Raw genomic sequence first — 57,671 nt, 5'->3', positions numbered from 1 at the left:
CATGCACGCAGCCCCCTTGGAATCGGCCCCGGGCGCACCATTGTATAGAGAGAAGCGATGCACGCAGGCGCGGATTTGCTCCTTCCGTCTGTTAGAATCGCGTTTTTCAGGGTCGCAAAACGAACACCGGCCACCCTATCCGTACCAGCAAGCGCCGCCGAGCGCAGAGAGAGCCTGTATGACCGTCAACCTCAAAACTCCCGAGGACATCGCTGGCATGCGTGTCGCCGGCAAACTGGCCGCCGATGTGCTGGAAATGATTGCCGAACATGTCAAACCGGGCGTCACCACCGATGAGCTGAACCAGATCTGCCACGACTACATCGTCAACGTGCAGCAAGCCATCCCTGCCCCGCTCAATTACAAGGGTTACCCGAAGTCGATCTGCACGTCGATCAACCACGTGGTCTGCCACGGCATCCCAAACGACAAGCCACTGAAAAACGGCGATACCCTGAACATCGACGTCACCGTGATCAAGGACGGCTACCACGGCGACACCAGCCGCATGTTCCACGTTGGCACCGTACCAGTCTGGGCCGAACGCCTGTCGCAGATCACTCAGGAATGCATGTACAAGGCCATCGAAATCGTCAAACCCGGCTGCCGCCTGGGTGACATCGGTGAAGTCATCCAGAAGCACGCGGAAAAGAACGGCTTCTCGGTGGTTCGCGAGTTTTGTGGTCACGGCATTGGCAAGGTCTTCCACGAAGAGCCGCAAATCCTGCACTACGGCCGCGCCGGCACCGGCATGGAACTGAAGGCGGGCATGACCTTCACCATCGAACCGATGATCAACCAGGGCAAGGCCGACACCAAAGTATTGGGCGACGGCTGGACCGCGATCACCAAGGACCGCAAGCTGTCGGCCCAGTGGGAGCACACCCTGCTGGTCACCGACACCGGTTACGAGATCTTCACCCTGCGCGCCGACGACACCATCCCGCGCATCTCGGCCTGATCCACACAATGCTCCCAGCTTTTATATAGAAGGAAAGCCAATCGATGCCGCAGGTGGATCCCGAACTCTTCGACCGCGGCCAGTTCCAGGCTGAACTGGCCCTGAAAGCGAGCCCTATCGCCGCGTTCAAGAAGGCGATCCGTCAGGCTCGCGAGGTGCTCGACGCACGTTTTCGCAGCGGCCGTGACATTCGGCGATTGATTGAGGACCGTGCCTGGTTCGTCGACAACATCCTGCAAAAGGCCTGGGAGCAGTTCAACTGGAGCGAAGACGCCGACATTGCGCTGGTCGCGGTCGGCGGCTACGGCCGGGGTGAATTGCACCCTTATTCCGATATCGATCTGCTGATCCTCCTGGACAGTGCCGATCACGAAGTTTTCCGCGATTCCATCGAGCGCTTTCTGACGCTGTTATGGGACATCGGCTTGGAGGTCGGTCAGAGCGTTCGCTCGGTCGACGAGTGCGCCGAAGAAGCGCGCGCCGACCTGACCGTGGTCACCAACCTGATGGAAAGTCGCACCATCTGTGGCCCCGAGCGCCTGCGCCAGCGCATGCTCGACGTCACCAGCACCACTCATATGTGGCCGGCCAAGGAGTTTTTCCTGGCCAAGCGTGCCGAACAAAAGGCCCGTCACCACAAGTACAACGACACTGAATACAACCTGGAACCCAACGTCAAAGGTTCGCCCGGCGGACTGCGGGATATCCAGACAATTCTGTGGGTCGCCCGGCGCCAGTACGGCACGCTGAACCTGCGCGCACTGGCCGGCGAAGGCTTCCTCGTCGAGAGTGAAAACGCCCTGCTCGCGTCTTCGCAGGAATTCCTCTGGAAAGTGCGCTATGCACTGCACATGCTCGCCGTGCGCTCCGAAGACCGCTTGCTGTTCGACCACCAGCGCACCATCGCCGGGTTGCTCGGTTTTGAAGGTGACGACGCCAAACAGGCCGTCGAAAATTTCATGCAACAGTATTTTCGCGTGGTGATGAGCATTGCCCAGCTCAGCGACCTGATTATCCAGCACTTCGAAGAAGTGATCCTGGCCCCGGAAGACGAAGCGCCGCCGCAGCCGGTCAACTCGCGCTTCCAGCTGCACGATGGCTACATCGAAGCACGCAACGACAATGTGTTTCGGCGCACGCCGTTCGCCATGCTCGAGATCTTCGTGCTGATGGCCCAGCAACCGGACATCAAAGGCGTACGCGCCGACACTATTCGCCTGCTGCGGGAAAACCGTCATCTGATCGACGACAACTTCCGCAACGACATCCGTAATACCAGCCTTTTCATCGAGCTGTTCAAGTGCAAGATCGGCATCCACCGCAACCTGCGCCGGATGAACCGCTACGGCATTCTCGGGCGCTACCTGCCGGAGTTCGGTTTCATCGTAGGTCAGATGCAGCACGACCTGTTCCACATTTACACGGTCGACGCGCACACGCTGAACCTGATCAAACACCTGCGTAAGTTGCAGTACACCCAGGTGTCGGAAAAATTCCCGCTGGCCGCCAAGCTCATGGCCAAACTGCCCAAGCCCGAACTCATCTACATGGCGGGCCTGTACCACGACATCGGCAAAGGCCGGCATGGCGATCACTCGGAAATCGGTGCAGTCGATGCCGAGGCGTTCTGCCAGCGCCATCAGTTGCCGGTGTGGGACAGCCGTCTGATCGTCTGGCTGGTACAAAACCATCTGGTGATGTCGACCACCGCCCAACGCAAGGACTTGTCCGATCCGCAGGTGATCCATGACTTTGCCCAGGCCGTCGGCGACGAAACCCGCCTCGATTACCTCTATGTGCTGACGGTCGCCGACATCAACGCGACCAACCCGACCCTGTGGAATTCCTGGCGCGCCAGTCTGTTGCGCCAGCTCTACACCGAGACCAAGCGTGCCCTGCGCCGTGGCCTGGAGAACCCGGTGGATCGCGAAGAGCAGATCCGCCAGACCCAGAGCGCAGCGCTGGACATCCTTGTGCGCGGCGGTACCGACCCGGACGATGTCGAGCAATTGTGGGCGCAACTGGGCGATGACTATTTCCTGCGCCACACCGCGGGTGACGTCGCCTGGCACAGTGACGCGATACTCCAGCAGCCGGCCGATGGCGGCCCGCTGGTGCTGATCAAGGAAACCACCCAGCGTGAGTTCGAAGGCGGCACGCAGATCTTCATTTATGCGCCGGACCAGCACGACTTTTTCGCGGTGACCGTAGCGGCGATGGATCAGCTCAACCTGAACATTCACGACGCCCGCGTCATTACCTCCAGCAGCCAGTTCACCCTCGACACCTACATCGTGCTCGATACCGACGGCGACTCCATCGGCGACAATCCGGCGCGGGTCAAACAGATCCGCGACGGCCTCACCGAAGCCCTGCGCAACCCGGACGAATACCCGACGATCATTCAGCGTCGAGTGCCACGCCAGCTCAAGCATTTTGCCTTTGCGCCGCAGGTGACGATTCACAACGATGCCCAGCGCCCGGTCACCGTGCTGGAACTCACCGCACCGGATCGACCCGGGCTGCTCGCGCGCATCGGCGGGATCTTCCTCGAGTTTGATCTATCGCTGCAGAACGCCAAAATTGCAACGCTGGGCGAGCGGGTGGAGGACGTGTTCTTCATCACCGACGCACACAACCAACCGCTGTCCGATCCCCTACTGTGCAGCCGTTTACAGGATGCGATCGTCGAGCAACTGAGTGTCAATCAGGAACCGGATATCAAGCTGTCGCGCATCAGTATCTGAATCAATGAATTTCCCCTGTGGCGAGGGAATTTATCCCCGTTGGACTGCGCAGCGGCCCTAAAACCATTCACTGCGATTTGACTGAAAGTCCGCGTGCACAGGTTTTACGACTGCTTCGCAGCCGAGCGGGGATAAATCCCCTCGCCACAACGGCTCCCCTTTCACACTTAAAGAGGCCCCCATGAACAACGCTCTGAACCAGCTCCAGCCCTACCCGTTCGAAAAGCTCCGCGCACTGCTCGGCACGGTTACGCCGAACCCGGACAAGCGCCCGATCGCCCTGTCGATCGGCGAGCCGAAACACCGCTCGCCAAGCTTTGTCGCAGAAGCGCTGGCGAACAATCTGGATCAGATGGCGGTGTACCCGACCACACTGGGCATCCCGGCGCTGCGCGAAGCCATTGCCGGCTGGTGCGAGCGCCGCTTCGGCGTACCGGGCGGCTGGATCGACCCGGCGCGCAACGTGTTGCCGGTCAACGGTACCCGTGAAGCGCTGTTCGCTTTCACCCAGACCGTGGTCAACCGTGGTGACGATGCGCTGGTGGTCAGCCCGAACCCGTTTTATCAGATCTATGAGGGCGCGGCGTTTCTCGCCGGAGCCAAGCCGCATTATCTGCCATGCCTGGACGAAAACGGCTTCAACCCGGATTTCGATGCTGTTTCGCCGGATATCTGGAAACGCTGCCAGATCCTGTTCCTGTGCTCGCCGGGCAACCCGACCGGCGCACTGATTCCGGTCGATGTGCTGAAAAAACTGATCGCTCTGGCCGATGAATACGACTTCGTGATCGCCGCCGACGAGTGCTACAGCGAGCTTTACTTCGACGAGCAAACCCCGCCGCCGGGCCTGCTCACTGCCTGCGTTGAACTGGGTCGCAAGGACTTCAAGCGTTGCGTGGTGTTCCACAGCCTGTCCAAGCGCTCGAACCTGCCGGGCCTGCGCTCCGGTTTCGTTGCCGGCGATGCCGACATCCTCAAGGGTTTCCTGCTGTACCGCACCTACCACGGTTGCGCGATGCCGGTACAAACCCAACTGGCCAGCGTCGCCGCGTGGAATGACGAAGTGCACGTGCGAGCCAACCGGGCGCTGTACCGCGAGAAGTTCGATGCGGTGCTGGCAATCCTCAGCCCGGTGATGGACGTGCAACGTCCAGATGGCAGCTTCTACCTGTGGCCGAATGTGCAAGGCGATGATGCGGCCTTCTGCCGCGACCTGTTTGCCGAAGAACACGTAACCGTTGTACCGGGATCCTACCTGTCCCGCGAAGTGGAAGGCGTCAATCCGGGGGCCGGACGTGTGCGCATGGCCCTGGTGGCACCATTGGCCGAATGCGTGGAAGCCGCAGAACGCATTCGCGCGTTTGTAACCCGTCAGCAGTAATCAATGACACCGTGCCGGGCAATCCGGCACGGTAACTTGTGGCACCACGTCACAGTTCCAAACAACTAATTACTCCCTCTTTCGACATGAACGGCTTATCTTCAGCCGTGCACTTTGTTGTATCCAAACAAAAAACCATACTACTTCAAGGAAGAAGTCCAAGATGAATACTCTTCAAGATTGCCTGCTCATACAGTGGCCGGATGAAATAGCCGCTTATAACGCCGCCATTAAAGAAAATCCCAACAATCAAAGTTCCAACAGCGGTGGGCGACGCAAACGCTCGCTGGTCAATTACTCGAAACTCTGGGCAAACGGCCGCACATTGAAAATCGCGTTCATTGATGCGCCGGAAGCGGAACATAAACAAAAGATCATTGATGCGGCGAGCCGCTGGCTGCCCTATATCAATCTGACGTTCGACTTCGTTGACGGCGAGCAAGGTGATATCCGGATTGCCACGAAAAACAATGTCAACAGCTCGATACTTGGCACCGACGCCTTGCTCATTCATCCCGACTGGCCAACCATGAGTTTGGGGGTAAAACCGGATCATGAGGATTTCGAAGTGATCGTCACTCATGAGTTTGGCCACGCTCTTGGCGCCATGCATGAGCACCAACATCCAGAAGCCAATATCCCTTGGGACAAACCGAAAGTTTATGAGTTTTATCGTAACCGCGAGATGAACCCGCTCACGCCGGAACAAGTTGATCGAAACCTGTTTATTCCTTTCGACACTCTGGCGGCGATTTATACCGAATACGATCGAAAGTCGATTATGCATCACCCTGTTGCAAACGCGTTGACGCTGGGTAACTGGGAAAACCCGACCAATCGAGAAATAAGCAAGAAAGATAAAAAGCTGATGAGACTGTTGTATCCAAAATAGCCTTCCCTGAAACGATCAATAACCAAATCACTCTCTTAAGTTAAAACAAGGAGGTTTATCCATGACAACATCATGTTTCTGCAAAGTCATTCAACCGGCACAAGGTGTTCCTTCGGCCGACGCGTCACAGCCTTCCAGTCCTGCTCGCCGGCTACCGCGCAGCGTCGGTGACGGCTCGAAATTCTGGCGTGCCGGACAATGGTTGAGCATCGCCTTTACCGACGCCCCGACTCAGGAACTGCAGGACGCCATTGAAGCGATTATCTGGGAGTGGCAGCCGTACATTAACCTCTACCTGGCAATGTCCAGCGTGGCTGACGCCAAGATCAGAATCTCGACCAGGATTACGGAAAATACGTCCTACATCGGCACAGACGCGCTAAAGGTACCTGCAGGAGAACCGACTATGTCCATCGGCAATAAACCCGGGAATCCGGAATTCAGGGCAGCGGTGTTGCACGAATTTGGTCACGCACTGGGTTTTGAACATGAGCATCAGCATCCGGAGGCGAACATTCCCTGGAACAAACCCATGGTCTATCGCCTGTATGCTGAACAATACGGCCATGACAAGTCAGCGATAGACCTGAATTTCTTCACCCCCCTCAACACCAAGCACCTGCGCAGCGCCCCCTACGACCGTAAATCCATCATGCACTACCCCATCGAGAACCGGCTGACCAACGGTGAGTGGGAGGTCAAGCTCAACTCGGACATCAGCGAACAGGACATCGAGTTCGCCCGCCTGATTTATCCGAAATAAACCCTGCGAATTAAGGAGCTCCACCCTCCATATCGGCTATTTGACCTGCCCCAGATTCGCTTCACTCAAGTCCAGTTCACCCAAGACTTCACGCAATACGTCATCGCCAATCTGGTGATGACGGCTGAGGCTATAAAGCTCCAGACGTTGTGCGCGCAAGGCCTTCAGGCGCAGACGGCGCTCCAGCAAGTCCATCTGAAAGGCCAGCGCCTGGGCTTCGGCGGAGTCGTTAAACACTTCGAGTTGATGACGATATTCGGACATGATCCGCGCCTTCAGCTCCGCCGAAAGTGCTGCCTGAGCGGCGTCCTGCGGTACCACCTCTTCAGTTTCCAGCGCATGAATCGCCGCCTCGGCGGTTTTGCGCCAGGCGTCGCGCACTTCCTGACGGCGCTTGTCGTCAGGACTTTTTTCGATGCCGCGCAACAACAGCGGCAGCGCGATACACGCCGACACCAGCGACAGCAGAATCACCCCGGCGGCGATGAAGATCAGCAGATCACGCTCGGGAAACGCCTCGCTGCCCATCAACATCGGCACCGACATTACACCCGCCAGCGTCACCGCACCGCGCACGCCGCCGACCGTCAGCAACCAGCAGGAACGCGCGGTCGGCACTTGCGTCAGCTCGCCTTTGCCACGCAATCGCCGCAGCAACACCGACAGGCGCCAGATGCTTTGCACCCAGATAAACCGCAGCAGCACCAGCGCGAGGAAAATCGCCAGCACGTCGAGACCGCGATACAGCAGCGTCGGCCACAACGTCGGTTCGTGGCTGACCACCGCTTTGATAATGTCCGGCAATTGCAGGCCAAGCAGCAGGAAGATCAGGCCATTAAAAGCAAATTCCAGCAGCGACCAGACACTGCGATTGAGCAAACGGGTGCTGGTCTGTCGTGGCAGCAGATCGAGCCAGCTCTGCATCATCCCCGCCGCAACCGCCGAGAGGATGCCGGAAACACCCAGGCGTTCGGCCAGTACGTAAGCGGCAAATGGCAACAGCAACATGAACACCACGTGGGTGGCCGGGTCATCCCAGCCACGCGCAATCATCCACGCCCGCAAACGCCCGACCAGCCAGCTCAGCGCCACACCGACCGCCAACCCGCCCAGAGCGACCACCACGAAAGTCAGACTCGCGTTGGTGAGCGAGAACACCCCGGTAATGGCCGCCGCCAGAGCGAACTTGAATGTCACCAGGCCCGACGCATCATTCATCAGCGCCTCGCCCTGCAGAATGTGCATCAGCGGGCGCGGCAAGCGATTCTGCGAAATCGCCGAGACGGCCACGGCATCGGTTGGCGACAACACGGCGGCCAGAGCAAATGCCACTGGCAACGGAATCGTCGGCAATAACCAGTGAATGAAATAGCCAGCGCCCACCACCGTGAACAACACCAGACCTACCGCCAGCGTCAAAATCGGCCCGCGCAAATGCCAGAATTCGCGCTTGGGCATGCGCCAGCCATCGGAAAACAGCAGCGGCGGCAGGAATAGAAAAAGAAACAATTCCGGGTCGAGGGCCACGTGCAGGCCGAGGGTGGGCCAGGCCAGCAAGGCGCCGGCGGCAATCTGCACCAGAGGCAGTGGCAGCGGGATAACCCGTCCGACCAGACGCGAGACGCTGACCAACATCAGCAGGATCAGGACGGTGTAAGCAGTTTGCATAAAGCAGAGTTCTCAGACGATCGACAGCGTTGAACTGCCATATTAGCCGCTTAGGCTGTACGTGACCGTTGCACCTATGTCGCAGCCCTGGCGTAAATCCCCTTGTGGGAGCGGGCTTGCTCGCGAAGGCGGTGGGTCATTGAGCAATGATTTCGACTGACACGCCCCTTTCGCGAGCAAGCCCGCTCCCACAGGGTAATCTGCAAGCAGATAAACCTCGGCGCCGCGAAACCGTTTGGTCATGGCATAATCCCACACCATTTTTTTCCAGCACCTGTAAAGGGGGCGATTCCTTGACCGTTTCAAGTAAAACGTTGCACCTTTTCGGCATCAAAGCCTGCGACACCATGAAGAAGGCGCGCACCTGGCTCGATGAACACGCTGTCAGCTACGACTTTCACGACTACAAAACCGCCGGCATCGACCGTGAACACCTGACCCAATGGTGTGACGAACACGGCTGGCAAACGGTGTTGAACCGCGCAGGCACGACCTTTCGCAAACTCGACGACGAACGCAAAGCCGATCTCGACCAGTCGAAAGCCATCGAACTGATGCTCGCTCAACCCTCGATGATCAAGCGCCCGGTGCTTGATCTCGGTGACCGAACCCTGATTGGCTTCAAGCCAGATATCTACGCGGCCGCCCTCAAGTAAGCAGCCCGTCACTTTTTGTAGAGGTATTCACATGTCCAATTCCCTGTTCAGCATTGCCTTCGGTGTCGGCACGCAAAACCGTCAAGGCGCCTGGCTCGAAGTGTTCTACGCCCAGCCGCTGCTCAACCCGTCGGCCGAACTGGTCGCAGCCGTTGCGCCGATCCTCGGTTACACCGGTGGCAACCAGGCCATCACCTTCACCACCGCTCAGGCTGCGCAACTGGCGGAAGCGGTCAAAGGCATCGACGCCGTTCAAGGCAAGCTGCTGACCCGACTGGCCGAGAGCCACAAGCCGCTGGTCGCCACTGTTCTGGCTGAAGACGCACAGCTGACTTCCACGCCTGAGGCGTACCTGAAGCTGCACCTGCTGTCCCATCGTCTGGTCAAGCCACACGGCGTCAGCCTGGCCGGGATCTTCCCGCTGCTGCCAAACGTTGCCTGGACCAGCCAGGGCGCCATCGACCTGAGCGAACTGGCCGAACTGCAACTCGAAGCCCGCCTGCGCGGCGAGCTGCTGGAAGTGTTCTCGGTGGACAAGTTCCCGAAAATGACCGACTACGTAGTGCCGGCTGGCGTGCGTATCGCTGACGCCGCGCGTCTGCGTCTGGGTGCTTACGTGGGCGAAGGTACCACCGTGATGCACGAAGGTTTCATCAACTTCAACGCCGGCACCGAAGGCCCGGGCATGATCGAAGGCCGCGTATCCGCTGGCGTATTCGTCGGCAAGGGTTCGGATCTGGGCGGCGGTTGCTCGACCATGGGCACTCTGTCGGGCGGCGGCAATATCGTGATCAAGGTCGGCGAAGGCTGCCTGATCGGCGCCAACGCCGGTATCGGTATTCCGTTGGGCGACCGCAACACCGTCGAGTCGGGCCTGTACGTGACCGCCGGCACCAAGGTTGCGCTGCTGGACGAGAACAACAATCTGGTCAAAGTCGTGAAAGCGCGTGATCTGGCTGGCCAGACCGACCTGCTGTTCCGCCGCAATTCGGAAACCGGCGCCGTGGAGTGCAAAACCCACAAATCGGCGATCGAACTGAACGAAGCGCTGCACGCTCACAACTAAGCAGCACATTGATAACCTGTGGGAGCGAGCTTGCTCGCTTTCACAGGGTCAGGCGTATACACATGATGATTCCCTCGCCCTGGCGCGCCGATTTCCCGGCCATCGCCGCTCTGCAACGGCAAGACCAGACCTATCTGGACAACGCCGCCACTACGCAAAAACCCCAAGCCCTGCTCGACGCGCTGGCGCATTACTACGCCAATGGCGCGGCCAACGTGCATCGTGCGCAACATCTGCCCGGCGCCCACGCCACGCAGGCGTTCGAGGACAGCCGCCTGAAGGTTGCCCAGTGGCTGAATGCCGGTGACAGCGGGCAGATCATCTTTACCCACGGCGCCACCAGTGCGCTGAATCTCCTGGCTTATGGCCTGGAACATCTTTTCCATCCGGGCGATGAAATTGTCATCAGCGCCCTGGAGCATCACGCCAACCTGCTGCCGTGGCAGCAACTGGCGCTACGTCGCAACCTGAAACTGGTGATTCTGCCGCTGGATGAGGACGGTTTGATCGACCTCGCCCAAGCGGTGCACCTGATCGGCCCGCGCACGCGTTTGCTGGCGGTCAGCCAGTTATCCAATGTGCTCGGCGCCTGGCAACCGCTGCCGGCGCTGCTGGCCATGGCCAAGGCGCAGAACGCGCTGACGGTGGTCGATGGCGCCCAAGGTGTGGTGCACGGTCGGCATGACGTGCAGGCGCTGGGGTGCGACTTTTACGTATTTTCCAGCCACAAGCTGTACGGCCCCGATGGCCTCGGTGTGCTGTTCGGGCGCAACGCAGCGCTGGAACACCTTAAGCCCTGGCAGTTCGGCGGCGAAATGGTGCTGGAAGCCAACTATCACGACTCACGCTTCCGCCCTGCTCCGCTGGGGTTCGAGGCAGGCACGCCGCCGATTGCCAGTGTGATCGGCCTCGGCGCGACCCTTGATTATCTGGCCGGGCTGGATCAGGACGCGGTGTCCGCTCACGAAGCGGCGCTGCACGACTATCTATTGCGTGGCCTCGCGGCGCGTAACGGCATTCGTCTGCTGGGCAAACCGCAACTGGCGCTGGCCAGTTTTGTCGTCGAGGGCGTGCACAACGCCGATCTCGCGCATCTGCTGACCGAGCAAGGCATCGCCGTGCGTGCAGGGCATCATTGCGCCATGCCATTGCTGAAAAGTTTTGAGCTGGCCGGGGCGATTCGCGTGTCACTGGCGCTGTACAACGACTCCGAAGATCTGGAGCGCTTTTTCGAAGCCCTGGATCAGGCGCTGGAGCTGTTGCGATGAGTCTGCCGGTCGAGGCCGCCGAGGCGCTGCAGACTTTCCAGACTGCCGCTGGCTGGGAACAACGGGCGCGGTTGCTGATGCAGTCCGGCGATCGTCTGCCGCCGTTGAATGCCGAGGACAAGTGCGAGGCCAACCGGGTGCATGGCTGTGAAAGTCAGGTATGGCTGGTCGGCGAGTTGCGCGATGGTCACTGGCAGTTCGCGGCAAGCAGCGATGCGCGGATGATTCGTGGATTGGTGGCGTTGTTGTTGTTGCGGGTGAACGGTTTGACCGCTGGCGAGTTGCAGCAGGTGGATCTGCCGGATTGGTTCAATCAGTTGGGTTTGTCGCGGCAACTGTCGCCGTCGCGCAGCAATGGCCTCAATGCCGTGCTCAAGCGGATGAATGAGTTGGCGGGTTAACCCTGTGGCGAGGGGATTTATCCCCGTTGGGGTGCGAAGCGCCCCCAGATCTGCTTCCTCGGAGAGTCAGGTAACCCCTATGTGATTGATTGGGGCTGCTTCGCCCCCCAACGGGGATAAACCCCCTCTCCACCAAGTCTGCTAAACAGTCGGCTTGATCCGGTCAGCCGGGCGCCGAACACCCGCCACAATCTTGTCCACTGCCTTGGTCGCAGCGACCATGCCGAACGTTGCCGTGACCATCATCACCGCACCAAACCCGCCGGCGCAGTCCAGTTTCACGCCGTCGCCGACAAAACTTTTCTGCAGACAAATACTGCCATCCGGTTTCGGGTAGCGCAGTTGCTCGGTGGAGAACACGCACGGCACGCTGTAATGGCGAGTCACGGTGCGCGAGAAGCCGTAGTCGCGACGCAAGGTCGAGCGCACTTTCGAGGCCAGCGGATCGTTAAACGTGCGGTTAAGGTCGCAGACCTGAATCAGTGTCGGATCGATCTGCCCGCCCGCACCGCCAGTGGTGATGATCTGAATCTTGCGGCGTTTGCACCAGGCGATCAGCGCCGCCTTGGCGTTGACCGCGTCGATGCAGTCGATCACGCAATCGATGTTCGGCGTGATGTATTCGGCCATGGTGTCGCGGGTGACAAAGTCCGCCACAGCGTGCACCTTGCAGTCCGGGTTGATCCCGCGCAGACGCTCGGCCATCACTTCAACCTTGGGTTTGCCCACCGTGCTGTCCAGCGCGTGCAACTGACGGTTGGCGTTGCTGACGCAGACGTCGTCCAGGTCGAACAGCGAAATTTCACCGACGCCACAACGGGCCATGGCTTCCGCCGCCCAGGAGCCGACGCCGCCGACGCCGACAATCGCCACATGAGCGGCGCGCAAGCGCTCCAACCCCTCGATGCCATACAAACGGGCGATGCCTGCAAACCGCGGATCTTCTGTACTCATGACCATTACCCCAAAAACCGGCGCGCATTATAGGGCCACGCAGCGACAAGTTTTAAGCTTCGCGCTACAAGTGTAAGAACTTAAGTCAAAGTCGGCTGCCCAATATCGGGAATTTCCCTGTCCGGTGTACGACCAGTGGAGTGCCGGTGTAGGATTCGCGCCCTTTTGGCGTAAGCCGATCCGTTCCTTCGTTCCACAGCCTTTGGAACCCGAAATAGCTATGTCATCGCGTAAATTTGGTCTCAACCTGGTGGTGGTTCTGGCGATCGCCGCCCTGTTCACCGGTTTCTGGGCGCTGATCAATCGCCCGGTCTCCGCGCCCAACTGGCCGGAGCAGATCTCCGGTTTCTCCTATTCGCCATTTCAGCAGGGACAATTCCCCCAGAAGGATCAATATCCGTCTGACGACGAGATGCGCCGCGATCTGGAGATCATGAGCAAGCTGACGGACAACATCCGTATCTACTCGGTCGACGGCTCCCTGCAGGACATTCCGAAACTGGCCGAAGAGTTCGGCCTGCGCGTGACCCTCGGGATCTGGATCAGCCCCGATCAGGAACGCAACGAGCGGGAAATCCAGCGCGCCATCGAACTGGCCAACACCTCGCGCAGCGTGGTGCGCGTGGTGGTCGGTAACGAAGCGATCTTCCGCAAGGAAATCACCGCCGAACAACTGAGCGTATTGCTCGACCGCGTGCGCGCTGCCGTCAAAGTGCCGGTGACCACCTCCGAACAGTGGCACGTCTGGGAAGAACACCCGGAGCTGGCCAAGCACGTCGACCTGATCGCCGCGCACGTTCTGCCGTACTGGGAATTCATTCCAGTCGACAAGGCCGGGCAGTTTGTTTTCGATCGCGCCCGCGACCTGAAAAAACTTTTCCCGAAAAAACCGCTGCTGCTCTCCGAAGTGGGCTGGCCGAGCAACGGGCGCATGCGCGGTGGCGCCGATGCTTCGCCAGCGGATCAGGCGATCTACCTGCGCACGCTGGTCAACAAACTCAACCGTCAGGGCTTCAACTACTTCGTGATCGAAGCGTTTGACCAGCCGTGGAAAGCCAGCGACGAAGGTTCGGTCGGCGCGTATTGGGGCGTGTTCAACGCCGCCCGTCAGCAGAAATTCAACTTCGAAGGCCCGGTGGTGGCGATTCCGCAATGGCGCGTGCTGGCCGTTGGCTCGGTGGTATTGGCGCTGTTGTCACTGACCTTGCTGATGATTGACGGCTCGGCATTGCGCCAGCGTGGCCGGATCTTCCTGACCTTTATCGCCTTCCTCTGCGGTTCGGTGCTGGTGTGGATCGGTTACGACTACAGTCTGCAATACAGCACGTGGTTCAGTTTGACGGTGGGTTTCCTGCTGGCGCTCGGTGCGCTCGGGGTGTTCATCGTCCTGCTGACCGAAGCCCACGAACTGGCCGAAGCGGTGTGGATTCACAAGCGTCGGCGTGAATTCCTGCCGGTGATCGGCGATTCGGACTACCGCCCGAAAGTATCGATCCACGTGCCTTGTTACAACGAGCCGCCGGAGATGGTCAAACAGACCCTCGACGCCTTGGCCAACCTCGACTATCCGGACTTTGAAGTCCTGATCATCGACAACAACACCAAGGACCCGGCGGTCTGGGAGCCGGTGCGCGACTACTGCGAAACCCTCGGCCCGCGCTTCAAGTTTTTCCACGTATCGCCCCTGGCCGGTTTCAAGGGCGGTGCGCTGAACTACCTGATCCCGCACACCGCCAAGGACGCCGAAGTGATCGCGGTGATCGACTCCGATTACTGCGTGCACCCGAACTGGCTCAAGCACATGGTGCCGCACTTCGCCGATCCGAAAATCGCCGTGGTGCAGTCGCCGCAGGACTACCGCGATCAGAACGAAAGCACCTTCAAGAAGCTCTGCTACGCCGAATACAAAGGCTTCTTCCACATCGGCATGGTCACTCGCAACGACCGCGACGCGATCATTCAGCACGGCACCATGACCATGACTCGCCGTTCGGTTCTGGAAGAACTCGGTTGGGCCGACTGGTGTATCTGTGAAGACGCCGAACTCGGTCTGCGCGTGTTTGAAAAAGGTCTGTCGGCGGCGTATTACCACGACAGTTACGGCAAGGGCTTGATGCCGGACACCTTCATCGACTTCAAGAAGCAGCGTTTCCGCTGGGCCTACGGTGCGATTCAGATCATCAAGCGTCACACCCGAAGCCTGCTGCGCGGCAAGGACACCGAGCTGACCCGTGGCCAGCGTTATCACTTCCTCGCGGGCTGGCTACCGTGGGTCGCGGACGGCATGAACATCTTCTTCACCGTCGGCGCGCTGTTGTGGTCGGCGGCGATGATCATCGTGCCGCAACGGGTCGATCCGCCGCTGCTGATTTTCGCGATCCCGCCGCTGGCACTGTTCGTGTTCAAGGTCGGCAAGATCATCTTCCTCTACCGTCGCGCCGTCGGCGTGAATCTGAAGGATGCGTTCTGCGCGGCACTGGCCGGTCTGGCGTTGTCGCACACCATCGCCAAAGCGGTGCTGTACGGCTTCTTCACCAGCAGCATTCCGTTCTTCCGCACCCCGAAAAATGCCGACAACCACGGCTTCTGGGTGGCGATTTCCGAAGCGCGTGAAGAGCTGTTCATCATGCTGCTGTTGTGGGGCGCGGCGCTGGGCATCTACCTCGTCCAAGGCATTCCGAGCAACGACATGCGCTTCTGGGTGACCATGCTTTTGGTGCAGTCGCTGCCGTATGTGGCGGCACTGATCATGGCGTTCCTGTCGTCGCTGCCAAAACCTGCGGCTGCGCCGGAACCGGCACCGGCTGTCTAATTCCTCACCGATGCACTAAACGGCGGCCAATGGTCGCCGTTTTGCTTTAAGATAACCGCCATTTTGCAGGGCTTGGCGAGATACCCGGTCTGACTGACTGGACTGTATCCCTGTGGGAGCGGGCTTGCTCGCGAAGGCTTTGTAACATTCAACATCTATGTTGGCTGATAAATCGCCTTCGCGAGCAAGCCCGCTCCCACATTTAGTCCGCGCCCACATTCATGATCTCCGGAGTTCTCCATGACGGCCCACGCCGACCTTTCGCCGACCCTCCAACTCGCCATCGACCTGATCCGCCGTCCGTCCGTGACGCCGGTCGACGCCGATTGCCAGAAGCAGATGATGCAACGCCTGGGCGATGCCGGTTTCACCCTGGAGCCGATGCGCATCGAAGATGTGGATAACTTCTGGGCCACCCACGGCAGCAACGACGGCCCGGTGCTGTGCTTTGCCGGTCACACCGACGTGGTGCCGACCGGCCCGGTGACGGCTTGGCAGATCGACCCGTTCAACGCCGTCATTGACGAGCACGGCATGCTCTGCGGCCGTGGCGCGGCAGACATGAAAGGCAGCCTGGCGTCGATGACTGTCGCCGCCGAGCGTTTTGTCGCCGACTACCCGAACCACAAGGGCAAGGTCGCGTTCCTGATCACCAGCGACGAAGAAGGCCCGGCGCACCACGGCACCAAAGCTGTGGTTGAGCGTCTGTCGGCACGCAACGAACGTCTGGACTGGTGCATCGTCGGTGAACCGTCGAGCACCACCCTGGTCGGCGACGTGGTGAAAAACGGCCGTCGCGGCTCGCTCGGCGCCAAGCTCACCGTCAAAGGCATTCAAGGCCACGTGGCTTATCCGCACCTGGCGAAAAACCCGATCCACCTCGCTGCTCCGGCGCTGGCTGAACTGGCCGCCGAGCACTGGGATCACGGCAACGACTTCTTCCCGCCGACCAGTTTCCAGATCTCCAACGTCAACTCCGGCACCGGCGCGACCAACGTGATTCCGGGCGATCTGGTGGCAGTGTTCAACTTCCGTTTCTCCACCGAATCGACCGTTGAAGGTCTGCAGAAACGCGTTGCCGACATCCTCGACAAACACGGTCTGGACTGGCACATCGACTGGGCATTGTCCGGTCTGCCGTTCCTCACCGAGCCGGGCGCGCTGCTCGACGCGGTGTCGTCGAGCATCAAGCAGATCACCGGTCGCGAGACCAAGGCGTCCACCAGCGGCGGCACCTCCGATGGCCGCTTTATCGCGACCATGGGCACGCAAGTGGTTGAACTGGGCCCGGTCAACGCGACCATCCACCAGGTCAACGAGCGCGTACTGGCAGCCGACCTCGACGTGCTGACCGAGATTTACTACCAGACCCTGATCAAGTTGCTCGCCTGATGCTTGCATGTCCGATCTGCAGTGAGCCGCTGAATGCGGTGGACAACGGCGTGGCCTGCCCTGCCGGGCATCGTTTCGACCGTGCGCGTCAGGGTTATCTGAACCTGTTGCCGGTGCAGCACAAGAACAGCCGCGACCCCGGCGACAATCAGGCGATGGTCGAAGCCCGCCGCGACTTCCTCAACGCCGGCCACTATGCGCCAGTGGCCAGGCGTCTGGCGGAACTGGCGGCGGGTTATGCGCCGGGTCGCTGGGTCGATATCGGTTGTGGCGAGGGCTACTACACCGCGCAGATCGCCGAGGCCTTGCCGGACGCTGACGGCTACGCGCTGGATATCTCCAAGGAAGCGGTCAAACGCGCCTGCAAACGCAACCCGGCGCTGACGTGGTTGATTGCGAGCATGGCCCGAGTGCCGCTGGCCTCGGGCAGCTGCCAGTTTCTCGCCAGTGTTTTCAGTCCGCTGGACTGGGAAGAAGCCAAGCGTCTGCTCAGCGTCGGCGGCGGCCTGATGAAAGTCGGCCCGACCAGCGGCCACCTGATGGAATTGCGCGAGCGCCTGTACGACGAAGTGCGCGAGTACACCGACGACAAGCACCTGGCCCTGGTGCCGGAAGGCATGGCGCTGGCGCACAGTGAAACCCTGGAATTCAAACTGACGCTGGACAAACCCGAGGATCGCGCAAACCTGCTGGCGATGACACCCCACGGCTGGCGCGCCAGCGCCGAGCGCCGCGCGGCGGTGATCGAACAGCCCGAGCCGTTCGTGACCACTGTCTCGATGCGCTACGATTATTTCGTTCTTCAATAACTTTTGGTCTCGGGCACAGGCCCGGGGCCGGCTAAATCCGCGAATGGATTTTTCAGACCCGCAGTGAGGACATCCATGCGCCAACCGGACATCGAGATTTACCTGAAAGACGCCGACGTCGACCACAAGGCCATTTCCGCCTGGCTGGGCACCGCTCTTGGCCCGTGCAGCGACTGGGTACAGAAAGGTCAGACCTACAAGTGCAAGGCCGGCAATATCCCGGTGACCTGGCTGCCGAAAGCCGTGGGCAAGTGGAACAGCCTGTACCTGGAAAGCGATGCGACCCCATGGGACGACGACATCGCCTGCGCTCGCGCCGCATTCGCCGCACTGAACGTCGAAGTGCGCTGCGCGCCGGGTACGTGGGTCGAGGAAGAAGGTGAGGAAACGGCGGATCGCTGGATTCGCATCAGCGAAGACGGTGAAGAAGAGATCACCTGGAAAACCGCTTAAAAGCAAAAGATCGCAGCCTTCGGCAGCTCCTACAGGTGTTGATCGTGTTGATCGTTCCCACGCNNGACGCTCTGCGTCCCAAAGCGGACGCGGAGCGTCCATTGAGGCATTCCCACGCAGAGCGTGGGAACGATCATCACAGGCCTACAACATCTTCCGCCTGTAATCCCTTCTCGCCAGTAATCACCGCGTACTCGACCTGCTGGCCTTCAGTCAGCGACCGATGCCCTTCACCACGAATGGCGCGGTAGTGCACGAACACGTCCACCCCGTCTTCGCGCTGAATGAAGCCGTAACCCTTGGCGTCGTTGAACCACTTCACGTTGCCGGTTTCACGTGTTGCCATCTGTTCATACTCCTTTTTTATTATTGAACGGGCTTTTCGCAGGAAAGCCTCTTGAGGAACGTCAGCCTGCGCCCGACGTCCATTAAAGGGTCCCGGCGACAGACCGCCGAGTATATGACAGGCGACAAAACTCTCAACAGGAGTTTACTTCGCCGCTTTTTTGCCGATTTTCGAGTAATCCGGCAAACTGTCGACCGCCCGAGCAAACGCTCGGTTTATCCACTCACGCAGAAGCCGTATGACCCGTTCCCCGTTCCGCCGTCTTGTGTTTGGCACCTTGCGCCGACTGTTGTATCTCTGGGTTCGCTCCGAGACGATCAACCAGTCGTCGTTCACCCTCAACCTCGACCGCAGTCGTCCGGTGTTCTACGTCCTGCAAAACCCATCGCTGACTGATCTGGCGGTGGTCGACACAGAGTGCACCAAGGCCGGCCTGCCGCGCCCGGTGCTGCCAGTGTCAGTCGGAAATCTGTTGGAGCCGGCGGCGTTCTTCTATCTGACGCCGGACCCGGACTGGCTTGGCCGCCAAGACAAACGCGGCGCACCGCCGACCCTGACCCGATTGGTCAGTGCTCTGAGCCAGAACGCTGCCGAAGACGCGCAGATCATTCCGGTCAGCGTGTTCTGGGGCCAGTCGCCAGACAGCGAAAACAGCCCGTGGAAACTGCTGTTCGCCGACAGTTGGGCCGTCACCGGTCGTCTGCGTCGCCTGCTGAGCATCATCGTGCTCGGACGCAAAACCCGGGTGCAATTCTCCGCACCGATCCATCTGCGCGAACTGATCGAACACAACAAGGGCCACGAGCGCACCGTGCGCATGGCCCAGCGGATCCTGCGGGTGCACTTCCGCAACCTCAAAGCCGCAGTGATCGGGCCGGACATTTCGCACCGACGCAATCTGGTCAAGGGCCTGCTCAACCAGCCACTGGTCAAGCAAGCGATCCTCGACGAAGCCGAACGCGAAAACATCTCCCCGGAAAAAGCCAAGGCCCAGGCCCTGCGCTACGGCAACGAGATCGCCTCGGACTACACCTACACCGCGATCCGCTTCCTTGAAGTGGTGCTGAGCTGGTTCTGGAACAAGATCTACGACGGGATCAAGGTCAATCACATCGAAGGCGTGCAGAAGGTCGCCCAGGGTCACGAAGTGATCTACGTGCCCTGCCACCGCAGCCACATCGACTACCTGTTGCTGTCGTACTTGCTGTTTCGCAACGGCCTGACCCCGCCGCACATCGCAGCCGGGATCAACCTGAACATGCCGGTGATCGGCAGCCTGCTGCGCCGTGGCGGTGCGTTCTTCATGCGCCGCACGTTCAAGGGCAACCCGCTGTACACCTCGGTGTTCAACGAATACCTGCACACCCTGTTCACCAAAGGTTTCCCGGTCGAATACTTCGTCGAGGGCGGTCGCTCGCGTACCGGACGCATGCTGCAACCGAAAACCGGCATGCTCGCCATCACGATGCGCAGCTTCCTGCGTTCGTCGCGGATGCCGATCGTCTTCGTGCCGGTGTACATCGGTTATGAGCGCGTGCTCGAAGGTCGCACCTACCTCGGCGAACTGCGTGGCGCGAGCAAAAAGAAAGAATCGATCTTCGACATCTTCAAAGTCATCGGCGCGCTCAAGCAGCGCTTCGGCCAGGTCGCGGTGAACTTCGGCGAGCCGATCAAACTCGCCGAATTCCTCGACGCCGAACAGCCGGACTGGCGCCAGCAGGAACTCGGCCCGCAGTACAAACCCGCGTGGCTCAACGAAACCACCAACCGCCTCGGCGAGAAAGTTGCGCAGCATCTGAACGAAGCGGCGGCAATCAACCCGGTCAACCTGGTGGCGCTGGCACTGCTGTCGACCACGAGACTGGCGCTGGATGACCGGGCCATGGCGCGGGTGCTGGATCTGTATCTGGCGCTGCTGCGCAAGGTGCCGTACTCGCCACACACGACGTTGCCGGAAGGCGATGGACGCGCGCTGATCAAGCACGTGAAGGACATGGATCTGCTGTCCGAGCAGAACGATGCGCTGGGCAAGATTCTTTATCTGGACGAACAGAACGCCGTCCTGATGACCTATTACCGCAACAACGTCCTGCACATCTTCGCCCTGCCGGCGCTGCTGGCGAGCTTCTTCCAGAGCGCCTCGCGCATGAGCCGCGAACAGATCCTGCGCTACACCCGTGCGCTGTATCCGTACCTGCAATCGGAGCTGTTCATTCGCTGGACGCTGGACGAGCTCGATGCGGTGGTCGATCAGTGGCTGGAAGCATTCGTCGAGCAAGGCCTGCTGCGCTTCGAGAAAGAGGTTTACTTGCGCCCGGCGCCAAGTTCGCGGCATTTCGTGCTGCTGACCCTGCTGTCGAAGAGCATCGCTCAGACCTTGCAACGCTTCTACATGACCGTGTCGTTGTTGCTCAACGCCGGCCAGAACAGCATCAGCGCCGAAGAACTGGAAGACCTGTGCACGGTCATGGCCCAGCGCCTGTCGATTCTGCATGGCCTGAACGCGCCGGAGTTCTTCGACAAGAGCCTGTTCCGCCATTTCATCCAGACCCTGCTCGATCTCGACGTACTGCGCCGCGACGAAGCGGGCAAGCTGAGCTATCACGAACTGCTCGGCGAACTGGCCGAAGGCGCGGCCAAGCGCGTATTGCCGGCAGAGATTCGTTTGTCGATCCGTCAGGTGGCATTGCATCGCAGTGAAGATGCGGCAGAAACAGCTGTCACTGCAGACGTCTGAAACTTGCCGACAACTAACGAGAGCACTTCGCCGTTCTCTCGTTAGTTGATTCGTGAATAAATGGGCTCACTTCAATAATCACGATAAGGATATCGAGATGAGCCTGCTACCCGAACAAACTCCGATTGTCACCGTGGTCTTCCGCCTGCCGCCTGATTTCAGTGCACCGCTGGACGGCGAGAATGAAACGGTGGTCAGCGTCAAAGTCGTCAATTCAAAATCGCCGATCAACGTCAAAGACTGGCGTCACTCGTCAGTGTTCGATGTCGACTGGAAGTTCTCTTTCCCGCACCGCTACAACGATGTCGGGGTGAAGTATCAGATCAATGTGCAAATGTTCCATGACCAGCGGGCGTTGCTGGTGAAGCAGGACTATTTCGTTATCGTCAACAAGGCGCCGCATCGACAAACACTGCACTTGAGCCCGATCGGTTTTTTATACGTCGAAGTTCAAGAGCCTCGCGCAATAAGCGCTCATGAAGCCGTCACCATCACCCTGCACGATGCCGACGACAATGGCGTTGAAATCGCTCGAGCCTCGCACGATGAACAGACTGCAACTTCGTTTTATCTCAAATATGATCCCGAGCGAGTTGTCCCCGGCAAACGCTACGCCTTGAGTGGCATCGAAAACCGCTATCACCAATCAGTTTCAGTCACGCCATGGCAGGTGGAACTGGCGCCTGTTTCGTCCAGGTTGAGCGCAAGACTTCTGCGCAGTCTCTCGCAGTTCATGCAAAGCCCATTACGTTTGTTCACTGACGTTGCTGGCAAAATCCGCTAGATTTCTCTTCGGCGCCGGGATTCTTCCGGCGCAAAAGTCTTAGAGGTCCCGATGAAAAAACTCACCCTGCTCGCCGCCGCCACTCTGTTGAGCGCCTGCCAATCGACAACCCCTGCCGGCAAGGTCAACCTCGACGGTGAAGTGTTCTATCTGCAGCGCATTGCCCTGCCGCCGAGCGCGACACTGAGCGTGAGCCTGCAAGACGTATCGTTGGCCGATGCGCCAGCCATCGTCCTCGACGAGCAGAAAGGCCCGGTCAAAGGTCAGGTTCCGCTGCCATTCCACTTGAGCTACGATCCGGCGCAGGTCAAACCCGGCCACCGCTACTCGGTCAGCGCGCGCATTGAAGTCAACGGCGAGCTGATGTTCATCACCACCGAAAACCACGCCGTACAACTCGACGGCAACGACCCGCAGCCGCTGAAAATCCGCGTCGACGCCATTCGCTAATTGCCTGATAAGGAAGCTGTCATGCTCCGCCCTACCCTTCGCTTTGCCAGCCTGTGCGCGGGCCTGTTGATCTCTGCCAGCGCCTTGGCGCTGTCACTCGGCGACCTGTCGCAACAAGACGCCACCGGTGGCCTCAAAGACGCCTTGACCCAAGGCGCGCAACTGGCCGTCAAACAACTCGGCACTCCGGGCGGCTTCAGCAACAACCCTGACGTGAAGATCGAACTGCCGGGCAAGCTCGGCAAAGCCGCGAGCAAAATGAAAGCCTTCGGCATGGGCGCCCAGGTCGAAGAACTGGAAACCGCGATGAACAAGGCTGCCGAAAGCGCCGTGACCCAAGCCCAGCCGATCCTCGTCGATGCGGTGAAAAAAATGAGCGTGGCCGACGCCAAGGGCATCCTCAGCGGCGGCAAGGATTCGGCCACCCAATACCTGGATAAATCCAGCCGCGAACAGATCCGCGCCAAGTTCCTGCCCATCGTCAAGCAAGCCACCGACAAAGTCGGCGTTGCGCAGAAGTACAACGCGTTCGCCGGCCAGGCTGCAACGTTCGGCGTGGTCGATGCCAAGAGCGCCAACGTCGAAAACTACGTCACCGAGCAGGCGCTCAACGGCTTGTTCGAAATGATCGGCAAACAAGAAGAAACCATCCGCCAGAACCCGGCCGCTGCGGCGACCAGTCTGGCGAAGAAGGTGTTTGGCAGCCTTTAAGCGGGCATGAAACGGGAGCGAGAAGGCTCGCTCCCGTTTTTCAATTCCTGTGCGATGTGCAAAAAGAACACCCACTCCGAACCCATTTTTCTCTTCTCGAAAACTCCACCTCTTCACTACACGCCACGTTCTTGCGCCAGGCCTGATCAAAACTGTCCACCGCCCGCACAATCACCGAACACTGGAACTCGATGAAGTAGGTCAGATCAAGCTCATCCGCCTCGGTATGCAGATAGGAGCGCCCGTACTTCACCGGTGCATTGCGCAACAACAGACTGATCGCAATGTAGCGAAAAGCCGCGAACTCGTTCTTGAACATAAACCAATAAAACAAAGCCCTCGCGACCCGGCCATTACCGTCGCGAAACGGATGCTCGTAGCCCAGGGCAAAGTGCAACGTGATCGCCTTGATCAGCGGACGCAGATAGTTTTTGTGGTGAGGTAATTCATGGGCAACATTGATCCACTCTGAAAGCCGTTCCAGCCGCACAACCAGCCCCGTGGCCGGTGGCGGCCGATGCACCGTATTGCCCGCTCCGTCCTGAACGACCACTTCATCATTCGCCCTGAACACACCGGGAGAATATTGCTCGTCATCAATCCCCTCGACACCCGCCCGGTGCATCGCGCAAATCAACTCGACACTCAACGGTTCGTAGCGTTTTTCCCAGGCGAAATTCATCATCCGGTAATTGCCCATGACCATGCGCTCATCAGGAGTGCGCGGCTGACGCTGACGCTTGAGCATGTCCTTGGCCACCCGCGTAGTCGTCGCTGCACCTTCCAACTGACTGCTGGCGATGGCTTCGTCTTCGATCAAATCATTCAACAAATAACTGAAATGCGCCCGCTCGCCGATCTGGCTGGTCATGTAGTCCAGCGCAGCACTGGTCGTCTGCCGATCCACGATAGACAAGGTTCTCTGCGCCAACGGCGTCAGCAAATACCTGGCCCACTGCACCGGCTCCCCCAGCGGCAACAAATCGACGTACTGCGCAACCCGCGCCTTCTTGACCAGCGCCCAGCACAACTTGGCATCCAGCCCCGCAGCCCAGCGATAACGCAACGCCTCAAACGGCAGATAACGACCCTGATCGTCGAACGGTTTCAGCAACGCGAGATAATCCGCCAAACGCTGATTGTGAGGCGCACGCATCAACAAATCGAAGACTGGGTCAGTTCTGCCTTTTAATGCTGGTGGCTTTTTCATGAAGACAAACTCAGAAACGCTGAAAAGCAGAGGCTGGAGTACAGCATCCAAGGCACCAAGGCTCAATATCGGAGGTTTCTTAAAAAGATGTAGGAAGCTCCGAAGGCAAACCGCATTCGAATTCGCCCCTCACCACTCAACAGGATGAGCGCAAGCTCGGGTGCAGCTTTTGTTCTTGATCTGGAAGCCCGTCGGCAGGCTGAGTGGAGGGATTGATCAGGGGGTGGGAGCGCAGCGACCGTGCGGCGCAGCCGCATGCATCGAGAGGAGGTGCAGCGAAGCAAACCGTAGGCGATGCGCCCGGATCGATCCCGGAGCGAAGGAACCCCGAGCCCGAGCGAGCGGGCCGGACGTCAGGGCACAGACCTTTGGTTCCTTTGGGGCGTTTGCCAAAGGGACTCGCTGTAAGAGCGAAACCGCCAGCGGCAACACCCGCAGAACGGATATTCACCCGAAACCCAAGAACAGGGTCGGCCCGAAGGCCGCCACGTCAACCCCAAGATCAACCCTCCCGCCGAACCCGGAACCAAGCCGCATACAACGCTGGCAAAAACAAAAGTGTCAGCGCAGTCGCCACAATCAACCCGCCCATGATCGCCACCGCCATCGGCCCGAAAAACACACTGCGCGACAAGGGAATCATCGCCAGCACAGCCGCCAAAGCCGTCAACACAATCGGCCGAAACCGCCGCACCGTCGCCTCGATAATCGCCTGCCAGGGCTTAAGCCCGGAGGCAATGTCCTGCTCGATCTGATCCACCAGAATCACCGAGTTACGCATGATCATCCCCGACAGCGCGATCGTCCCGAGCATCGCCACAAACCCGAACGGCTGGCGGAACACCATCAGAAACAGCGTCACCCCGATCAACCCCAACGGCGCCGTCAAAAACACCATCGCCGTGCGCGAAAAACTGCGCAACTGCACCATCAGCAACGTCAGCACCACGACAATGAACATCGGCACCCCCGCATTCACCGACTTCTGCCCACGCTCCGAGTCCTCCACCGTGCCACCGACATCCAGCAGATAACCATCCGGCAACTCGGCGCGAATCGAATCCAGCGTCGGCATGATCTGCTTCACCAGAGTCGCCGGCTGCTCCTTGCCATAGATGTCCGCCCGCACCGTCACGTTCGGCAGACGATTACGGTGCCAGATGATGCCTTCCTCGAAACCGTATTCCAGCGTCGCGATCTGCGACAACGCCACACTGCGACCGTTATCTGTCGGCACCGCCAGACTCGGCAGCAACGACAACTCGGTACGCTCATGCACTGTGCCCCGCAGCAGAATCTCGATCAGCTCATTGTCTTCGCGGTACTGACTGACGCTCGACCCGGTCAGCGAACTCTGCAGAAACTTCGCCAGATTGGCTGTACTCACCCCGAGCGCGCGGGCACGATCCTGATCGATGTTCAGGTAGACAACTTTGCTCGGCTCCTCCCAATCCAGATGCACATTAACCACATGCGGATTCTCGCGAACCTTGGCCGCGACCTTGCGCGCCAGTGCACGGACTTCCTCGATGTGCTCACCCGTCACACGGAACTGCACCGGATAACCGACCGGCGGACCGTTTTCCAGCCGCGTGACCCGCGAACGCAGCGCCGGGAATTGCTCGTTCAACGTGTCAATCAACCAGGTGCGCAGCGCCTCACGCTCCTCGATGGTTTTCGCCAACACCACAAATTGCGCGAAGCTCGCCGCCGGCAATTGCTGATCCAGCGGCAGATAGAAACGTGGCGAACCGGTGCCGATATACGCCACATAATTGTCGATACCGGCGTGATCCTTGAGCATCGCTTCAAGGCGCTTCACTTCACCGGCGGTATTGGCCAGCGACGCGCCTTCGGCCAGTTTCAGATCGACCATCAGCTCCAGCCGGTTCGAAGCCGGGAAGAACTGTTGCGGGACGAAACGGAACAGCATCACCGAGGCAATAAACAGCCCGACAGTCAGCACGATCACAGTCTTGCGATGCGCCACGCACCACTCGACCAGACGACGCACGCGCTGATAGAACGGCGTGCCGTACGGATCCGGCTGACCATCCCCCGTGCCGTGCTTGGCTGCGTGAATTTTCGCCAGATCCGGCAGGAGTTTTTCCCCCAGGTACGGCACGAACATCACCGCCGCCACCCAAGACGCGAGCAGCGCGATGGTCACTACCTGAAAGATCGAACGGGTGTACTCGCCGGTGCCGGACTGCGCGGTGGCAATCGGCAAAAAGCCTGCCGCGGTGATCAACGTACCGGTGAGCATCGGGAACGCCGTGCTGGTCCACGCATAGCTCGCCGCGCGGATACGGTCGAAGCCCTGTTCCATTTTGATCGCCATCATTTCCACGGCGATGATCGCGTCATCCACCAGCAAACCCAGCGCCAGTACCAGCGCACCGAGGGAGATCTTGTGCAGGCCGATGCCGAGGTAATACATGCAGGCGAAGGTCATCGCCAGCACCAGCGGAATCGTCAGTGCGACGACCATGCCGGTGCGCACGCCGAGGGAGAAGAAACTCACCAGCAACACAATCGCCAGTGCTTCGACCAACACCTGGACGAACTCGCCGACACCGGTCTTCACCGCAGCCGGCTGATCGGAAACCTTGCGCAACTGCATGCCGGCCGGGAGGTTTTTCTGGATCCGCGAGAACTCGCCTTCCAGCGCTTTACCCAACACCAGAATGTCGCCGCCGTCCTTCATCGCAACGGCCAGACCGATGGCATCTTCGCCCATGAAACGCATGCGCGGCGCCGGTGGATCGTTGAAACCGCGACGCACGTCGGCGACATCAGAGATGCGGAACGTACGATCAGCGACGCGAATCGGGAAGTTCTTTATCTCGTCGACTGTCTGAAAATTTCCCGAAACTCGTAGCTGCAATCGCTCACTACCGGTTTCAAAGAAGCCTGCGGTGGACACCGCGTTCTGCTCCTGCAGCGTTTGTTGCACCGCTGCCAGCGGCAAGCCGAGGGTCGCCAGTTTGACGTTGGACAGTTCGACCCAGATTTTCTCGTCCTGCAAGCCGAGCAAGTCGACTTTGCCAACATCCTTGACCCGTTGCAGCTGGATCTGGATACGGTCGGCGTAATCCTTGAGCACCGCGTAATCGAAACCGTCGCCGGTCAACGCGTAGATATTGCCGAACGTGGTGCCGAACTCATCGTTGAAAAACGGCCCCTGAATATCTGGCGGCAAGGTCTGGCGGATATCACCGACCTTCTTGCGCACCTGATACCAGAGGTCGGGGATTTCCTTGGAATGCATCGAGTCGCGGGCAATAAACGTGACCTGGGACTCACCGGGGCGCGAGAACGACACGATGCGCTCGTACTCGCCGGTTTCCATCAGTTTCTTTTCGATGCGTTCGGTGACCTGGCGCGAGACTTCCTGCGCGGTCGCCCCTGGCCAGCGGGTCTGAATGACCATGGCTTTGAAGGTGAATGGCGGGTCTTCACTCTGGCCGAGCTTGGTGTAGGAAAGCGCGCCCACAATGGCCAGAAGAAGCATCAGGAACAGCACGATCTGGCGATTACGCAGCGCCCATTCGGAAAGGTTGAAGCGCATCGGGACTTACTCCTTGTCCGCCAGATTGACCACGCGGTTGGAGCGATCCACCGGACGCACTTGCTGACCTTCGAGCAACACGTGAACGCCGGCGGCGACCACCCAATCGCTGGCGTTCAGGCCTTCGAGCACCGGCACGGTTTTTTCGCCGAACGGGCCGATGCGCACGGGCGTTTTGCGCAGGGTGTTGTTGGCGCTGACTACCCAGACGTACGTCGCACCGTTTTCTGCGGTCAATGCCGACAGCGGCACCGACAGCGAAACGGAGTCCGCCGATTGCACAAATACCCGGGCACTCTGGCCCAGTTCCGCCGGGACTTTGCCGCTGGTGAAAGAGATGCGCGCCGCGAAGGTTCGGGAGCGCGGATCGGCAGCGGGCGACAGTTCACGGATCTGCCCGGCGAAGCGCTGGTTCTGCTGCGTCCACAGCTCGACCGTCACCGGTTGACCGACCTTAAAGCGGCCGAAGCTCTGTTCCGGCAGGCTGATCAACACTTCACGTTCGCCGTCGGTGGCGAGGGTAAACACGGTTTGCCCGGCAGCGACGACCTGGCCGACTTCAACCGATCGCTTGGCTACCACGCCATCCTGGGGCGCACGCAGCACTGCGTAACTGGCCTGATTGGTCGAAACGTTGAATTCAGCTTTGATTTGTTTGAGGCGGGCTTCACCGGAACGGTAAAGGTTTTCCGCATTGTCGTAGGCGGAGCGGCTGACCATCTGCCGCTCCATCAGGGTTTTGTAGCGGTCGCGTTCGGCGCGTACCAGATTCAGATTGGCTTCTGCGGCGGCGACCTGAGCGCGGGTGGCTTCCAGTTGCAGGCGTACGTCTTGCGGATCGAGTTCGGCGAGCGGTTGATCAGCCTTCACGCGCTGGCCTTCATCGACCAGTCGTCGGCTGACTTTGCCCCCGATCCGGAATGCCAGATCGGGTTCGTAACGGGCGCGCACCTCGCCCGGATAACTTTCCATCGCCTGCGCCGAAGGCTCTGGCTGCACCACCATGGCCGGTCGCACGCTGACTTGCGTCACCTCTTCCTTGCCACATGCCGACAATAAAAACACCAGACTGACTGGCACCGCAAAGGACAACGCATGGCGGAACATGGTGAAGGACCTTTCGCTAAGGAGGCTTGGAATAATTATACTGGCCGGTATGTTATTAATAGCAAACTCACCAGTCCAGTATTAAAAGCGAAGAATGTCGAACAATCTTTCAGCTCCAAACGGCCCGGGCCGCCCCAAGGATCTGGCCAAGCGCCAGGCGATCCTCGACGCGGCGAAAATTCTGTTTCTGAGTCATGGCTACGCCAACACCAGCATGGACGCGGTGGCCAGCGAGGCAGGCGTGTCGAAGTTGACGGTTTACAGCCATTTCAACGACAAGGAGACGCTGTTCTCCGCCGCCGTCGTGGCCAAATGCGAGGAACAATTGCCGCCGCTGTTCTTCGAATTACCCGAAGGCATCGCCGTAGAAAATGTGTTGCTGAACATTGCGCGGGGTTTTCATCACCTGATCAACAGCGATGAATCGGTGAATCTGCATCGCCTGATCATGGCGTTGGGCAGTCAGGATCCGAAGCTGTCGCTGATCTTCTTCGAGGCCGGCCCGCAGCGCATGGTGCAGGGCATGGAGCGATTACTGACACGCATCCACGAGACGGGCGCGCTGAGCATCGATATACCGCGCAATGCCGCCGAGCATTTCTTCTGCCTGATCAAGGGCGCGGGGAATTTTCGTTTGTTGTATGGCTGCGGCGAGCCGTTGAGCGAAGAGGCTTCAGAGAGCCATGTGCAGGAAGTGGTGGCTTTGTTTATGCGCGCCTATCGGCCCTGAATATTTGGTGTTTGGGCTGGCCCTATCGCGAGCAGGCTCACTCCTGCGGTGGATGTTTGTACGGATCCATTGTAGGAGTGAGCCTGCTCGCGATAGGGGGCGACGCGGTTTTAAGGTTTGAGCGCTTTCTTCGGATAGATGTCGTAACGGCTCGATTTGCCATCCAGCGCATGGCTTGGCTTCGGCCCTTCAATGCACGGTGCCTTGCGCGGGCGCTTGACCACCACCCGGTGCGTCGCCAACGCCAACGCCGCTTCGAGCAACGCCGGTGCGTCCGGATCATCGCCAACCAACGGCCGGAACAGACGCATTTCCTTCTTCACCAGCGCGGTTTTCTCACGATGCGGGAACATCGGGTCGAGGTAGATCACCTGCGGCGACTCGCCTTCCCAGTTGCGCATGACCTCGATGGAGTTGCCCTTGAGCAATTTCATCCGCGCCACGATCGGTGCGACGTCGAAATCTTCCGCGCCACGCGCCAGACCATCCTCCAGCAATGCACCGATCAACGGCTGACGCTCGATCAGGCTCATCTCGCAACCGAGGCTGGCCAATACGAACGCATCCTTGCCCAGCCCCGCCGTGGCATCCAGCACCCGCGGACGCACGCCTTGGGCGATGCCGACAGCCTTGGCGATCATCTGGCCGCTGCCGCCGCCGTACAACCGACGGTGCGCCGCGCCGCCCTCAACGAAGTCCACGCGCACCGGCCCCGGTGCATCCGGGCCAAGTTGCTGGAGCTGTAAACCCTGCTCGCCGACCTGCAAGGCGAATTCGCCGTCGGCCACCTCGAGCGGCAGTCCCAGACGCTCGGCCCACTGCTCGGCTTGCGCTTCATACGTCGGGCCGAGGGCCTGAACATGGATGCGGCAGGCCGCGGGTTGCTCAATCATGGAAAACACGCTCAAAAAAGTTAAGGATCGGCAAAATCCGCCGATAACCCAATCAACGCGCATTTTGCCAGAGCTGAGCGTCAACCGAAAAAAATGTCAGGCATTCTTTCCACATCGATCGGCTACATCTCGCCCCATGGCGATTTCAGCCGTCAAAATACTCAAGCACTGAGCGGCGTCAGTCACCTGTGGCAGGATTTCTTTGCCCAGGCCCTGGCCGAACAGTCGAGTGATGTGGTTCCCGCCTGCGGCACGTTTCCACCGGTTGACCTGAGCAGCCCTGAAGAACCGACCCTTGGCAGCGAGTTGCACGCGCACATCGTCAGCCAGCGTGAATGCAACGTCGTCGAAACCGAAGTGCGTCCGCCGGAGCCTTTGTTCCTGCCAATTGCCGAGTTCGAAACGGAACTACTGGACAAGCCGTTCCCGCCGTTCCCGCCGCAAGAACTCAAGGCTCAGCAAGAGCAGCAGGACTTCGACAGCAGTTGGGTGCGCCCGATTGTGATCAACAACGGGCAGCCGATTCCGGAACCGGGTGCCGCACCGCAAAAGCGTCCGCTGTACCTGCCGATTGCCGAATTCGACCTCGATCTGCTGCAGAAGCCTTACCCGCCATTCCCGCCAGAAGAAATCGCCGAACAGCAGAAAGCCCTCGATTTCGATAACGGCTGGGCGCGCCCGATCGTTCTGCAGAACCTGCGCATCGCCGCCTGATCCTCAGCGACACACGCTCCAGCGCCCGACATCGACATGAAAGTGATTGCGATGGGCGGCGTTGTAATCCGGACTCAACACCACACTGAACGACTCGCAGGCGCCGTCGCGCACCTGACGGAGAAACGCTGCGTCCTGATTTTGCCGGGGCCAGTCCTTGAGCACGCTTATGTTGCGACCGCTGGCCAGACGAAAACCGGCGATGTCCAGCGCATCGGCGCTGGCATGGCGGCTCAGTGCCCCACTCTCGCGGTTGTAGACATTGCGGCAGGCGAAGCTGCCAAGGTGCTCGAGGCGCGCGACCTTTTCGCCATAAACGGATTGCGCGGCAGGTTGAAGGGTATGGCGCTCGAACATCGCGTAAGCCACCGCCAGCGGACAACTGGCGAGGAAGCTGCTGCTCAGCGCCACCTCGCCACCCTGCACGCGCAAGGCGCCGATCAATGGGCACTTGGCGTCAGGACTGTCGGATTGCCGCGTGACAAGCAGATCAGAGCTGCTCAAGGCCTGGGCACAGAGTTGCGCATCACTGCGCAAACGCATCAGCTTGTAACCGGTCATCCAGTTGGGCGTGGCTTTCACGTCCAGTGGTGCCCACGGGTTCCACTCGGCCGGTACGTCCAGCCATCCGCGCCACACACTGGCAGCGGCGGTGCCGATGATCAGCACCACGCTCAGTGCAATCCAGCGCCCCATGCTCAGCCCTTGAAGAACTGATTGGCCTTGGCGTACGGCATCGATTGCGAGGTGAAGCCAAACGTGCCGGATTGCTGGATCTCTTCGGCTGCCCGGAAGAATTCACCGAACGCCGCCAGCGCCAATGCCGAACCGGTGCTGATGCGCTTCACGCCCATTTTTTCCAACTGCTGCACAGTGAGTTTCAAACCGCCGGACATCAACACGTTGACCGGTTTCGGCGCCACCGCACGCACCACCGCCAGCACTTCTTCGGCGCTGCGCAAACCCGGCGCATACAGCACATCCGCGCCCGCGTCGGCGAACGCCTTCAAACGGCGAAGAGTGTCGTTGATATCGGGATTGCCATGCAGGTAGTTCTCCGCACGGGCGGTCAGCAGGAAGGGAAATGGCAGCGTGCGTACGGCGGCAACGGCGGCTTCGATCCGCGCCACGGCGTGTTCGAAACAATAGATCGGCGCGTCCGCACGGCCCGTCGCATCTTCGATCGAGCCACCGACTGCACCTGCCTCAGCGGCACGCAACAAACTCTTCGCGCACTCGGCCGGGTCGTCGGCGAAACCGTTTTCCAGATCCACTGCCACCGGCAAATCGGTCGCCGCAACAATCGCGCGGACATTGGCCAAGGTGTCATCGAGACTTAAGGCACCATCGGCTTTGCCCTGAGAAAACGCATAACCGGCACTGGTGGTCGCCAGCGCTTGATAACCCAGACTGGCGAGCATTTTTGCCGAACCGGCATCCCACGGATTGGGAATGACGAAAATCCCCGGACGTTCATGCAGGGCTTTGAAGGCGTGGGCTTTGCGGGTTTGAGCGTCCATCGGCAGGCTCCAGGGCAGGAAAAAATCCGCCTCAGAGCAGGCCAAGTTGCTCCGCGGCGGGTTCTCTGTATAGCTCAGGCAAGGATGGCAAGCCAGGCAAACGTTGCATCAATTGTGCGTGAAAACGTTGCGCCAGCTTCGCCGCCAACAAGTTGTCGGCGGTGTGCAGGAAGATGTACGGCGTGCGCCCCTCTTCGATCCACTCGGCGATTTTCGCCACCCACGGCACCAGGAACGTGTCGTTGGCCTCAAGCTCGGGGTGGCCGATGAAACGCACCTGCGGGCATTGCGTAAACGCCGCCGGACGCGTCGGCACCCGAGGCTTTTTCGATTGGGCGTGGATCACCGAGGACTCTGTCGACAGGCAACTGAACAGCGCGCGCGGATCAAGGCAAATACGCTCCACGCCACGATCCAGCAGCAGACGATTTAGCAGCCGCTCGCTCTCGCCTTTGGCAAAGAACTGTTCGTGTCGCACTTCCACCGCCAGCGGGCAGTCCAGCGCATCGATGAAGGCTGCGAGTTCTGGCAGTCGTTGCGGCGTGAAGCTTTTCGAAAGTTGCAGCCACAGCGGCGCTACACGCTCGCCGAGGGGTTTGAGCAATTGCAGAAAGGTTTCGGCGGCGGTCAGTTGATCGCGCAAGTCGCCACTGTGGCTGATGTCACCGGGAAACTTGGCGGTAAAGCGAAAATGCGCAGGCATGATTTCGGCCCAACGCTGCACAGTGGCGGGCGAAGGGCTGGCGTAGAAAGTCGTATTGCCTTCAACGGCGTTGAATACCTGGCAGTAGAGACCGAGGAAGTCGGAGGTTTTGGCGTCTACCGGGTACAGATACTCGCGCCAGGCATTTTCGCTCCAGGACGGACAACCGAGGTAGTAAGGCAGATCCATCAGATGTACAGATCGAGGCCCAGCACGTCCGCATCCCAATCGACAAAACCGGCAGTGCTCAGGTAGCTGGCCAGGGCCATGGCTACGCTCTTTTTCATCGCACGGTGGTAGATCATGTCTTGTTGGCGGGCAGGCAGATTGCTCAGGCGTTGTGCCGAGGCTTTGGCAGCGCGGGCGGCCAGTTGCTCTTCGGTCGGGAATTCCGGCTCGCCGTCGATATCGTCGACGGACTCATCCAGCGCCACATTGCCTTTGCGAGGCTTGCGCTTGATGGGGTAGGACTGAGAGGAAAGGCCGTCTATACGCATAAATTCATGCTCGGTATCGATGATGGCAATTTAGCGGCACTTGACCGACTTAGCAAACCGCCGAGTGATAACTAGAACACATAAAGCGCAAAAGGTTTAAAGCGCGGGGTTGGAAACTGACGATTGGCAGAATCTTAAAATCCATGCGCAATTTCACATGTCTCCTATGGCGAGGGGATTCATCCCCGTTGGAGTGCGCAGGACTCCCTGCGCTTTTTCAGTGACACCGCATTCTCAGGATCGATGACTGCTGCGCAGCCGAACGGGGATAAATCCCCTCGCCACAGGGGCATCGCAAACAGGCAGAAGATCAGCGGGCCTTGGGCGTGGCCACTTTGTCGCGCAGGTAAACCGGTTGCGCGTCGTCCGCCGGGATCGACTCGCCGCGCGCCCAAGCGAAACGCGCCAGCGTCAGCAAGTCTTCGGCGTGAGGCAGCATGCCGGCATCGGAACCGGTCAGGTTGACCGCGATGCGCTCGCCATAACCCCAGCCGGTACCGGCACCGAACCAGTCGCCGCTGGCATCGGCCGGCAGAGCCGCGACTTCTGGCGGCAGCACCGCTTCGGCACCGACGAGGCGCATCTCGCCGGCCGTCTCGCGGTAGCAGCCCCAATACACTTCATCCATCCGCGCATCGATGGCGGCGGCCACCTGGCTTACGCCATGCTCGCGAAAGGCGCGCTGCGCCAGCACGGCGAGGTTGGACACCGGCAACACCGGGCGATCCAGCGCAAACGCCAGCCCCTGCACCACACCGATGGCGATGCGCACACCGGTAAACGCCCCCGGCCCGCGACCGAAGGCAATCGCGTCCACCGCTTGCAACGTCGTGCCGGCGTCGGCCAGCAGTTGCTGAATCATCGGCAGCAGCTTCTGCGCATGCAGACGCGGGATCACCTCGTAATGGCTCGTGACCTTGCCGTCATGCAGCAAGGCAACGGAGCAAGCTTCAGTCGCGGTGTCCAGGGCCAGCAAGGTGCTCATCGATGTTTCCAAAACAGGTGGGGGAAAAGGGCGTCAGTATAAACAACTACGGCCCGCAAGCGGGCCGTGGATGATGCAGCAGGTCAGACTTTTCAGCTCAGCGCTTCAAGCACCTTGGCGGTGATCGCTTCAACCGAACCGACGCCCGGGATGTGGCTGTACTTCGGCTTGCCGTTGGCAGCCGACAGCTTCTGGTAGAAGTCCACCAGGGGCTTGGTCTGCGAGTGGTAGACCGACAGGCGATGACGCACGGTTTCTTCGGTGTCGTCCTTGCGCTGCACCAGCTCTTCGCCGGTGACGTCGTCCTTGCCAGCCACTTTCGGCGGGTTGTAGACGATGTGGTAAACGCGGCCGCTGGCCTCGTGAACGCGACGGCCGGCGATACGCTGAACGATTTCTTCGTCTTCGACAGCGATTTCAACGACTGCATCCAGCTCAACGCCGGCAGTGACCAGTGCCTCAGCCTGCGGAATGGTGCGCGGGAAACCGTCGAACAGGAAACCGTTGGCGCAATCTGGTTGAGCGATGCGGTCTTTGACCAGCGCGATGATCAGGTCATCCGACACCAGGCCGCCGGCATCCATGATGCTCTTGGCTTGAACGCCCAGCGGGGTGCCGGCCTTGACCGCAGCACGCAGCATGTCGCCGGTGGAGATTTGCGGAATGCCGAATTTCTCGGTGATGAACTTTGCCTGAGTACCTTTACCGGCCCCGGGAGCTCCCAGCAGAATGACGCGCATCGATGTGCTCCTCAATTTTTTATATAGAAAACAACAGGATTCGCCTCTTGGGGCCAATCTTGAAAAAACGGGTCGTGGCCGCACAAACGGCCAAAGGCTGATCAAGATACACAGCAGGCTGCGCCCACACAAGACGCCAAAAGTCGGAGAAACCGACGCCCGCCGCGACCCCGCAACGTGGTGCCCCAAGTCGCAACCCCATCATTAACTGTCGCCTGACGGCACTTTCCCCTTGAGTTTGGCAAGGCCGTCGACGCGCGCGCCGACGCCCCTGCCCCGCCTCAAAAAACTCATCCGGTATTGCGCAAACCGGCGGCAATCCCCGCCACAGACACCAGTAACGCCTGTTCCACCGGGCTGCCCTGCTCGACATTCTGCCGCCGCGAACGGGCCAGCAGTTCGGCTTGCAATAGATGTAGCGGGTCGAGGTAAGTGTTGCGCAAACGGATGAATTCGAGGGTGTCCGGGCTATGTGCCAGCAGCTGCGACTGCCCGGTCAGCCCAAGGACGACGGAACACGCCTGCGACAATAGGTCGCGTAAGTGCGCGCCCAATGGCAGCAGATCCGGCTCGACCAGACGCTCGTCGTAGGACAGCGCGATGTCCGCGTCAGCCTTGGCCAGAACCATTTCCAGCATGTCGATGCGCGTGCGGAAGAACGGCCATTGCTCGCGCATCTGCCCCAGCAGTTCGCCCTCCCCGCGCTCCAGCGCTTTGCTCAGCGCCGATTCCCAGCCGAGCCAGGCCGGCAACATCAAGCGCGTCTGGGTCCAGCCGAAAATCCACGGGATCGCCCGCAAGCTCTCAATCCCGCCGGCGCGGCGCTTGGCCGGACGACTGCCGAGGGGCAAGCGACCGAGTTCCTGCTCAGGCGTTGACTGGCGGAAATACTCGACGAACTGCGGATTTTCCCGCACGACCTGGCGATAAGCGCTGACACCGTCGGCGGCCAATTCATCCATCAGATGACGCCATTCAGGGGTTGGCGGCGGTGGCGGCAGCAGCGTTGCTTCAAGCACCGCCGCCAGATACAGATTGAGGTTTTGTTCGGCGATGTCCGGCAGGCCGAATTTGAAACGAATCATTTCCCCTTGCTCGGTGGTACGGAAACGCCCCGCCACCGAACCCGGTGGCTGCGACAGAATCGCCGCGTGGGCCGGTCCACCGCCACGGCCGACGGTGCCGCCACGACCGTGGAACAGCAGCAGTTCGACTTGCTGCTCGCGGCAGATTTCCACCAGCCGTTCCTGCGCCCGGTATTGCGCCCATGCCGCGGCGGTCGTGCCGGCGTCCTTGGCCGAGTCGGAATAGCCGATCATCACTTCCTGCGGGCCTTGCAGCCTTGCGCGATAGCCCGGCAACAGCAACAGACGCTCCATCACCGGCCCGGCGTTATCGAGGTCGGCGAGGGTTTCGAACAGCGGTACCACGCGCATCGGCCGCAGCACGCCCGACTCTTTGAGCAGCAGTTGCACGGCGAGCACATCGGAGGCGGCGCCTGCCATGGAGATCACGTAGGAGCCAAGCGACGCGCCCGGTGCAGCGGCGATTTCCTTGCAGGTGTTGAGCACTTCGGCGGTATCGGCCGACGGTTTGAAATGTGCCGGCAGCAAGGGGCGGCGGTTGTTCAACTCGCGTGTCAGGAAGGTAATACGCTGTTCTTCATCCCAGTCTTCGTAACGACCCAGGCCGAGGTAATCGGTGATTTCGGTCATCGCCGCTGAGTGCCGCGACGAATCCTGACGCACATCGAGACGCACGAGGAACAGGCCAAACGTCACCGCCCGGCGCAAGCAATCGAGCAGCGGCCCGTCAGCGATCACGCCCATGCCGCACTCGTGCAGCGAGTTGAAGCACAGCTCCAGCGGATCGAGCAGGTCGCGATTGTTGTGCAGTACATCGGCGGGCGCCGGCGTTGTCGCCGTCAATGACGCATGGGCCCAGTTGCGCGTAGCGCGCAGGCGTTCACGCAATTGTTTAAGCACCGCACGATACGGTTCGGCGCTGTCGCCGGCCTTGGCCTTGAGGGCGTCGCTGGCCTGTTGCATCGACAGTTCGGCGGCCAGATGATCGACATCGCGCAGGTACAAGTCGGCAGCCATCCAGCGCGCCAGCAGCAACACTTCGCGGGTCACTGCGGCGGTGACGTTGGGGTTGCCGTCACGGTCGCCGCCCATCCACGAGGCGAAACGAATCGGCGCGGCTTCCAGCGGCAAACGCAGGCCCGTCGCATCATGCAGGGCCTTGTCGGCCTTGCGCATGTGGTTGGGAATCGCCTGCCACAGCGAGTGTTCGATGACCGCGAACCCCCATTTCGCTTCGTCGACCGGCGTCGGCCGCGTGCGGCGAATTTCTTCGGTGTGCCAGGCCTCGGCGATCAGTCGTTGCAGGGTATTTTGAATCTGTTCGCGCTCGGCACCGGTCAGGTCGCGATGATCTTGAGCCGCGAGTTGCGCGGCAATCGCGTCGTACTTCTGGATCAGCGTGCGCCGTGCGACTTCGGTCGGGTGCGCGGTCAGCACCAGCTCGATTTCCAGTCGCGCCAGTTGCCGCGCCAGCGATTCGGCGCTGTGTCCCTCGCTGCGCAGACGCGCGAGCAATTCCGGCAACACGCGGGACTCGAACGGTGCGGGCTGCGATTCTTCGCGGCGATGAATCAACTGATACTGCTCGGCGATGTTCGCCAGGTTGAGGAACTGGTTGAATGCGCGCGCCACCGGCAGCAGTTCGTCTTCGCTCAACTGATTGAGGCTGGCGCTCAGTTCGGCGTCCATCGAGCCACGCCGGTCGGCCTTGGCGCCTTTGCGGATCTGCTCGATCTTGGCGAGAAATGCTTCGCCGTACTGGTCTCGAATGGTGTTGCCCAACAGCTCTCCGAGCAGGTGAACATCTTCGCGCAAGCGTGCATCAATATCGGTCATCAGCAGTTCTCCAGCAGTTATCCGGACAGCTTTGAAAACGAGTGCATGGGCTAGAGAGTGCCGCTCTGCGCCGCCACTTACAAGCAGGCGACGAAGGGACTTTAAACCTTGCGCACGAAAGCTAGTCTCAACAGTAAGCCGCACAACGGCTTGCCGCCGGCCCCGGCCGGACACTCACCAAGGCCTGCCACCCGCAGGCGCGACATGAGGTTTTTATGAAAATTCGTGAGCTCGCCCAGCATTGGGAAGAAAACGCCAAGGGTCGCCTGACCGACACTGGCTACACGATTCATCTGGATGTCGAAGCCGCTGCGCGGCTGGCGGCGATTGCCGAGATGTACCCCAAACGCCATCCCGAAGAACTGCTCGGCGAACTGATCGGCGCGGCGCTCGAGGAGTTTGAAGCGAGCCTGCCGTATGTGAAGGGCTCGACCGTGGTGGCGACCGATGAGGAAGGTGATCCGCTGTATGAAGACGTCGGGCCTACGCCACGTTTTCTGGCGCTCTCGCGTCGCCATTTGCATGATCTTTCGGCCGTTGAAGGCAAGCAAAAACACTGACACAACCTAGATCAAAACTGTGGGAGCGGGCTTGCTCGCGAATGCGCTGGAACAGTCGACATTGAAGGGGACTGTCACACCGCTTTCGCGAGCAAGCCCGCTCCCACATTGACTGTATTTCCACTTTGAAATTGGCTTGTTGTCTGGCTTTTAAAACCCCGCGCGTACCACTCTAAATCGCCAAAGTTCCCGGTTTAGAGCCTTGTCTATTCGGTCAAAAAAATTTTTGGCGATAGGCCATCTTTTCTGAACTTTTGAAAAATCCCTTCGGTCGGAACCTGTAACCACGCCTGGAACGAGCGTTTCAAAAACGCGCATTCATACGACGCTTACGGCTCCTCGACCAGGATGGATTCAGTTGTTTTCAGGAGATGCCTAATGGAGTTGAAGACCATGAAAAACCAAACCTCTTTCTCACACCTGCGCGGTCTGAAACTGGCCGCTCTGGCCATCGGTACAAGCTTCGTGCTGGCCGGTTGTGCCGGCAACCCGCCGACCGAGCAATACGCCGTGACCCAATCGGCAGTGAACAGCGCTGTCAGCGCCGGTGGTACCGAGTTTGCTGCTGTGGAGATGAAGCAGGCGCAGGACAAATTGAAACAAGCTGAGATCGCCATGCACGACAAGAAGTATGACGACGCCCGTCGCCTGTCCGAACAGGCCGAGTGGGACGCTCGTGTCGCCGAACGCAAGGCTCAGGCCGCTAAAGCCGAACAGGCTGTGAAGGATTCCCAGAAAGGTGTTCAGGAACTGCGTCAGGAAAGTCAGCGCACCGTGCAGTAAGTGCGCATCCCGACCGCAAAGCTGAAACTTTTATTGATAGAAAGGACGACAAATTATGCGTAAGCAATTGATGATCCCCGCTCTCCTGGCTGCAAGCGTTGCCCTGGCTGCCTGCTCCACCCCGCCTAACCCGAATCTGGAACAGGCGCGCACCAACTACGCCGGCCTGCAGGCCAACCCACAGGCGAGCAAAGTCGCAGCGCTGGAAACCAAAGACGCCAGCGATTACCTGGACAAGGCCGACAGGGCTTACCTGGACAAGCAAGACGCGGCCAAGGTCGACCAACTGGCTTACCTGACCAACCAGCGCGTGGAAGTGGCCAAGCAGACCATTGCTCTGCGCACCGCTGAAAACAATCTGAAGAACGCTTCGGCGCAACGTGCCCAGGCGCGTCTGGACGCCCGCGATCAACAGATCAAACAGCTGCAGGACAGCCTCAACGCCAAGCAGACCGACCGCGGTACGCTGGTGACCTTCGGTGACGTGCTGTTCGCCACCAACAAGGCTGACCTGAAGTCCAGCGGTCTGGTGAACATCAACAAACTGGCGCAGTTCCTTCAGGAAAATCCGGATCGCAAAGTGATCGTCGAGGGTTACACCGACAGCACCGGCGCGGCGAACTACAACCAGTCGCTGTCCGAGCGTCGTGCGACTTCGGTACAAGTGGCGCTGATCAAGATGGGCGTAGATCCTTCGCGCATTGTGGTGCAGGGTTACGGCAAGGAATACCCGGTCGCCGATAACGGTAGCGTTTCCGGCCGTGCAATGAACCGTCGCGTGGAAGTGACCATTTCCAACGACAACCAGCCAGTGATGCCACGTTCGGCGGTCAGCTCGAACTAAATCACACGCTGTAACGCAAAAGCCCCGCCTGATTTGATCAGGCGGGGCTTTTTTGTGGGGCTGAAATCGCGGCCCCTCACCCCAGCCCTCTCCCGAGGGAGAGGGAGAGGGAGAGGGAGCCGATTGGGGATGCTCAATAGCTGCATCGACCTGGGAGTGCTTTGCCGAATCCATAATCGACACAATCTTTCAGGTCGGTGTATAGCAAAAGACAACTCGGTCAGTCCCCTCTCCCCCTGGGAGAGGGTTAGGGTGAGGGCTGGTCCTGCAGAATCACTCCTCGAGCTTTTGCGGTGTCTCCTCACCCATGCAGCGCACGGCTTTTTTCTGTGCGTTGATCAGCACGCCGGTCAGGCCTTTCTGTTCGGTATCGAACAACACCAGCACACCATCGATGCACTGCGCCACTTGCGGCGCCGGGTCCAGCGAGACTTTGTAGTCTTCGCCGGGAATGGTCTTGAGCATGGTGAATTCGTTGAGCAGCAACGCATCCTCGGGTTTGGCGAAGTGCAGGTAGCCGTAGTACCACAGGGCGCCGACGGTGCCGAGGATGCTGCAGATACCGGTGATGATCAGCGGGATGGCGTTGCGTTCTTCACTCATTGCGGACTCTCATCTTCAGAATTCGGAGGTTGCGGGTAATTCGGGATTTCGCCGAGGCGGCGCAGGCCGTTGAAATGCTCGGGATCGTCGAGGTAACGCAGCATCACCTGACGCCAGACCGGGTCGCCGAAGGTCTGCACATGGCCGCCACGGGTCAGTTGCAGGACGCGTGGCGGCGGCGCAGCTTGATACAAACGGATGCCGTTGGAAAGCGGCACCAGCGGATCGTCGATGCTGTGGAAAATCAGTTTCGGCACACCCGTGAGTTGCGGCATCGAGTGGATGGCGCTGTCGCCGTCGGGCACCAGCCACGACAGCGGCACCTGAAACGGCCAGGTCAGCCACGAGGTGCTGAGGGCGTATTGGCCGACGCTGCGGTAACTGGCGGGGACGCCATCGAGGACGAACGCCTTGAGCTGTTTCTGCCGTTCGGGATGCTGCGCCAGCCAATGCACGGCCATCGAACCGCCGAGGCTTTGGCCGAGCAGGATCAGCGGTTTACCTTTGACCTCGGGTGCCTGGTCCAGCCAGGCGAATGCGGCGTCGATGTCCTGATAAATCGCCGGCAGGCTCGGTTCGCCTTCGGACAGGCCGTAGCCGCGATAGTCCACCAGCAACACTTGATAGCCGTTTTTCGGTAACCACCAACTGCCGCCAAGGTGCATTGGCAAATTGCCGCCGTTGCCGTGCAGGTGCAGCACCGTGCCCTTGACCTCGACACCGGTTTTGGCCGGCAGCCACCAAGCGTTGAGTTTGAGGCCATCAGCCGTGACCAGCGTAACGGTGCGGTATTCGAGTTTGGCCTTTTCCGGGGTGAAGACCTGACCCGGCTCGGGGTAGAACAATAGAGAACTGCATCCGCCAAGGGTCAGGAGCAGGCAGAAAATACCGAGGATTCTCATCCGGTGAAACCTCGCAAAAATTCGGGTTGGTCTAGAGGATGTTGGAATAGTCCGCCTCGATCCGGTCCAGGCTCAAATGGTTGAGGAAGTTGGAGAAGCACATCCACGCCGACAACGCGTTCATGTCGCGGAACTGATCCGGCAAATATTTCGGCGGCACCACCAGCCCCTCATCCACCAGCTGACGCAGGGTTCGCATGTCTTCCAGTGTGGTCTTGCCGCAGAACAGCAGCGGAATCTGCTCAAGCTTGCCCTTGCGCACGGCCAACTGAATGTAGTTGTAAACCATGATAAAGCCCTTGAGATAGGACAAGTCTTTGGTGAATGGCAGCCCGGTAGGCGTCGATCCACGGAACACTCGACTGGCGTTGCCGTAGCTTTCCGCCATTTCGAAGCCCTGCTCGCGGAAGAACTCGAAGATCTGCAGGAAGTCCGCGCCCTCCTCGACCATGTGAATGGCGCGGGTGCGGTTGGTCAGTTTGCGCAGACGGCTCGGGTAGGAAGCGAAGGTGATGATTTCCATCAGGATCGCCAGGCCCTCCTGAGTCACTGTCGACGAGGGCGGGCCTTTCGACAGGAAGGTGCAGATCGGCTGGTTCAAGCCATTGAGCGTGGTGCCGACATGCACCAGCCCCTCGTGAACCTCCAGGGCGCGCACGTCGCGGTCATTGAACATCGCGTCGGTGCGGATCTTGATGTAGTCGGCGCCTGCTGCGGCGTCGGCAACGATGCCGTCGGACTCGAACACGCGGATGGTTTCCTCGGCCTCGCCGAACACTTTGTTCAAGCGCGTTTGCAGCAAGTGCACAGCGTCCTTGGCGGTGAGAATCTTCGGCTCGTCCTTCAGATCGCCACGACCATCAATGTTGTTGAGGTAGTCGGACATCATCAGGCCGAGGTCGGCCAGGGTCGGGTCGCCGGCGTGAAAGGCGTCGGACGCGGCGCCGTACAGCTCTTGCGAGATCAGGCCGAAATCCTCGGTGCCGCGCGCTTCAAGCATGCGCACGACCATGCGGTATTCCTTGCACATACGCCGCATGATCTGGCCGACCGGGTTGAACTGGCCGAGCTGGCGGGTGATGTCGCGCTCGATGTTCTGGAATTCCAGCTTGACCTTGCTCGAATCGAAGGACAGCGGCCGATTGAGGTAGTAGTCACGATCCACCGCCGGCATTTCCTTGCCCTTGGCCTTGAGGAAGCCCTTGCGGATGTTCTCGTCCCATTTGACCGCGTCGAGGACGCGGATCGGCGTCTGCGCCAGCACAATGCGATCGGACAGCGTGCGTATCGTCTGCTGGTAATCGTCCACCCGAAACTCCTGTTGAAAACGTGACGAACTGAATTATTTGCCGCGCGCCTGGCGCTGGTAACGCACCGCTTCGACGAAGACATCGGAATTGGCCGGATCGTCGAGGTAAGCAAAGACCTTGTCGAGGCGGCTGTCGACTTGCACGCCTTCGCCGTCGTCAGTCTGGAAGGCCTGACCGTCGAGGGCTTGCTGTTTGATGGCCTGATTGACCTGCTCGAGGTCGAGGTTATAGACCACCAGTTCGTGTTTATCGGTGAGTTCGAAACCGGCAATGATGAACTGCCCGCCATACTGCGCCGGCACTTTGGCCGACAGATACCAGCGGCTGCCGTGGCGCGACACGGTGAACGGGTAAGCCTCGCGCTCGCGGGGTCTGACCTTGAAATACGTGACGGCCTGATAGCGGTCGTTGCCCAGGCGTGTCAGTTCAAGGTTCATTGGCTCGCCCCAGGCATTGACGCTCGACCACTTGCCGAGCAGGCCTTTGGGCGCCGGGTCACTGGCGGACAGCGGCTCCTTGAAAGTCACCAGACAGCCACTGAGCAGCAGGAACGACAAGGCGATCAGCACGCCACGCCAGGCTTTCATTCGACACTCCCTTGAACACCTTTTTCTCCGATCGTTCCTACGCTCTGCGTGGGAATGCATACAGTGACGCTCTGCGTCACAGTGGACGCGGAGCGTCCATGGCGGCATTCCCACGCAGAGCGTGGGAACGATCAGGGTCGATAATTACACCGACGCGAGCACCAGGTGCATGTAGCGCGTCAGAATGCCGAGCAAGTCCTGTTCGGCCAATGGCTCGGCGTCGTTGAGCAGGCCCTGATATTCCATCCGTCCGATAATCGCCGTCAACACCTTGGCATCTTGCTGCGGTTCACGCGAGCCCAATACCTGGAACAACTGGCAAGTGCCCTGCAACAGAATCTGCTGATGCGAGCGCACCAGAATCGCCAGACGCGGGTTGAGCAGCGCTTCCTGGCGGAAGGCCTGTTCGGCCATCAGATGCTCGCGACGGTTGAGCAGTTGCCGGTGCACGTAATCGGCCATCAGCCGCGCAATATTATCCGCCAGTTGCGAGCGCGACTCGGGGCTGCCGTCACCGCTGACCACCATGTCACGCAACAGGCCTTCGTTGTTGATCCACAGTTTGGCCATGTAGGCCGCGCTGCGTTCGACGTATTGGGCGAAGGTATCGGTGAGCAGGTCGTCGATGTCCTTGAAGTAATACGTGGTCGCCGACAGCGGCACACCGGCCTCGGCAGCCACGGCGCGGTGGCGCACGGCGCGCACACCGTCACGCACGACAATGCGCATCGCTGCGTCAAGAATGTCCTGTCGCCGCTGCTCACTGCCCTGCCGGCTGGCCTTGCGGCCCTGGTACTGAACACTTTCAGCGACCGCAGTGGCGATACCCGCTGCACCTTCTTGAGCCAATGCACCCATCACGACAGCACTTCCTCTGTTATTCCAAAAGTAACCAATTGATACATTTGTACCAGACAGGCAATAAAAAGCCGCCTGTTTTAGGCGGCTTTTTAACTGAAACGTTTACGCTTGCGGTCGCATGTGCGGGAACAGGATCACATCGCGGATCGACGGCGAGTTGGTCAGCAACATCACCAGACGGTCAATGCCGATACCTTCACCGGCCGTTGGCGGCATGCCGTACTCCAGCGCACGCACGAAGTCGGCGTCGTAGTGCATGGCTTCGTCGTCGCCGGCGTCCTTGTCGGCCACCTGCGCCATGAAACGCTCGGCCTGGTCTTCCGCGTCGTTCAACTCGGAGTAGGCGTTGGCAATTTCACGGCCGCCGATGAACAGCTCGAAGCGGTCGGTGACGTTCGGGTTGTCGTCATTGCGACGAGCCAGCGGCGACACTTCGAACGGGTACTGAGTGATGAAGTGCGGCTGTTCCAGCTTGTGCTCGACCAGCTCTTCGAAAATCATCACCTGCAGCTTGCCCAGACCTTCAAAGCCCAGCACCTTGGCGCCGGCCTTCTTGGCGATGGCGCGCGCCTTGTCGATGTCGTTCAGGTCGTCGGCAGTCAGCTCAGGGTTGTACTTGAGGATCGAGTCGAACACCGAAAGACGTACAAACGGCTCGCCGAAGTGGAACACCTTGTCGCCGTACGGCACGTCGGTGCTGCCCAGAACCAGCTGCGCCAGCTCGCGGAACAGTTCTTCGGTCAGGTCCATGTTGTCTTCGTAGTCGGCGTAAGCCTGGTAGAACTCCAGCATGGTGAATTCAGGGTTGTGACGGGTCGAAACGCCTTCGTTACGGAAGTTGCGGTTGATCTCGAACACTTTTTCGAAGCCACCCACCACCAGACGTTTGAGGTACAGCTCCGGGGCGATACGCAGGAACATTTCCATGTCCAGCGCGTTGTGGTGGGTTTCGAACGGCTTGGCCGCGGCGCCGCCCGGAATGGTCTGCAGCATCGGCGTTTCGACTTCGAGGAAGTCGCGCTTCATCAGGAAGCTGCGGATGTGCGCGATCACTTGCGAACGCACGCGGAACGTCTGGCGCACTTCTTCGTTGACGATCAGGTCAACGTAACGCTGACGGTAACGCTGTTCGGTGTCGGTCAGGCCGTGGTGCTTGTCCGGCAGCGGGCGCAGCGACTTGGTCAGCAGGCGCACTTCGGTCATTTCGACGTACAGGTCGCCCTTGCCGGAACGGGCCAGGGTGCCGACGGCGGCAATGATGTCGCCCATGTCCCAGGTTTTCACCGCGGCCAGGGTGTCTTCGGACAAGGTTTTACGGTTGACGTAGACCTGGATGCGGCCGGTCATGTCCTGAATCACCATGAACGAGCCACGGTTGAGCATGATGCGACCGGCAACCTTGACCGGGATTGCAGCCTCTGCCAGCTCTTCCTTGGTCTTGTCCGCGTATTTCTTCTGCAATTCTTCGCAGTAGTTTTCGCGGCGGAAGTCGTTCGGGAAGGCGTTGCCCTTGGCGCGCTCGGCAGCAAGCTTTTCCTTGCGCAGGGCGATCAGGGAGTTTTCTTCCTGTTGCAGGGCTTGCGGGTCGAGTTGTTGGTCGCTCATGTCTTTAAATTTTCCATCACAGGTTCGTTGCCCCCAGCCTGCGGCTGGGGATCGCGGGCAGGCCCACTCCTACAGGGATCGTGTTGAATCAGCGATCCTGCAGCTTATTTCTTACAGCCCCGATTTCAGGCTGGCTTCCAGGTATTCGTCGATGTCGCCATCGAGCACCTTGTCGCAGTCGCTGCGTTCGATGTTGGTGCGCAGATCCTTGATCCGCGACGCATCGAGCACGTACGAACGGATCTGGTGACCCCAGCCGATATCGGACTTGGTGTCTTCCAGCGCCTGGGACGCCGCGTTGCGTTTCTGCATTTCCTGCTCGTACAACTTGGCCCGCAGCATTTTCATGGCGGTGTCCTTGTTGGCGTGCTGGGAACGTTCGTTCTGGCAGCTGACCACGGTGTTGGTCGGTACGTGAGTGATACGTACGGCCGAGTCGGTGGTGTTTACGTGCTGACCACCGGCACCGGAGGAACGATAGGTGTCGATCCGCAGGTCTGCCGGGTTGATTTCGATTTCCACCTTGTCGTCGATCTCTGGCGAGACGAAAACCGCGGAGAACGAGGTGTGGCGACGGTTGCCGGAGTCGAACGGGCTCTTGCGCACCAGACGGTGCACGCCGATCTCGGTGCGCAGCCAGCCAAAGGCGTATTCGCCCTTGATGTGCACGGTCGCACCCTTGATCCCGGCGACTTCACCGGCGGACAGTTCCATGATGGTCGCGTCGAAACCGCGTTTGTCAGCCCAGCGCAGATACATGCGCAGCAGGATGTTGGCCCAGTCCTGGGCTTCAGTGCCGCCGGAACCGGCCTGGATGTCCAGGTAGGCGTTGTTCGGGTCCATTTCATGGCTGAACATGCGGCGGAATTCGAGCTTGGCGAGGTTTTCCTCGAGACGGGCCAGCTCGGCGACGACATCGCCCACTGCGCCTTCGTCGTTCTCTTCGACGGCCATGTCCAGCAGGTCACGGCAATCGGCCAGACCGCCGTTCAGTTCGTCGAGGGTGTCGACGATCTGCGCCAGCGCTGCGCGCTCGCGGCCCAGCTCTTGGGCGTATTCAGGTTTGTTCCAGACTGCAGGATCTTCAAGCTCGCGATTGACTTCGATCAGACGCTCATGCTTTTGATCGTAGTCAAAGATACCCCCGAATAGTTTCGGAGCGCTCGGACAGGTCCTTGATGGTGTTCAGGATCGGGTTGATTTCCATGACGGGCAGCACTCGTTGGCGAACTTTTGAAAGCCGGCGAGTATAACGTAATCAAGCTGTCACGGCAGCCCGTCTGGCGGCTGTTAAGGCGAATCGCTTGACACTGGCCTGACGCGGATCCCTTGTGGGAGCGGGCTTGCTCGCGAAGGCGTCGTGTCAGGCGACATCAATGCCGACTGTCAGGCCGTTTTCGCGAGCAAGCCCGCTCCCACAGGGGATTGCGAACCTATTCAATACCGACCTGATTACGCCCATTGTTCTTGGCAAGGTACAACCCGCGATCCGCCGCCGAGATCAGCAGCCGGCAATCGCTGCCCGACTGCGGCACCATGGTCGCCAGGCCGATGCTGATGGTCAGGCTCGCCCCTTCACTGGGCGAAATGTGCGGAATTTTCAGCGAAGCCACGGTCTGACGCAGTTTCTCCGCCACCAGTCGCGCACCACCCGGCGAAGTGTTCGGCAGCACCAGCGCAAACTCCTCACCGCCATAACGCGCCGGCAAGTCCGACGGTCGGGCGCTGGCGTCGCGGATCGCCGTAGCGACCTTGCGCAGGGCTTCGTCGCCTTCCACGTGACCGAAGGTGTCGTTGTAGGACTTGAAGTAATCGACGTCGATCATCAACAACGACAACTGGCTCTGGTCGCGCAGTGAACGGCGCCATTCCAATTCCAGGTACTCGTCGAAGTGCCGGCGGTTGGACAGCCCGGTCAGGCCATCGGAGTTCATCAGGCGTTGCAGCACCAGGTTGGTGTCGAGCAACTGCTGCTGGCTGACCCGCAGCGCGCGATACGCCGCGTCGCGCTGCAACAGGGTCATGTAGGAGCGCGAGTGATAACGGATGCGCGCCACCAGTTCGATGGTGTCCGGCAACTTCACCAGATAATCGTTGGCGCCGGCAGAAAACGCCGCGCTCTTGATCAGCGGGTCTTCCTTGGTCGACAGGACAATGATCGGAATGTCCTTGGTGGCCGGATGATTGCGGTATTCGCGCACCAGACTCAGGCCGTCGAGGCCGGGCATGACCAGATCCTGCAGAATCACCGTCGGCTTGATCCGTACCGCCTGGGCAATGGCCTGATGCGGGTCGGAGCAGAAGTGAAAGTCGATGTTTTCTTCATTCGACAGCCCACGACGCACGGCTTCGCCGATCATCGCCTGATCGTCCACCAACAACACCATGGCGGCGTTTTCGTCGGTTTTAATGTCGTCGATCTGTAAGTCATTCATGGGCGGTCACCTGAGTACTGCGGGGGCCAGGATTGCGGATCAATCGGTTCATTTGGGGAAAATCTCCAGCAATCGTGGCGCTATCTTTTCCAGTGGGCGAATTTCTACGGCGGCATCAATCGCTGCAGCAGCCTTGGGCATGCCGTACACCGCACTGCTGTGCTGATCCTGCGCGATGGTCAGATAACCCTGTTGGCGCATGAGCTTAAGCCCTTGCGCCCCGTCGCGTCCCATCCCGGTCAATAAAACCCCGACCGCTTCACCGTTCCAGTAACTGGCGACGCTTTCGAAAAACACGTCGATGGAGGGTCGGTAGATCTCGTTGACCGGTTCGGCGGTGTAGGCCAGCGTGCCGTTTTTCAATAATCGAATGTGGTGATTGGTGCCGGCCAGCAACACCGCGCCGGCCTGCGGCGGTTCTCCCTCCCGCGCCAGACGCACGTCCAGGCCACTGGCGCTGGCCAGCCATTCGGCCATGCCGGCAGCAAACACCTGATCGACATGCTGCACCAGCACAATGGCGGCGGAAAAGTTGCGCGGCAAGCCCTTGAGCAATACTTCCAGCGCTGCCGGGCCTCCAGCAGACGATCCGATTGCCACCAGCCGCTGACACGAGCCGGAACTGCGCTGGGCGGTCGGGGCCGGACGCGAGCGCGGCGCTTTGTCGCCGATCAGCCAGCCGATATTGAGGATTTTGCGCAGCAAGGGCGCGGCGGCTTCCTGCGCATTGCCGGCGCCGAGGGCCGGCGTGTCGACCACGTCCAGCGCGCCGTGGCCCATGGCTTCGAAGACCCGGTGCACGTTCTGCTGGCGGTCGACCGTGACAATGACGATCGCGCACGGGGTTTCGGCCATGATTCGCCGGGTGGCTTCGACGCCATCCATCACCGGCATGATCAAATCCATCAGGATCAGATCCGGGGTATTTTCCGCGCACAGGCGTACTGCTTCGGCACCGTTATAGGCGACCCAGACCACCTGATGCGCCGGCTCGAAGGCCAGCGCCCGGCGCAGAGCCTCCACCGCCATTGGCATGTCGTTGACGATTGCGATCTTCATGCCCGCGCTCCTCCGATGAGCTCGACCACTGCGTCGAGCAGGGCGTCGTCATGAAAACTGGCTTTGGCTAAATAATAGTCGGCGCCGGCATCGAGTCCACGGCGGCGATCTTCTTCACGATCCTTGTACGAAACAACCATCACCGGCAGCGACTGCAGACGGTTGTCGCGGCGCAACAGCGTGACCAGTTCGATGCCGTCCATGCGCGGCATGTCGATGTCGGTGATGAGCAAATCGAAGTCCTCCGAGCGCAACGCGTTCCAGCCGTCCATCCCGTCTACCGCCACCTCGACGTCATAGCCGCGATTGAGCAGCAACTTACGTTGCAGCTCACGCACGGTCAGCGAATCGTCGACCACCAACACACGCTTGCGCGCCGCTTCTGCGACTTGATGGCCGTGGCGGGCGATGCGCTCCAGACGCCCGGTATTAAGCAGTTTGTCCACCGAACGCAGCATGTCCTCGACATCCACGATCAGCACTACTGAACCATCGTCGAGCAAGGCACCGGCAGAGATGTCCTGCACTTTGCCCAGACGCTCGTCGAGTGGCAAGACCACCAGCGTGCGCTCGCCAATGAAACGTTCGACCGCCACGCCGTAGATCGCATCGCGCTCGCGGATCACCACGACCTTGAGGGTTTCGCCAATGTTCTGGCTGGCCGGGCGGTTGAGCAACTGGCTGGCGGCGACCAGGCCGACGTGCTGCCCTTCGTGCCAGAAATGCTGGCGACCTTCGACTTGCACGATGTCTTCCGGCGCCAGGTCACACATGCGCTCGATGTGCGCCAGCGGAAAGGCGTAGGCCTCTTCGCCGACTTCCACCACCAGACTGCGCACCACCGACAACGTCAGCGGCACTTCAAGGTGAAAACGACTGCCCTCGCCCGCCGCTTGCTCCAGCACCACCGCGCCACGCAGTTGCCGAACCATGTGTTGAACGGCATCCAGTCCGACACCTCGCCCGGAGACTTCAGTGACGGTATCGCGCAGGCTGAAACCGGGCAGGAACAGGAAGGTCAGCAGTTCTTCTTCGCTCAACTGCGCGGCGGTTTCCGCCGGAGACAGCTGTCGCTCGATGATGCTGCGGCGAACCTTTTCCAGATCGACGCCGTTGCCGTCGTCGCTCAGTTCCAGCACCAGCAAACCCGCCTGGTGCGATGCACGCAGGCGGATCAGGCCTTCCTCGGGTTTGCCCTTGAGCAAACGCTGCTCCGGGGTTTCGATGCCGTGATCGACGGCGTTGCGCAGCAAATGGGTGAGCGGTGCTTCGAGTTTTTCGAGTACGTCGCGATCGACCTGAGTCTTCTCGCCTTCAATCTCCAGCCGCACCTGTTTGCCGAGGCTGCGCCCCAGATCACGCACCATGCGCACCTGACCGGTGAGCACGTCGGCGAACGGCCGCATGCGACAGGCCAAGGCAGTGTCGTAAAGCACTTGCGCACGTTGGCTGGCCTGCCAGGCGAACTCGTCGAGTTCGGCGTTTTTTTCACTCAGCAATTGCTGGGATTCGGCGAGCAAGCGTCGGGCATCTTCCAACGCCTCCAGCGCCTCAAGGCTCAGGGCATGTTCCTTGAGGTGCACGTTGAGGTTTTCCAGCGCACGCAGCCCGTTGTTCTGCATGCGTTTGAGGCGCTGCATGGTCGCCAGATGCGGTTTCAGGCGCTGGGTTTCCACCAGCGATTTGCTCGACAGGTCGAGCAGGCTGTTGAGGCGTTCGGCAGTGACGCGCAATACCCGCTCGCCACCTTCAGTGGTGCGTTTATTCTTGCGCGGAGCTGGTTCCGAGGTTTCCAGCGGGGGTTCCAGGAGCGGCGCGGGCGCGGGTTCAAGCGGCGCCGGCGCCGGCGCTTGCAGTTGCAGCTCGGCCATCGGCGGCGCAACCAACGTGGCCGGCGGCGCCGACGGGTCGAGCAGCCGCGCCATCAATTCAACATAGGCGTCGATATCGGCGGGCTGCGGAGCGTTGGCCGGGGTCGCGATGCGCATCAGCAAATCGGTGCCCTGCAACAACGCGTCGATGTGTTCAGGGCGCAGCAACAAGCGCCCTTCCTGCGCGCTGACCAGACAATCTTCCATGACGTGGGCAACGCTGACGCCGCTGTCGATGCCGACAATTCGCGCCGCGCCTTTGAGCGAGTGCGCCGCACGCATGCAGGACTCGAGCTGATCGGCCTGGGTTGGATTGCGTTCCAGCGCCAGCAGCCCGGCGCTCAGCACTTGGGTCTGGGCCTCGGCTTCAAGGCTGAACAGCTCGAGCAACGAAGCGTCACGCATTTGCTCGGGGGTCATGTCAGGCTCCGGGTCACGGCGGACAACAGCTGTTCTTCATCCAGCCACCGCAGGCTGCGACCGCGAAATTGCAGCACGCCACGGGTGTATTTGGCGCTGGCCTGCGCGCCGGATTGCGAGGCGGCATCAAGGATTCGCTCATCGATGGCATGAATGCCGTCCACCTCATCCACCGGCACCACGACGGGCCCGCCGTGAGCAGCGATGATCAGCATGCGCGGCATGATTCGCACGCCACTGACAGGTGCGGCGTTGCTGTCCAGATCCAGCAGCTCGACCAGCGACAGACACGCTACCAGCGCACCACGGACATTGGCCACGCCCAGCAAAGCGCGCGAACGCTGGTGCGGCAACGAGTGAATCGCTTGCAACGGCGCCACTTCAACGAGGCTGCGGGTGGCCAGGCCCAACCATTCCTCGCCGAGACGGAACATCAGCAACGAACGGGTTTTCACGTCCGTTTCTACGGCGGTGGCCACCGGATCACGTTCGTCCTGCTGCAGCGCATAGCGGTCAAGCAAACGCGTGGCGGCAGCGGAATACACCGAGCAGTTGCGGCAATGAATGTGTTCTTCAAGCAACGGGCAGGACTTGTCGCCGTGAATGCCGATGCGGTTCCAGCAATCATCGATGGCGCGGGCGTCTTCGTGGGTGACGTTCAAGGTGTCGGACGCGATCATCGTTTGCGCTCACTGTCAGCGGTGCGGCTGCTGCGGGCGGCGCGCTCCTGCAATCGTCTGGCACCCGCCGTGTCGCCCTGGGCCTGCAACAACGCGGCCAGGTGCATCAACGCTTCGGGGTGTTGCGGTTCAAGGTACAAGGCCTTGCGGTAATAACCCTGGGCTTCGAGGGTCAGGCCAGCGACATCGCTGAGCAGGCCAAGCCAATAAAACACTTGCGCCACTGGTTCGTGGCTACGCAAATACTGATCGCACGCAGCGCGGGCCTCGGCGCTTTTGCCTTCGTTGGCCAATGCGGCAATGTTCGCCAGCAACGTTGCCGAGTCCGGGTTGGCACTTGCGCGAGTGGCCGGCAGCGGCGTCACGCCGGCAAACGGTCGGTTGCGTACCGGCGCGGGCGGCGTGCTGCGCAGCGGTTGATTGACCGGCAGCGACACAGGTTTTGGCGTCGGCAGAGGCTCGGGCTGCGCCTCGCTGTGGCGGCTGAACGCGAACGACTGTGGAATGCCGATCGAACGCATGCCCAAGCGACCGAGCAGACTGCCTTCGGCCGGGCCGATGAACAGCACGCCGTCGATATGAGTAAGGCCTTTGAGCACTTCGAAGACTTGCTTCTGCGTCGGTTGATCGAAATAGATCAGCAGGTTGCGGCAAAACACAAAATCGAACGGCGGCTCATTGGCCAGCAGCACCGGATCGAGCACGTTGCCGACTTGCAGACGCACCTGATCGCGCACGTTTTCGTTGACGCGATGGCCGTCCTGCTCCGGGGTGAAATGCCGTTCGCGATAGTCCAGATCCTGGCCGCGAAACGAGTTCTTGCTGTACAGCGCCCGCCGCGCCTTGTCCACCGACAGCGGACTGACGTCCATGCCATCGACCTTGAACTGATGGGGCTTGAGCCCGGCATCCAGCAACGCCATGGCAATCGAATAAGGTTCCTCGCCGGTCGAGCACGGCAGGCTGAGGATGCGCAGCGCACGCATGTTGTTCAGCTCGTTCAGGCGTTTGCGCGCCAGTTTGCCGAGGGTGGCGAAAGATTCCGGGTAACGGAAGAACCAGGTCTCCGGGACGATCACTGCTTCGATCAGCGCCTGCTGCTCATCCCGCGAGCCTTGCAGCAATTGCCAATACTCGTCGGCGTTGGCCGCTTGCGAAAGTGTCGTGCGCTGGCGCACCGCCCGCTCGATGATCGCCGGGCCGACCGAGGTGACATCGAGACCGATGCGTTCCTTGAGGAAGTCAAAAAAGCGCTGGTCGCTGCTCATGGCTGCGCCTCAAGCTGCGCCGGATCCAGCGGCGGAGGGGGGAACAACAAGGCGCGCACGGCGTCGTCGAGCAAATCACTGACCCGCACCCATTGCACCAGCCCCTGCGCATCTTCGCGCACCGGGCCGAGGTACGGCGCCTCGCGATTGTCGAGGCCATAGGGCTGAAAATCCTGCGGGTTGCAGCGCAGAGTATCGGTGGCCTGTTCGAGAATCAGGCCGAGCCATTGCTCCGCCTGGGTTTCGTCCGGGCGATAGTGAACCAGCACCAGTCGGGTGCTGGTGCGCGCCTCGGCGGAGTGACCAAACGTCAGCGCACTGAGGTCGATCACCGGCACCACCGCACCGCGATAGGCAAACACCCCGGCGACCCACTGCGGCGCCCGGGCAATCGGCTTCAACGGCAGACGCGGCAGCACTTCGGCGACTTCAGTCGCGCGCAAGGCGTAGCGTTCACTGCCGATGCGAAACAGCAGGAACAACGCCTGCTTCGCCACCGGTGCGACGTTGCGTTTGGCGATGATTTCGCTCATCAGACTTTGAATCGCGAAACGCCGCTGCGCAGCCCGACGGCCACCTGGCTCAGTTCGTCAATGGCGAAACTGGCCTGACGCAGCGACTCGACGGTCTGGCTGCTGGCATCGCCCAATTGCACCAGCGCGTGGTTGATCTGCTCGGCGCCGGTGGCCTGGGCCTGCATGCCTTCGTTGACCATTAACACCCGTGGGGCCAGCGCCTGCACCTGATGGATGATCTGCGACAGCTGCTCGCCAACCTGCTGCACTTCGGACATGCCACGGCGCACTTCTTCAGAGAACTTGTCCATGCCCATCACGCCGGCGGATACCGCCGACTGGATTTCGCGAACCATCTGTTCGATGTCGTAAGTGGCGACGGCAGTCTGATCCGCCAGACGCCGCACTTCCGTGGCGACCACGGCAAAACCGCGACCATACTCGCCGGCCTTCTCGGCCTCGATGGCGGCGTTGAGCGACAGCAAGTTGGTCTGGTCGGCGACTTTGACGATGGTCACCACCACCTGATTGATGTTGCCGGCCTTCTCGTTGAGGATCGCCAGTTTGGCGTTGACCAGATCCGCCGCGCCCATCACCGAATGCATGGTGTCTTCCATGCGTGCCAAGCCCTGCTGGCCGGAGCCGGCGAGTACCGAAGCCTGATCGGCCGCCGTGGACACTTCGGTCATGGTGCGCACCAGATCCCGCGAAGTAGCGGCAATCTCACGGGAGGTTGCGCCAATCTCGGTGGTAGTCGCCGCTGTTTCAGTGGCGGTGGCTTGCTGTTGTTTGGAGGTGGCGGCGATTTCAGTCACCGATGTGGTCACCTGCACCGAGGAGCGCTGCGCCTGGGACACCAGCGCGGTGAGCTCGGTCATCATGTCGTTGAAGCCGGTTTCCACCGCGCCGAACTCATCTTTGCGCTCAAGGTTCAGGCGCGTGCTGAGGTCACCGGTGCGCATGGTTTCGAGGATCCGCACGATCAGGTTCATCGGCGCCATGATTGCGCGCATCAGCAGCAAGCCACAGCCCGCCGCCGCCAGCACAGCAACCAGCAGGGAAATACCCATGCTGACTTTTGCCGCCGCGACCGCGTCATCGATGTTGTTCATGGCCTCGTCGGCGACGGCTTTGTTCTCGCGGATGATGTCGTTGAGCTTCATGCGGCCGGCCGTCCACGCCGGGGTCAGCTGTTCGTTGAACAGCTTCGCCGCCTCATCGTCCTTGTTGCGCTGATGCAGATCGAGCACCTGCGTTTGAATCTTGTTGTAATTGAGCACGTCCTGCTTGAACACGGCGAACTCGGCCTTGTCCTCATCGGTGGTGACCGTGCTCTGATAGTTGCCCATCTGCTCTTCAAGGCGCGCTTCGAACGATTTGAAGTCCGCCGCATCTTCGGCGGAAATGCCCTCGCCGCGTTTCAGGCCGAGCAATTCCTGGGTCTGCAAATAGCTGTCGACCCACGCGCTACGGATCATCGAGCTGAAATACACGCCTGGCACCGCGTCCTGACGCACGCTTTGCTCACCGGCTTCGATCTTCAACAGGCGCGAATACGAGACGACGACCATCAGCAACATAATGGCGATAATCACCGCAAAGCTCGCCAAAATGCGTTGGCGCAACGTCCAGTTCTTCACAGTGATTCCTCGTGCCTTGGGTCGAAATGCGGGGAGTATAGCCGAGGGCGGTGTTTCATTTATAAGACGCTTTTTAACCCTCGCAGCGCCCCGACGTGTTTGGCGCGGTGCGCTGAGGCTGGACTGTCCATCAATCGGGGGACGGCGTGCCAGTGGGGAAATGGCAAAAAGGGGCGATGGATCGGTCATTTGCTGAAGGACGGTGACCGGCCAATGGCGGCCATGAGCCTTAGTGCGCAAGAAGTTGCGCATATGCTCGTAATATTTCGCCCTCAACTTCTCTGAAGGCCACGCCGCACAAGGCCTGCAGCCAAGTGCGCAAGAAGTTGCGCAGTACTGCGCAACTTCTTGCGCACTTTCACCCTGATTCAGCCGCCGAAACTGTCGGAAATTTGCGCTCAGCGTGGTTTCACCCCCGGCTCCCGGCGACTTCATAAAAGCTGGCACGCTCCTTGATAACCGTCAGGCACCCACCGGGCGATTTCGCCTCCCGGGCACCCTAAATTTATCCGCAAGGAGAGCACCCCATGGCAACACCAGCGTACATGTCGGTTACCGGCGAAAAACAAGGCCTGATCACTGCAGGCGCTTTCACCGCTGACTCCGTCGGCAACACCTATCAGGAAGGCCACGAAGACCAGGTGATGGTTCAGGCTTTCACCCACGACGTGATCATCCCGCGTGACCCGCAATCCGGTCAGCCAACCGGTCAGCGCGTACACAAGCCAGTTGTGATCACCAAGGTCTACGACAAGGCTTCGCCACTGCTGCAAGCAGCACTGACTTCCGGCGAGCGCATGAGCGAAATCGTTATCCAGTGGTACCGCACTTCGGCTCAAGGTACCCAAGAGCACTACTACACCACCAAACTGGAAGACGCGATCAT

51 protein-coding genes are annotated in these 57,671 nt (G+C 60.2%); 23 read left to right on the top strand and 28 right to left on the bottom strand.

The window, feature by feature from the left end:
• Nucleotides 1–178: 178 nt before the first annotated feature.
• The 5 genes from map (at nt 179) to F2P67_RS20945 (ending at nt 6,744) form a co-directional block, all read left to right on the top strand.
• On the top strand, nt 179–961 hold the full coding sequence (map, locus tag F2P67_RS20965) for a type I methionyl aminopeptidase (RefSeq protein ID WP_166223170.1): 783 nt from the start codon (nt 179–181) through the stop codon (nt 959–961).
• A 44-nt stretch (nt 962–1,005) separates the two neighbouring features.
• Nucleotides 1,006–3,708, top strand: coding sequence for a [protein-PII] uridylyltransferase (locus F2P67_RS20960; protein WP_166223167.1), 2,703 nt, complete (start codon nt 1,006–1,008; stop codon nt 3,706–3,708).
• Between the two features lie 181 nt (nt 3,709–3,889).
• A complete protein-coding gene (gene dapC / locus F2P67_RS20955) occupies nt 3,890–5,089 on the top strand; it encodes a succinyldiaminopimelate transaminase (protein ID WP_166223164.1) in 1,200 nt (399 codons plus the stop codon).
• Between the two features lie 163 nt (nt 5,090–5,252).
• Nucleotides 5,253–5,981 (top strand): zinc metalloprotease, encoded by a 729-nt coding sequence (locus tag F2P67_RS20950; RefSeq protein WP_166223162.1) that lies wholly within the window; start codon nt 5,253–5,255, stop codon nt 5,979–5,981.
• Nucleotides 5,982–6,042: 61 nt separating this feature from the next.
• Entirely contained in the window at nt 6,043–6,744 is a 702-nt protein-coding gene (locus tag F2P67_RS20945) for a M12 family metallopeptidase (RefSeq protein ID WP_166223160.1), read from the top strand.
• Between the two features lie 36 nt (nt 6,745–6,780).
• Here the strand turns inward: F2P67_RS20945 and F2P67_RS20940 are convergent, their stop codons facing one another.
• Nucleotides 6,781–8,412: a Na+/H+ antiporter gene (locus F2P67_RS20940; protein ID WP_166223158.1), complete on the bottom strand. Its 1,632-nt coding sequence runs from the start codon at nt 8,410–8,412 to the stop codon at nt 6,781–6,783.
• Nucleotides 8,413–8,705: 293 nt separating this feature from the next.
• Between F2P67_RS20940 and F2P67_RS20935 the strand changes: the two genes are divergently transcribed.
• The 4 genes from F2P67_RS20935 to F2P67_RS20920 all read left to right on the top strand — a co-directional run bounded on the left by F2P67_RS20935 (nt 8,706) and on the right by F2P67_RS20920 (nt 11,803).
• Entirely contained in the window at nt 8,706–9,068 is a 363-nt protein-coding gene (locus F2P67_RS20935) for an ArsC family reductase (protein WP_003222107.1), read from the top strand.
• A gap of 31 nt (nt 9,069–9,099) precedes the next feature.
• Nucleotides 9,100–10,134, top strand: coding sequence for a 2,3,4,5-tetrahydropyridine-2,6-dicarboxylate N-succinyltransferase (dapD, locus tag F2P67_RS20930; RefSeq protein ID WP_166223156.1), 1,035 nt, complete (start codon nt 9,100–9,102; stop codon nt 10,132–10,134).
• Nucleotides 10,135–10,196: 62 nt separating this feature from the next.
• Nucleotides 10,197–11,402: an aminotransferase class V-fold PLP-dependent enzyme gene (locus F2P67_RS20925; RefSeq protein WP_166223154.1), complete on the top strand. Its 1,206-nt coding sequence runs from the start codon at nt 10,197–10,199 to the stop codon at nt 11,400–11,402.
• Nucleotides 11,399–11,803: a SufE family protein gene (locus F2P67_RS20920; RefSeq protein ID WP_166223152.1), complete on the top strand. Its 405-nt coding sequence runs from the start codon at nt 11,399–11,401 to the stop codon at nt 11,801–11,803. Before F2P67_RS20925 ends, F2P67_RS20920 begins: the two co-directional genes overlap by 4 nt.
• Nucleotides 11,804–11,944: 141 nt before the next feature.
• On the opposite strand, the gene tcdA is transcribed toward F2P67_RS20920, so the two are convergent.
• Complete coding sequence (gene tcdA / locus F2P67_RS20915; RefSeq protein WP_166223150.1) at nt 11,945–12,763, bottom strand: tRNA cyclic N6-threonylcarbamoyladenosine(37) synthase TcdA; 819 nt, start codon at nt 12,761–12,763, stop codon at nt 11,945–11,947.
• Between the two features lie 214 nt (nt 12,764–12,977).
• On the opposite strand from tcdA, the gene F2P67_RS20910 reads away from it, so the two are divergent.
• From F2P67_RS20910 to F2P67_RS20895, 4 genes are all read left to right on the top strand, one after another.
• The gene (locus F2P67_RS20910) at nt 12,978–15,569 is read left to right on the top strand and encodes a glycosyltransferase (protein ID WP_166223148.1); all 2,592 of its coding nucleotides are present in this window, start codon (nt 12,978–12,980) and stop codon (nt 15,567–15,569) included.
• Between the two features lie 240 nt (nt 15,570–15,809).
• Nucleotides 15,810–16,961 (top strand): succinyl-diaminopimelate desuccinylase, encoded by a 1,152-nt coding sequence (dapE, locus tag F2P67_RS20905; protein WP_166223146.1) that lies wholly within the window; start codon nt 15,810–15,812, stop codon nt 16,959–16,961.
• Nucleotides 16,961–17,770 (top strand): putative RNA methyltransferase, encoded by an 810-nt coding sequence (locus F2P67_RS20900; protein ID WP_166223144.1) that lies wholly within the window; start codon nt 16,961–16,963, stop codon nt 17,768–17,770. The genes dapE and F2P67_RS20900 overlap by 1 nt, the downstream gene beginning before the upstream one ends.
• Before the next feature lie 75 nt (nt 17,771–17,845).
• Entirely contained in the window at nt 17,846–18,223 is a 378-nt protein-coding gene (locus F2P67_RS20895; RefSeq protein ID WP_166223142.1) for a hypothetical protein, read from the top strand.
• Nucleotides 18,224–18,359: 136 nt separating this feature from the next.
• Here F2P67_RS20895 and F2P67_RS20890 read toward each other — a convergent pair whose 3' ends face one another.
• Nucleotides 18,360–18,569, bottom strand: coding sequence for a cold-shock protein (locus tag F2P67_RS20890; RefSeq protein WP_007908870.1), 210 nt, complete (start codon nt 18,567–18,569; stop codon nt 18,360–18,362).
• Nucleotides 18,570–18,807: 238 nt separating this feature from the next.
• Here F2P67_RS20890 and plsB point away from each other — a divergent pair, with 238 nt between their 5' ends.
• From plsB to F2P67_RS20870, 4 genes are all read left to right on the top strand, one after another.
• A complete protein-coding gene (gene plsB / locus F2P67_RS20885; protein ID WP_166223140.1) occupies nt 18,808–21,306 on the top strand; it encodes a glycerol-3-phosphate 1-O-acyltransferase PlsB in 2,499 nt (832 codons plus the stop codon).
• Nucleotides 21,307–21,403: 97 nt separating this feature from the next.
• Nucleotides 21,404–22,090 (top strand): hypothetical protein, encoded by a 687-nt coding sequence (locus F2P67_RS20880; protein WP_166223138.1) that lies wholly within the window; start codon nt 21,404–21,406, stop codon nt 22,088–22,090.
• 51 nt (nt 22,091–22,141) lie between these two features.
• On the top strand, nt 22,142–22,540 hold the full coding sequence (locus tag F2P67_RS20875) for a YbaY family lipoprotein (RefSeq protein ID WP_166223136.1): 399 nt from the start codon (nt 22,142–22,144) through the stop codon (nt 22,538–22,540).
• Between the two features lie 21 nt (nt 22,541–22,561).
• Nucleotides 22,562–23,251, top strand: a complete 690-nt coding sequence (locus F2P67_RS20870) for a DUF4197 domain-containing protein (protein WP_166223134.1) — start codon at nt 22,562–22,564, stop codon at nt 23,249–23,251.
• Between the two features lie 40 nt (nt 23,252–23,291).
• Here the strand turns inward: F2P67_RS20870 and F2P67_RS20865 are convergent, their stop codons facing one another.
• From F2P67_RS20865 to F2P67_RS20855, 3 genes are all read right to left on the bottom strand, one after another.
• Entirely contained in the window at nt 23,292–24,461 is a 1,170-nt protein-coding gene (locus tag F2P67_RS20865) for a Fic family protein (protein ID WP_166223194.1), read from the bottom strand.
• A gap of 502 nt (nt 24,462–24,963) precedes the next feature.
• Complete coding sequence (locus F2P67_RS20860) at nt 24,964–28,032, bottom strand: efflux RND transporter permease subunit (RefSeq protein ID WP_166223132.1); 3,069 nt, start codon at nt 28,030–28,032, stop codon at nt 24,964–24,966.
• A gap of 6 nt (nt 28,033–28,038) precedes the next feature.
• Nucleotides 28,039–29,139 (bottom strand): efflux RND transporter periplasmic adaptor subunit, encoded by a 1,101-nt coding sequence (locus F2P67_RS20855; protein WP_166223129.1) that lies wholly within the window; start codon nt 29,137–29,139, stop codon nt 28,039–28,041.
• Between the two features lie 94 nt (nt 29,140–29,233).
• Here F2P67_RS20855 and F2P67_RS20850 point away from each other — a divergent pair, with 94 nt between their 5' ends.
• Entirely contained in the window at nt 29,234–29,869 is a 636-nt protein-coding gene (locus F2P67_RS20850) for a TetR/AcrR family transcriptional regulator (RefSeq protein WP_166223126.1), read from the top strand.
• Between the two features lie 110 nt (nt 29,870–29,979).
• Here the strand turns inward: F2P67_RS20850 and F2P67_RS20845 are convergent, their stop codons facing one another.
• Complete coding sequence (locus F2P67_RS20845; protein ID WP_166223123.1) at nt 29,980–30,762, bottom strand: class I SAM-dependent methyltransferase; 783 nt, start codon at nt 30,760–30,762, stop codon at nt 29,980–29,982.
• Between the two features lie 93 nt (nt 30,763–30,855).
• Between F2P67_RS20845 and F2P67_RS20840 the strand changes: the two genes are divergently transcribed.
• Nucleotides 30,856–31,476 (top strand): energy transducer TonB, encoded by a 621-nt coding sequence (locus F2P67_RS20840; RefSeq protein ID WP_166223120.1) that lies wholly within the window; start codon nt 30,856–30,858, stop codon nt 31,474–31,476.
• 3 nt (nt 31,477–31,479) lie between these two features.
• On the opposite strand, the gene F2P67_RS20835 is transcribed toward F2P67_RS20840, so the two are convergent.
• The 7 genes from F2P67_RS20835 to ppc all read right to left on the bottom strand — a co-directional run bounded on the left by F2P67_RS20835 (nt 31,480) and on the right by ppc (nt 38,842).
• Nucleotides 31,480–32,172, bottom strand: a complete 693-nt coding sequence (locus F2P67_RS20835) for an extensin-like domain-containing protein (RefSeq protein WP_166223117.1) — start codon at nt 32,170–32,172, stop codon at nt 31,480–31,482.
• Nucleotides 32,173–32,174: 2 nt separating this feature from the next.
• A complete protein-coding gene (locus F2P67_RS20830; protein ID WP_166223114.1) occupies nt 32,175–32,996 on the bottom strand; it encodes an isocitrate lyase/PEP mutase family protein in 822 nt (273 codons plus the stop codon).
• Nucleotides 32,997–33,027: 31 nt separating this feature from the next.
• Nucleotides 33,028–33,888, bottom strand: coding sequence for a DUF72 domain-containing protein (locus tag F2P67_RS20825; RefSeq protein WP_166223111.1), 861 nt, complete (start codon nt 33,886–33,888; stop codon nt 33,028–33,030).
• A complete protein-coding gene (locus F2P67_RS20820) occupies nt 33,888–34,196 on the bottom strand; it encodes a hypothetical protein (protein WP_166223108.1) in 309 nt (102 codons plus the stop codon). The genes F2P67_RS20825 and F2P67_RS20820 overlap by 1 nt, the downstream gene beginning before the upstream one ends.
• A 310-nt stretch (nt 34,197–34,506) precedes the next feature.
• Nucleotides 34,507–35,181: a tRNA (adenosine(37)-N6)-threonylcarbamoyltransferase complex dimerization subunit type 1 TsaB gene (gene tsaB, locus F2P67_RS20815; RefSeq protein ID WP_166223105.1), complete on the bottom strand. Its 675-nt coding sequence runs from the start codon at nt 35,179–35,181 to the stop codon at nt 34,507–34,509.
• Between the two features lie 92 nt (nt 35,182–35,273).
• The gene (adk, locus tag F2P67_RS20810) at nt 35,274–35,921 is read right to left on the bottom strand and encodes an adenylate kinase (protein ID WP_166223102.1); all 648 of its coding nucleotides are present in this window, start codon (nt 35,919–35,921) and stop codon (nt 35,274–35,276) included.
• A 290-nt stretch (nt 35,922–36,211) separates the two neighbouring features.
• The gene (ppc, locus tag F2P67_RS20805) at nt 36,212–38,842 is read right to left on the bottom strand and encodes a phosphoenolpyruvate carboxylase (protein WP_166223099.1); all 2,631 of its coding nucleotides are present in this window, start codon (nt 38,840–38,842) and stop codon (nt 36,212–36,214) included.
• A 215-nt stretch (nt 38,843–39,057) separates the two neighbouring features.
• On the opposite strand from ppc, the gene F2P67_RS20800 reads away from it, so the two are divergent.
• The 3 genes from F2P67_RS20800 (at nt 39,058) to lptF (ending at nt 41,029) form a co-directional block, all read left to right on the top strand.
• Entirely contained in the window at nt 39,058–39,402 is a 345-nt protein-coding gene (locus F2P67_RS20800; protein ID WP_166223096.1) for a pilin assembly protein, read from the top strand.
• Between the two features lie 378 nt (nt 39,403–39,780).
• Nucleotides 39,781–40,185 carry a DUF4398 domain-containing protein gene (locus F2P67_RS20795; RefSeq protein ID WP_166223093.1) on the top strand — a complete coding sequence of 135 codons (405 nt, stop codon included), beginning with the start codon at nt 39,781–39,783 and terminating at the stop codon, nt 40,183–40,185.
• A gap of 55 nt (nt 40,186–40,240) precedes the next feature.
• Nucleotides 40,241–41,029 carry a lipotoxin F family OmpA-related lipoprotein LptF gene (gene lptF, locus F2P67_RS20790; protein WP_166223090.1) on the top strand — a complete coding sequence of 263 codons (789 nt, stop codon included), beginning with the start codon at nt 40,241–40,243 and terminating at the stop codon, nt 41,027–41,029.
• A 273-nt stretch (nt 41,030–41,302) separates the two neighbouring features.
• On the opposite strand, the gene F2P67_RS20785 is transcribed toward lptF, so the two are convergent.
• The 14 genes from F2P67_RS20785 to F2P67_RS20720 all read right to left on the bottom strand — a co-directional run bounded on the left by F2P67_RS20785 (nt 41,303) and on the right by F2P67_RS20720 (nt 56,785).
• Complete coding sequence (locus F2P67_RS20785) at nt 41,303–41,632, bottom strand: PA3694 family proteiin (protein ID WP_166223087.1); 330 nt, start codon at nt 41,630–41,632, stop codon at nt 41,303–41,305.
• Nucleotides 41,629–42,534: an alpha/beta hydrolase gene (locus F2P67_RS20780; protein ID WP_166223084.1), complete on the bottom strand. Its 906-nt coding sequence runs from the start codon at nt 42,532–42,534 to the stop codon at nt 41,629–41,631. Before F2P67_RS20780 ends, F2P67_RS20785 begins: the two co-directional genes overlap by 4 nt.
• Nucleotides 42,535–42,565: 31 nt before the next feature.
• Nucleotides 42,566–43,843, bottom strand: coding sequence for a flavohemoglobin expression-modulating QEGLA motif protein (locus F2P67_RS20775; protein WP_166223081.1), 1,278 nt, complete (start codon nt 43,841–43,843; stop codon nt 42,566–42,568).
• A 33-nt stretch (nt 43,844–43,876) separates the two neighbouring features.
• Complete coding sequence (locus F2P67_RS20770; protein WP_166223078.1) at nt 43,877–44,431, bottom strand: hypothetical protein; 555 nt, start codon at nt 44,429–44,431, stop codon at nt 43,877–43,879.
• A gap of 144 nt (nt 44,432–44,575) precedes the next feature.
• A complete protein-coding gene (locus tag F2P67_RS20765; protein ID WP_166223075.1) occupies nt 44,576–45,289 on the bottom strand; it encodes a TetR/AcrR family transcriptional regulator in 714 nt (237 codons plus the stop codon).
• A gap of 105 nt (nt 45,290–45,394) precedes the next feature.
• Nucleotides 45,395–46,897, bottom strand: a complete 1,503-nt coding sequence (gene lysS / locus F2P67_RS20760) for a lysine--tRNA ligase (protein ID WP_166223072.1) — start codon at nt 46,895–46,897, stop codon at nt 45,395–45,397.
• 111 nt (nt 46,898–47,008) lie between these two features.
• A protein-coding gene (prfB, locus tag F2P67_RS20755) for a peptide chain release factor 2 (RefSeq protein WP_166223069.1) occupies nt 47,009–48,104 on the bottom strand; the annotation gives its coding sequence in 2 pieces (ribosomal slippage) (nt 47,009–48,031 and nt 48,033–48,104; 1,095 coding nt in all).
• 226 nt (nt 48,105–48,330) lie between these two features.
• On the bottom strand, nt 48,331–49,332 hold the full coding sequence (locus F2P67_RS20750; protein ID WP_166223067.1) for a response regulator: 1,002 nt from the start codon (nt 49,330–49,332) through the stop codon (nt 48,331–48,333).
• Between the two features lie 48 nt (nt 49,333–49,380).
• Nucleotides 49,381–50,391, bottom strand: a complete 1,011-nt coding sequence (gene cheB / locus F2P67_RS20745) for a chemotaxis response regulator protein-glutamate methylesterase (RefSeq protein WP_166223064.1) — start codon at nt 50,389–50,391, stop codon at nt 49,381–49,383.
• Nucleotides 50,388–52,682 (bottom strand): hybrid sensor histidine kinase/response regulator, encoded by a 2,295-nt coding sequence (locus F2P67_RS20740; protein ID WP_166223061.1) that lies wholly within the window; start codon nt 52,680–52,682, stop codon nt 50,388–50,390. The genes cheB and F2P67_RS20740 overlap by 4 nt, the downstream gene beginning before the upstream one ends.
• Complete coding sequence (locus F2P67_RS20735; protein ID WP_166223058.1) at nt 52,679–53,362, bottom strand: chemotaxis protein CheW; 684 nt, start codon at nt 53,360–53,362, stop codon at nt 52,679–52,681. Before F2P67_RS20735 ends, F2P67_RS20740 begins: the two co-directional genes overlap by 4 nt.
• Nucleotides 53,359–54,630: a CheR family methyltransferase gene (locus tag F2P67_RS20730; RefSeq protein WP_166223055.1), complete on the bottom strand. Its 1,272-nt coding sequence runs from the start codon at nt 54,628–54,630 to the stop codon at nt 53,359–53,361. Before F2P67_RS20730 ends, F2P67_RS20735 begins: the two co-directional genes overlap by 4 nt.
• A complete protein-coding gene (locus tag F2P67_RS20725) occupies nt 54,627–55,163 on the bottom strand; it encodes a chemotaxis protein CheW (RefSeq protein ID WP_166223052.1) in 537 nt (178 codons plus the stop codon). Before F2P67_RS20725 ends, F2P67_RS20730 begins: the two co-directional genes overlap by 4 nt.
• Nucleotides 55,163–56,785, bottom strand: a complete 1,623-nt coding sequence (locus tag F2P67_RS20720; RefSeq protein ID WP_166223049.1) for a methyl-accepting chemotaxis protein — start codon at nt 56,783–56,785, stop codon at nt 55,163–55,165. Before F2P67_RS20720 ends, F2P67_RS20725 begins: the two co-directional genes overlap by 1 nt.
• A 527-nt stretch (nt 56,786–57,312) precedes the next feature.
• On the opposite strand from F2P67_RS20720, the gene F2P67_RS20715 reads away from it, so the two are divergent.
• On the top strand, nt 57,313–57,671 hold a 359-nt coding region (locus F2P67_RS20715), incomplete at its 3' end, for an Hcp family type VI secretion system effector (protein ID WP_166223046.1).

Source organism: Pseudomonas atagonensis, from assembly GCF_011369485.1.
In the GTDB taxonomy this organism is placed as follows: domain Bacteria; phylum Pseudomonadota; class Gammaproteobacteria; order Pseudomonadales; family Pseudomonadaceae; genus Aquipseudomonas; species Aquipseudomonas atagonensis.
Note: the sequence above shows the minus strand (reverse complement) of the source record. Positions and strands in the feature narration are given on the sequence as shown.

What these genes read in the sequence shown, in the direction of transcription:
- map (WP_166223170.1), top strand. Translation starts at nt 179, where the DNA reads ATGACCGTCAACCTCAAAACTCCCGAGGACATCGCTGGCATGCGTGTC.
- F2P67_RS20960 (WP_166223167.1), top strand. Translation starts at nt 1,006, where the DNA reads ATGCCGCAGGTGGATCCCGAACTCTTCGACCGCGGCCAGTTCCAGGCT.
- dapC (WP_166223164.1), top strand. Translation starts at nt 3,890, where the DNA reads ATGAACAACGCTCTGAACCAGCTCCAGCCCTACCCGTTCGAAAAGCTC.
- F2P67_RS20950 (WP_166223162.1), top strand. Translation starts at nt 5,253, where the DNA reads ATGAATACTCTTCAAGATTGCCTGCTCATACAGTGGCCGGATGAAATA.
- F2P67_RS20945 (WP_166223160.1), top strand. Translation starts at nt 6,043, where the DNA reads ATGACAACATCATGTTTCTGCAAAGTCATTCAACCGGCACAAGGTGTT.
- F2P67_RS20940 (WP_166223158.1), bottom strand. Translation starts at nt 8,412, where the DNA reads ATGCAAACTGCTTACACCGTCCTGATCCTGCTGATGTTGGTCAGCGTC.
- dapD (WP_166223156.1), top strand. Translation starts at nt 9,100, where the DNA reads ATGTCCAATTCCCTGTTCAGCATTGCCTTCGGTGTCGGCACGCAAAAC.
- F2P67_RS20925 (WP_166223154.1), top strand. Translation starts at nt 10,197, where the DNA reads ATGATGATTCCCTCGCCCTGGCGCGCCGATTTCCCGGCCATCGCCGCT.
- F2P67_RS20920 (WP_166223152.1), top strand. Translation starts at nt 11,399, where the DNA reads ATGAGTCTGCCGGTCGAGGCCGCCGAGGCGCTGCAGACTTTCCAGACT.
- tcdA (WP_166223150.1), bottom strand. Translation starts at nt 12,763, where the DNA reads ATGGTCATGAGTACAGAAGATCCGCGGTTTGCAGGCATCGCCCGTTTG.
- F2P67_RS20910 (WP_166223148.1), top strand. Translation starts at nt 12,978, where the DNA reads ATGTCATCGCGTAAATTTGGTCTCAACCTGGTGGTGGTTCTGGCGATC.
- dapE (WP_166223146.1), top strand. Translation starts at nt 15,810, where the DNA reads ATGACGGCCCACGCCGACCTTTCGCCGACCCTCCAACTCGCCATCGAC.
- F2P67_RS20900 (WP_166223144.1), top strand. Translation starts at nt 16,961, where the DNA reads ATGCTTGCATGTCCGATCTGCAGTGAGCCGCTGAATGCGGTGGACAAC.
- F2P67_RS20895 (WP_166223142.1), top strand. Translation starts at nt 17,846, where the DNA reads ATGCGCCAACCGGACATCGAGATTTACCTGAAAGACGCCGACGTCGAC.
- F2P67_RS20890 (WP_007908870.1), bottom strand. Translation starts at nt 18,569, where the DNA reads ATGGCAACACGTGAAACCGGCAACGTGAAGTGGTTCAACGACGCCAAG.
- plsB (WP_166223140.1), top strand. Translation starts at nt 18,808, where the DNA reads ATGACCCGTTCCCCGTTCCGCCGTCTTGTGTTTGGCACCTTGCGCCGA.
- F2P67_RS20880 (WP_166223138.1), top strand. Translation starts at nt 21,404, where the DNA reads ATGAGCCTGCTACCCGAACAAACTCCGATTGTCACCGTGGTCTTCCGC.
- F2P67_RS20875 (WP_166223136.1), top strand. Translation starts at nt 22,142, where the DNA reads ATGAAAAAACTCACCCTGCTCGCCGCCGCCACTCTGTTGAGCGCCTGC.
- F2P67_RS20870 (WP_166223134.1), top strand. Translation starts at nt 22,562, where the DNA reads ATGCTCCGCCCTACCCTTCGCTTTGCCAGCCTGTGCGCGGGCCTGTTG.
- F2P67_RS20865 (WP_166223194.1), bottom strand. Translation starts at nt 24,461, where the DNA reads ATGAAAAAGCCACCAGCATTAAAAGGCAGAACTGACCCAGTCTTCGAT.
- F2P67_RS20860 (WP_166223132.1), bottom strand. Translation starts at nt 28,032, where the DNA reads ATGCGCTTCAACCTTTCCGAATGGGCGCTGCGTAATCGCCAGATCGTG.
- F2P67_RS20855 (WP_166223129.1), bottom strand. Translation starts at nt 29,139, where the DNA reads ATGTTCCGCCATGCGTTGTCCTTTGCGGTGCCAGTCAGTCTGGTGTTT.
- F2P67_RS20850 (WP_166223126.1), top strand. Translation starts at nt 29,234, where the DNA reads ATGTCGAACAATCTTTCAGCTCCAAACGGCCCGGGCCGCCCCAAGGAT.
- F2P67_RS20845 (WP_166223123.1), bottom strand. Translation starts at nt 30,762, where the DNA reads ATGATTGAGCAACCCGCGGCCTGCCGCATCCATGTTCAGGCCCTCGGC.
- F2P67_RS20840 (WP_166223120.1), top strand. Translation starts at nt 30,856, where the DNA reads ATGTCAGGCATTCTTTCCACATCGATCGGCTACATCTCGCCCCATGGC.
- F2P67_RS20835 (WP_166223117.1), bottom strand. Translation starts at nt 32,172, where the DNA reads ATGGGGCGCTGGATTGCACTGAGCGTGGTGCTGATCATCGGCACCGCC.
- F2P67_RS20830 (WP_166223114.1), bottom strand. Translation starts at nt 32,996, where the DNA reads ATGGACGCTCAAACCCGCAAAGCCCACGCCTTCAAAGCCCTGCATGAA.
- F2P67_RS20825 (WP_166223111.1), bottom strand. Translation starts at nt 33,888, where the DNA reads ATGGATCTGCCTTACTACCTCGGTTGTCCGTCCTGGAGCGAAAATGCC.
- F2P67_RS20820 (WP_166223108.1), bottom strand. Translation starts at nt 34,196, where the DNA reads ATGCGTATAGACGGCCTTTCCTCTCAGTCCTACCCCATCAAGCGCAAG.
- tsaB (WP_166223105.1), bottom strand. Translation starts at nt 35,181, where the DNA reads ATGAGCACCTTGCTGGCCCTGGACACCGCGACTGAAGCTTGCTCCGTT.
- adk (WP_166223102.1), bottom strand. Translation starts at nt 35,921, where the DNA reads ATGCGCGTCATTCTGCTGGGAGCTCCCGGGGCCGGTAAAGGTACTCAG.
- ppc (WP_166223099.1), bottom strand. Translation starts at nt 38,842, where the DNA reads ATGACCGATATTGATGCACGCTTGCGCGAAGATGTTCACCTGCTCGGA.
- F2P67_RS20800 (WP_166223096.1), top strand. Translation starts at nt 39,058, where the DNA reads ATGAAAATTCGTGAGCTCGCCCAGCATTGGGAAGAAAACGCCAAGGGT.
- F2P67_RS20795 (WP_166223093.1), top strand. Translation starts at nt 39,781, where the DNA reads ATGGAGTTGAAGACCATGAAAAACCAAACCTCTTTCTCACACCTGCGC.
- lptF (WP_166223090.1), top strand. Translation starts at nt 40,241, where the DNA reads ATGCGTAAGCAATTGATGATCCCCGCTCTCCTGGCTGCAAGCGTTGCC.
- F2P67_RS20785 (WP_166223087.1), bottom strand. Translation starts at nt 41,632, where the DNA reads ATGAGTGAAGAACGCAACGCCATCCCGCTGATCATCACCGGTATCTGC.
- F2P67_RS20780 (WP_166223084.1), bottom strand. Translation starts at nt 42,534, where the DNA reads ATGAGAATCCTCGGTATTTTCTGCCTGCTCCTGACCCTTGGCGGATGC.
- F2P67_RS20770 (WP_166223078.1), bottom strand. Translation starts at nt 44,431, where the DNA reads ATGAAAGCCTGGCGTGGCGTGCTGATCGCCTTGTCGTTCCTGCTGCTC.
- F2P67_RS20765 (WP_166223075.1), bottom strand. Translation starts at nt 45,289, where the DNA reads ATGGGTGCATTGGCTCAAGAAGGTGCAGCGGGTATCGCCACTGCGGTC.
- lysS (WP_166223072.1), bottom strand. Translation starts at nt 46,897, where the DNA reads ATGAGCGACCAACAACTCGACCCGCAAGCCCTGCAACAGGAAGAAAAC.
- F2P67_RS20750 (WP_166223067.1), bottom strand. Translation starts at nt 49,332, where the DNA reads ATGAATGACTTACAGATCGACGACATTAAAACCGACGAAAACGCCGCC.
- cheB (WP_166223064.1), bottom strand. Translation starts at nt 50,391, where the DNA reads ATGAAGATCGCAATCGTCAACGACATGCCAATGGCGGTGGAGGCTCTG.
- F2P67_RS20740 (WP_166223061.1), bottom strand. Translation starts at nt 52,682, where the DNA reads ATGACCCCCGAGCAAATGCGTGACGCTTCGTTGCTCGAGCTGTTCAGC.
- F2P67_RS20735 (WP_166223058.1), bottom strand. Translation starts at nt 53,362, where the DNA reads ATGATCGCGTCCGACACCTTGAACGTCACCCACGAAGACGCCCGCGCC.
- F2P67_RS20730 (WP_166223055.1), bottom strand. Translation starts at nt 54,630, where the DNA reads ATGAGCAGCGACCAGCGCTTTTTTGACTTCCTCAAGGAACGCATCGGT.
- F2P67_RS20725 (WP_166223052.1), bottom strand. Translation starts at nt 55,163, where the DNA reads ATGAGCGAAATCATCGCCAAACGCAACGTCGCACCGGTGGCGAAGCAG.